This window comes from Paenibacillus sp. FSL H7-0735 (genome assembly GCF_038008505.1).
GTDB classification, from domain to species: Bacteria; Bacillota; Bacilli; order Paenibacillales; family Paenibacillaceae; genus Paenibacillus_AQ; species Paenibacillus_AQ odorifer.
The window spans coordinates 5,651,811-5,709,481 of sequence record NZ_JBBOZH010000001.1; the positions used below are offsets into that span (position 1 = coordinate 5,651,811).

At 45.1% G+C, this 57,671-nt stretch carries 49 protein-coding genes (1 of these 49 only partly in view); 10 read left to right on the plus strand and 39 right to left on the minus strand.

Annotation, left to right across the window (positions count from 1 at the left end):
* Window positions 1-129 precede the first annotated feature (129 nt).
* The gene (locus NSS82_RS25655; protein WP_076272400.1) at window positions 130-1,374 is read left to right on the plus strand and encodes a sialidase family protein; all 1,245 of its coding nucleotides are present in this window, start codon (window positions 130-132) and stop codon (window positions 1,372-1,374) included.
* A 204-nt stretch (window positions 1,375-1,578) separates the two neighbouring features.
* Here NSS82_RS25655 and NSS82_RS25660 read toward each other — a convergent pair whose 3' ends face one another.
* The gene (locus NSS82_RS25660) at window positions 1,579-1,728 is read right to left on the minus strand and encodes a hypothetical protein (protein WP_155288181.1); all 150 of its coding nucleotides are present in this window, start codon (window positions 1,726-1,728) and stop codon (window positions 1,579-1,581) included.
* A gap of 289 nt (window positions 1,729-2,017) precedes the next feature.
* Here NSS82_RS25660 and NSS82_RS25665 point away from each other — a divergent pair, with 289 nt between their 5' ends.
* A complete protein-coding gene (locus NSS82_RS25665) occupies window positions 2,018-2,461 on the plus strand; it encodes a carboxymuconolactone decarboxylase family protein (protein ID WP_036677583.1) in 444 nt (147 codons plus the stop codon).
* Between the two features lie 166 nt (window positions 2,462-2,627).
* On the opposite strand, the gene NSS82_RS25670 is transcribed toward NSS82_RS25665, so the two are convergent.
* A complete protein-coding gene (locus NSS82_RS25670; protein WP_076105880.1) occupies window positions 2,628-3,080 on the minus strand; it encodes a MarR family winged helix-turn-helix transcriptional regulator in 453 nt (150 codons plus the stop codon).
* Window positions 3,081-3,208: 128 nt separating this feature from the next.
* Here NSS82_RS25670 and NSS82_RS25675 point away from each other — a divergent pair, with 128 nt between their 5' ends.
* From NSS82_RS25675 to NSS82_RS25685, 3 genes are read left to right on the plus strand one after another with little or no spacing between them, the layout of a single operon-like run.
* Window positions 3,209-3,655, plus strand: a complete 447-nt coding sequence (locus tag NSS82_RS25675; protein ID WP_076272399.1) for a GNAT family N-acetyltransferase — start codon at window positions 3,209-3,211, stop codon at window positions 3,653-3,655.
* Window positions 3,652-4,296, plus strand: coding sequence for a YczE/YyaS/YitT family protein (locus NSS82_RS25680; RefSeq protein ID WP_036677593.1), 645 nt, complete (start codon window positions 3,652-3,654; stop codon window positions 4,294-4,296). The genes NSS82_RS25675 and NSS82_RS25680 overlap by 4 nt, the downstream gene beginning before the upstream one ends.
* Window positions 4,297-4,338: 42 nt before the next feature.
* The gene (locus NSS82_RS25685) at window positions 4,339-4,794 is read left to right on the plus strand and encodes a GNAT family N-acetyltransferase (protein WP_036677596.1); all 456 of its coding nucleotides are present in this window, start codon (window positions 4,339-4,341) and stop codon (window positions 4,792-4,794) included.
* Between the two features lie 192 nt (window positions 4,795-4,986).
* Here the strand turns inward: NSS82_RS25685 and cymR are convergent, their stop codons facing one another.
* Window positions 4,987-5,406: a cysteine metabolism transcriptional regulator CymR gene (cymR, locus tag NSS82_RS25690; protein WP_036677599.1), complete on the minus strand. Its 420-nt coding sequence runs from the start codon at window positions 5,404-5,406 to the stop codon at window positions 4,987-4,989.
* Window positions 5,407-5,700: 294 nt separating this feature from the next.
* Here cymR and mnmA point away from each other — a divergent pair, with 294 nt between their 5' ends.
* Window positions 5,701-6,822 carry a tRNA 2-thiouridine(34) synthase MnmA gene (gene mnmA / locus NSS82_RS25695; RefSeq protein WP_076105478.1) on the plus strand — a complete coding sequence of 374 codons (1,122 nt, stop codon included), beginning with the start codon at window positions 5,701-5,703 and terminating at the stop codon, window positions 6,820-6,822.
* Window positions 6,823-7,185: 363 nt separating this feature from the next.
* Here the strand turns inward: mnmA and NSS82_RS25700 are convergent, their stop codons facing one another.
* The 20 genes from NSS82_RS25700 to NSS82_RS25795 all read right to left on the minus strand — a co-directional run bounded on the left by NSS82_RS25700 (window position 7,186) and on the right by NSS82_RS25795 (window position 34,918).
* Window positions 7,186-10,170 carry a glycoside hydrolase family 48 protein gene (locus NSS82_RS25700; RefSeq protein ID WP_081384419.1) on the minus strand — a complete coding sequence of 995 codons (2,985 nt, stop codon included), beginning with the start codon at window positions 10,168-10,170 and terminating at the stop codon, window positions 7,186-7,188.
* A 32-nt stretch (window positions 10,171-10,202) separates the two neighbouring features.
* A complete protein-coding gene (locus tag NSS82_RS25705; RefSeq protein WP_076272398.1) occupies window positions 10,203-12,935 on the minus strand; it encodes a glycoside hydrolase family 9 protein in 2,733 nt (910 codons plus the stop codon).
* Window positions 12,936-13,226: 291 nt separating this feature from the next.
* Window positions 13,227-15,077 (minus strand): oligopeptide ABC transporter substrate-binding protein, encoded by a 1,851-nt coding sequence (locus tag NSS82_RS25710; RefSeq protein WP_036677608.1) that lies wholly within the window; start codon window positions 15,075-15,077, stop codon window positions 13,227-13,229.
* 19 nt (window positions 15,078-15,096) lie between these two features.
* A complete protein-coding gene (locus tag NSS82_RS25715; RefSeq protein ID WP_051490985.1) occupies window positions 15,097-16,002 on the minus strand; it encodes an ABC transporter permease in 906 nt (301 codons plus the stop codon).
* Between the two features lie 27 nt (window positions 16,003-16,029).
* A complete protein-coding gene (gene opp4B, locus NSS82_RS25720; RefSeq protein WP_036677612.1) occupies window positions 16,030-16,992 on the minus strand; it encodes an oligopeptide ABC transporter permease in 963 nt (320 codons plus the stop codon).
* A 4-nt stretch (window positions 16,993-16,996) separates the two neighbouring features.
* Window positions 16,997-17,932: an ABC transporter ATP-binding protein gene (locus tag NSS82_RS25725; RefSeq protein ID WP_036677615.1), complete on the minus strand. Its 936-nt coding sequence runs from the start codon at window positions 17,930-17,932 to the stop codon at window positions 16,997-16,999.
* The gene (locus tag NSS82_RS25730) at window positions 17,919-18,935 is read right to left on the minus strand and encodes an ABC transporter ATP-binding protein (RefSeq protein WP_036677618.1); all 1,017 of its coding nucleotides are present in this window, start codon (window positions 18,933-18,935) and stop codon (window positions 17,919-17,921) included. The genes NSS82_RS25725 and NSS82_RS25730 overlap by 14 nt, the downstream gene beginning before the upstream one ends.
* A 380-nt stretch (window positions 18,936-19,315) precedes the next feature.
* On the minus strand, window positions 19,316-20,620 hold the full coding sequence (locus NSS82_RS25735; protein WP_076105451.1) for a replication-associated recombination protein A: 1,305 nt from the start codon (window positions 20,618-20,620) through the stop codon (window positions 19,316-19,318).
* 295 nt (window positions 20,621-20,915) lie between these two features.
* A complete protein-coding gene (locus NSS82_RS25740; protein ID WP_036677625.1) occupies window positions 20,916-21,197 on the minus strand; it encodes a CD3324 family protein in 282 nt (93 codons plus the stop codon).
* Between the two features lie 391 nt (window positions 21,198-21,588).
* Window positions 21,589-23,772 (minus strand): HelD family protein, encoded by a 2,184-nt coding sequence (locus NSS82_RS25745; protein ID WP_076272397.1) that lies wholly within the window; start codon window positions 23,770-23,772, stop codon window positions 21,589-21,591.
* A 906-nt stretch (window positions 23,773-24,678) separates the two neighbouring features.
* Complete coding sequence (locus tag NSS82_RS25750; protein WP_076272396.1) at window positions 24,679-25,977, minus strand: NCS2 family permease; 1,299 nt, start codon at window positions 25,975-25,977, stop codon at window positions 24,679-24,681.
* A 238-nt stretch (window positions 25,978-26,215) separates the two neighbouring features.
* Window positions 26,216-26,971 carry a tRNA threonylcarbamoyladenosine dehydratase gene (locus NSS82_RS25755; RefSeq protein WP_036677632.1) on the minus strand — a complete coding sequence of 252 codons (756 nt, stop codon included), beginning with the start codon at window positions 26,969-26,971 and terminating at the stop codon, window positions 26,216-26,218.
* 61 nt (window positions 26,972-27,032) lie between these two features.
* Window positions 27,033-28,817 carry an aspartate--tRNA ligase gene (gene aspS / locus NSS82_RS25760; protein ID WP_076272395.1) on the minus strand — a complete coding sequence of 595 codons (1,785 nt, stop codon included), beginning with the start codon at window positions 28,815-28,817 and terminating at the stop codon, window positions 27,033-27,035.
* Between the two features lie 55 nt (window positions 28,818-28,872).
* Window positions 28,873-30,126 carry a histidine--tRNA ligase gene (gene hisS / locus NSS82_RS25765; RefSeq protein WP_076098993.1) on the minus strand — a complete coding sequence of 418 codons (1,254 nt, stop codon included), beginning with the start codon at window positions 30,124-30,126 and terminating at the stop codon, window positions 28,873-28,875.
* Between the two features lie 192 nt (window positions 30,127-30,318).
* The gene (locus NSS82_RS25770; RefSeq protein ID WP_155288182.1) at window positions 30,319-30,456 is read right to left on the minus strand and encodes a hypothetical protein; all 138 of its coding nucleotides are present in this window, start codon (window positions 30,454-30,456) and stop codon (window positions 30,319-30,321) included.
* 366 nt (window positions 30,457-30,822) lie between these two features.
* Complete coding sequence (locus NSS82_RS25775) at window positions 30,823-31,272, minus strand: hypothetical protein (protein ID WP_036677637.1); 450 nt, start codon at window positions 31,270-31,272, stop codon at window positions 30,823-30,825.
* A gap of 48 nt (window positions 31,273-31,320) precedes the next feature.
* Window positions 31,321-31,830 (minus strand): type 1 glutamine amidotransferase domain-containing protein, encoded by a 510-nt coding sequence (locus NSS82_RS25780; RefSeq protein WP_076272394.1) that lies wholly within the window; start codon window positions 31,828-31,830, stop codon window positions 31,321-31,323.
* Window positions 31,831-31,983: 153 nt separating this feature from the next.
* Window positions 31,984-32,139, minus strand: coding sequence for a hypothetical protein (locus NSS82_RS25785; RefSeq protein ID WP_162636812.1), 156 nt, complete (start codon window positions 32,137-32,139; stop codon window positions 31,984-31,986).
* A gap of 133 nt (window positions 32,140-32,272) precedes the next feature.
* Window positions 32,273-32,716 carry a D-aminoacyl-tRNA deacylase gene (gene dtd / locus NSS82_RS25790; RefSeq protein ID WP_076272393.1) on the minus strand — a complete coding sequence of 148 codons (444 nt, stop codon included), beginning with the start codon at window positions 32,714-32,716 and terminating at the stop codon, window positions 32,273-32,275.
* Between the two features lie 21 nt (window positions 32,717-32,737).
* Entirely contained in the window at window positions 32,738-34,918 is a 2,181-nt protein-coding gene (locus NSS82_RS25795; RefSeq protein WP_036677643.1) for a RelA/SpoT family protein, read from the minus strand.
* A 313-nt stretch (window positions 34,919-35,231) separates the two neighbouring features.
* Here NSS82_RS25795 and uraA point away from each other — a divergent pair, with 313 nt between their 5' ends.
* On the plus strand, window positions 35,232-36,545 hold the full coding sequence (uraA, locus tag NSS82_RS25800) for a uracil permease (RefSeq protein ID WP_036677645.1): 1,314 nt from the start codon (window positions 35,232-35,234) through the stop codon (window positions 36,543-36,545).
* Window positions 36,546-36,787: 242 nt separating this feature from the next.
* On the opposite strand, the gene NSS82_RS25805 is transcribed toward uraA, so the two are convergent.
* The 6 genes from NSS82_RS25805 to NSS82_RS25830 all read right to left on the minus strand — a co-directional run bounded on the left by NSS82_RS25805 (window position 36,788) and on the right by NSS82_RS25830 (window position 43,592).
* Window positions 36,788-37,306 carry an adenine phosphoribosyltransferase gene (locus NSS82_RS25805; RefSeq protein WP_036677647.1) on the minus strand — a complete coding sequence of 173 codons (519 nt, stop codon included), beginning with the start codon at window positions 37,304-37,306 and terminating at the stop codon, window positions 36,788-36,790.
* A 144-nt stretch (window positions 37,307-37,450) separates the two neighbouring features.
* Complete coding sequence (gene recJ, locus NSS82_RS25810) at window positions 37,451-39,853, minus strand: single-stranded-DNA-specific exonuclease RecJ (protein WP_038572989.1); 2,403 nt, start codon at window positions 39,851-39,853, stop codon at window positions 37,451-37,453.
* A 29-nt stretch (window positions 39,854-39,882) separates the two neighbouring features.
* Complete coding sequence (locus tag NSS82_RS25815) at window positions 39,883-40,833, minus strand: cation diffusion facilitator family transporter (protein ID WP_036677651.1); 951 nt, start codon at window positions 40,831-40,833, stop codon at window positions 39,883-39,885.
* Window positions 40,834-40,976: 143 nt separating this feature from the next.
* Window positions 40,977-41,879 (minus strand): protein translocase subunit SecF, encoded by a 903-nt coding sequence (gene secF / locus NSS82_RS25820; protein WP_052097271.1) that lies wholly within the window; start codon window positions 41,877-41,879, stop codon window positions 40,977-40,979.
* A complete protein-coding gene (secD, locus tag NSS82_RS25825; RefSeq protein ID WP_036677653.1) occupies window positions 41,869-43,119 on the minus strand; it encodes a protein translocase subunit SecD in 1,251 nt (416 codons plus the stop codon). Before secD ends, secF begins: the two co-directional genes overlap by 11 nt.
* 221 nt (window positions 43,120-43,340) lie before the next feature.
* Complete coding sequence (locus tag NSS82_RS25830; protein WP_036677655.1) at window positions 43,341-43,592, minus strand: post-transcriptional regulator; 252 nt, start codon at window positions 43,590-43,592, stop codon at window positions 43,341-43,343.
* A gap of 196 nt (window positions 43,593-43,788) precedes the next feature.
* On the opposite strand from NSS82_RS25830, the gene spoVB reads away from it, so the two are divergent.
* Window positions 43,789-45,387 carry a stage V sporulation protein B gene (gene spoVB, locus NSS82_RS25835; protein ID WP_076272392.1) on the plus strand — a complete coding sequence of 533 codons (1,599 nt, stop codon included), beginning with the start codon at window positions 43,789-43,791 and terminating at the stop codon, window positions 45,385-45,387.
* Window positions 45,388-45,391: 4 nt separating this feature from the next.
* On the opposite strand, the gene NSS82_RS25840 is transcribed toward spoVB, so the two are convergent.
* The gene (locus tag NSS82_RS25840) at window positions 45,392-46,156 is read right to left on the minus strand and encodes a DUF421 domain-containing protein (RefSeq protein WP_036677658.1); all 765 of its coding nucleotides are present in this window, start codon (window positions 46,154-46,156) and stop codon (window positions 45,392-45,394) included.
* A gap of 226 nt (window positions 46,157-46,382) precedes the next feature.
* Between NSS82_RS25840 and NSS82_RS25845 the strand changes: the two genes are divergently transcribed.
* Together NSS82_RS25845 and NSS82_RS25850 are read left to right on the plus strand one after the other, a co-directional pair.
* On the plus strand, window positions 46,383-46,775 hold the full coding sequence (locus tag NSS82_RS25845) for a TIGR04086 family membrane protein (RefSeq protein WP_036677660.1): 393 nt from the start codon (window positions 46,383-46,385) through the stop codon (window positions 46,773-46,775).
* Between the two features lie 94 nt (window positions 46,776-46,869).
* Window positions 46,870-47,709: a phosphatase PAP2 family protein gene (locus NSS82_RS25850; protein WP_254924631.1), complete on the plus strand. Its 840-nt coding sequence runs from the start codon at window positions 46,870-46,872 to the stop codon at window positions 47,707-47,709.
* A gap of 96 nt (window positions 47,710-47,805) precedes the next feature.
* On the opposite strand, the gene yajC is transcribed toward NSS82_RS25850, so the two are convergent.
* From yajC to NSS82_RS25895, 9 genes are all read right to left on the minus strand, one after another.
* Entirely contained in the window at window positions 47,806-48,126 is a 321-nt protein-coding gene (gene yajC, locus NSS82_RS25855) for a preprotein translocase subunit YajC (protein ID WP_038572999.1), read from the minus strand.
* Window positions 48,127-48,189: 63 nt separating this feature from the next.
* Window positions 48,190-49,326 (minus strand): tRNA guanosine(34) transglycosylase Tgt, encoded by a 1,137-nt coding sequence (gene tgt, locus NSS82_RS25860; RefSeq protein ID WP_036677666.1) that lies wholly within the window; start codon window positions 49,324-49,326, stop codon window positions 48,190-48,192.
* A 21-nt stretch (window positions 49,327-49,347) separates the two neighbouring features.
* Window positions 49,348-50,376, minus strand: coding sequence for a tRNA preQ1(34) S-adenosylmethionine ribosyltransferase-isomerase QueA (queA, locus tag NSS82_RS25865; protein ID WP_038573001.1), 1,029 nt, complete (start codon window positions 50,374-50,376; stop codon window positions 49,348-49,350).
* Window positions 50,377-50,385: 9 nt separating this feature from the next.
* The gene (locus NSS82_RS25870) at window positions 50,386-52,485 is read right to left on the minus strand and encodes a SpoIID/LytB domain-containing protein (protein WP_076105442.1); all 2,100 of its coding nucleotides are present in this window, start codon (window positions 52,483-52,485) and stop codon (window positions 50,386-50,388) included.
* 32 nt (window positions 52,486-52,517) lie between these two features.
* The gene (gene ruvB, locus NSS82_RS25875; RefSeq protein ID WP_036677672.1) at window positions 52,518-53,525 is read right to left on the minus strand and encodes a Holliday junction branch migration DNA helicase RuvB; all 1,008 of its coding nucleotides are present in this window, start codon (window positions 53,523-53,525) and stop codon (window positions 52,518-52,520) included.
* Between the two features lie 36 nt (window positions 53,526-53,561).
* Entirely contained in the window at window positions 53,562-54,179 is a 618-nt protein-coding gene (ruvA, locus tag NSS82_RS25880) for a Holliday junction branch migration protein RuvA (RefSeq protein ID WP_036677675.1), read from the minus strand.
* Window positions 54,176-54,679, minus strand: coding sequence for a crossover junction endodeoxyribonuclease RuvC (gene ruvC, locus NSS82_RS25885; RefSeq protein WP_036677679.1), 504 nt, complete (start codon window positions 54,677-54,679; stop codon window positions 54,176-54,178). The genes ruvA and ruvC overlap by 4 nt, the downstream gene beginning before the upstream one ends.
* Window positions 54,680-54,923: 244 nt before the next feature.
* A complete protein-coding gene (locus NSS82_RS25890) occupies window positions 54,924-55,649 on the minus strand; it encodes a BofC C-terminal domain-containing protein (protein ID WP_036677682.1) in 726 nt (241 codons plus the stop codon).
* Between the two features lie 793 nt (window positions 55,650-56,442).
* Window positions 56,443-57,671, minus strand: the 3' portion of a protein-coding gene (locus tag NSS82_RS25895; RefSeq protein ID WP_081386575.1) for a CocE/NonD family hydrolase. It continues 898 nt past the right edge of the window; only the last 1,229 of its 2,127 coding nucleotides appear in the window; its start codon lies beyond the right edge, outside the window — the gene reads right to left on this strand; it ends in the stop codon at window positions 56,443-56,445.

The following is a 57,671-nucleotide window of genomic DNA, read 5'->3' on the forward strand; positions in this document are numbered from 1 at the left end:
ACAGCTAGCTTATAGTTGTGAGGCAAGAGGAGGGGTTAACACGTGGAATAATAGCCAAATAGACAGGTATACAGTTCCTTTCCCGCTTTTTTCATAACATAGATTAAAGATGAAAAAGGAGAGGTGACAATGACCAATTTCAATTTTCAGGTCACTACAGGTTTGCCACCAAAGTTTGAACCCTATGTTGCTGTGAATCTGCTTATTCCCGGGATCATGATTGCTGTAGCTGTAGACACTACAACCGGAGTTCCATTAATAGGGATGTATCGCTCGTTAGATGGCGGTGCCAACTGGTCACAAGCTTTACTGCCTCTGCCTCCAGGATTTACAGGGGCCGAAGCACCTGCTGTTGCGTACTCCTTTCCGAATACATTTGCCATTTCTGCACATGCTTTTCCAGGCGCTTCAGACGGAACAACTATATTCTATATTTCCACCAACAATGGTACTAATTTCAGCAACCCTGTAATTGTAAGTAGCGGGTATGGAACCTACATTAATAATGACGAAACAAATATCACAATCGATGTAGGACAATCTAGCCCATATTTAGGAAATATCTATGTTTCTTACAATCATCAGTTCAATGTAGCTAACGGAGGTAACTCGACAGCTTTTCTTAGTCGATCTCGTGATAATGGAGCCACATGGGACACTCCCATCCTGCTTTCCAGTGAAGCTAATCAGGTAGAACGTCCCGATGTGGCTGTGGATTTGATAGGCAGCGTGTATGGAGCATGGATTACGACAAATCCGGAATTCCGATTTGTGATCAGAACTTCTTTGGATGGTGGAACAACGTTTGGCGCCCCTGTTCTTGTGTCCACGATCGTACCTGTGCCCATAGTCCTGCCCGTTCCCGGCTATGCTTTTCGGGTCTTAACATTTGCGAATATTTCAACCGATCGATCAGTCGGACCCTTTACCAACCGTGTGTATACCATCTGGCAGGATTTCCGCCAAGGGTACTCTGATGTATTCATGTCCATTTCAAACGACAGGGGCATGACTTGGAGCACTCCCGTTAGTATTACCGGTGCACCCGCGGGATCTCAGAACTTTTTTCCTGCGATCGATGTCGACCCTTTGACGGGCGTAGTAAATGTGATCTATTACAGCAATCAGGTTAACGGATTTTTGCTAGATGTATATGTTGCGCGATCCATTAACGGTGGACAGACATTTACCAACACTAGAATAACTAACGTTTCCTTCGATCCGAATGCTGGAGGTACAGGACCTGTAACCTTGATAGGGGATTATATTGATATCACTTCCGTTCCGCCTGGAGGATATATCGGCGTATGGACAGATACTAGTCCGGGAACACAGACTATTTTTGCGGGATATTCCGATGTAGTTATTACTTGATTGGGGCTGGCTGCCAACATCATAAAAAGTCTATTGCCGGGGATTAGGCGATAGGCTTTTTAGTGCAGGTAATGAAAAAGAAAATATTTTCATGAACTTGAACGCTGTTACGCTGAGCTTTCGCATCCGCATCATCGCCGATTCCCACTCTGACAAGATCCATAGCATACTGGGCTTTGATATTACATATGTTCGATTTTTCAGTTAAAAAACCTTCTCTAATAAAGATCCAAAAGCATAGCCAAATTCATATGTATTTCTTACCAGACTCTCCATTCCCTGAACCAATAACGTGACGCCCTTAAGCATTAGAGTAAAAATAAATATCACACCAAACATTCGAAATACTCCCATTCCTTTCTCGTGCCTCCAACGATAATTCTTGCCCATTTTAAAACACCTCATTTTGAGTATTATTATGTTAACTACGTCTCATAACGAGCTCCTATGTATTTTACAACATCCGTATAAAATCTTCTTACTAGAATACCAGATTTGGAACATTATGTATACCAATGCAGAGGTCATCGGGTGATTTCTGCCTTCTCATAAGTAAATAAGCACAAACGTTCGCACATAAAGAATAATAGTGTTAAAATAAAGTTATACTATTCCTAAACTAAAGCCTAAGGAGTCTTGCCAAATGAGTCAAAGAGTTGCCTACAATGAAGTTGCACCTGAGGGTATGAAAATCATGATGGATATGGAGATGTACACCAAAAAATCTACGATTAATCGGACTACAAGAGAACTTATCAAAATCAGAGTTTCTCAAATTAACGGATGTGCTTTCTGCATAGATATGCATACATCCGAAGCTCGTAAAATGGGTGAAACCGAACAACGAATTTATTGTTTAAATGTTTGGGAGGAATGTACTTTTTATACACCTGAAGAGAAGGTTGCTCTCGAACTATCTGAGCATATTACGCTAATCCCTTCCAAAAGAGTTCCTGATGAGCTATATAAACGAGTACGTGAACAATACGATGAGAAGCAATATATTGATCTTGTACTGGTCATTAATCAAATCAACAGTTGGAACAGAATTTCTATTGCAATGGGAAATACACCCGCAGAACAATAATTACCCTCAAAGAACACCTTAGGGTGTTTTTTTATTCTCCGCTCCGTACGTTCCACGGCTCCGTTGATATATAAATTATCTCATTAAAATGCCCTGCCAGTATAATCACTAGCAAGGCATTTTTTCATGCGATCGCGTTGGGTTAGTTCAATAACAATTGCTGATTTTAGTACTCTCTTTTATTGCCCTTCTTTACGTATTCCCACTCAACCTCAACATTTTTCCTAACCCTTTGCAAGAGTTGAAACAATACTTCCGTTTCTTTTTCAGATAATCCTGCTAACGCAACCAAATCGGTATGGTCCCCTTCTCTCTTCAGAAAAGAATAGGCTTGTTTACCTTTTTCAGTTGTGAATAACCTTTTTATTTTTTTGTTCGTTTCATCGTCTTTCTTTTCAATAAAACCTTGGATTTCAAGTTTCTGAATCGCACGCGCTGCTGTTGTTCGGTCCACCTTTATCATTTCCGACAGCTTTTCTTGAATAATACCTGGATTCTCATATATCCGGACCAGATATAAATACTGCCCCTTTGTAAGCTCTAATTCCTTGAACTCTATATTACTTATGGAATCTAATGCCCTCGCTATCATTCCAACTTCACGAAGTATCTCCTTCATTCAATCACCTACCAGTTCCAATATTGTTGTATTTACAACAATATTGATTGTATATATACTTATAATTGTCGTTAATTCATTATGACGTTTTTCCTAAAAAAAACAAATACAGAATGGAGTAAGCAAGAATGAATCTTAAAAGAATTACACTAATCGAGGAACTTGAAGCTGCATTTTCAATAAGAAAAAAAGTATTTGTTGAGGAACAAGGCGTACCCCTTAATGATGAATTTGATGAATTCGATACGCTGAATGGAGAATGTGAGCATGTTCTCGCCTATTATGATGGGCAACCAGTTGCCACAGGAAGGATCCGCTTTCTTGATGGATTAGGTAAGTTAGAGCGTATTTGCATCCTAGAACCTTATCGTAAATTTGGAATTGGGAAAAAAATTATTTCTGCATTAGAAGAGATCGTGGTTGAAAAGGGGCAGCAAAAGGTTAAATTGCACGGGCAAACTCAGGCAGAGGGGTTCTATAAGAAACTTGGTTATCGGGCTTCATCTACTGAATTTATGGAGGATGGCATCCCTCATCTTTTAATGATTAAAGATCTTTCTGCTTCAATAGAATGAAGAAGTTTAGTGTAACTACGTTTTCCATTTTCACTTGCGGAATTTTCATCTTAACCCTAGGCGTTTCACTAACAATAATCTCCGATCTTGGAGCGTCACCTTTTGATGCACTTTTAGTCGGTCTATCCCAAAATGTCGGTCTTACAGTAGGCAGTTGGGAAGTGCTGATCGCATGCCTATTGATTGGATGTAATTCATGTTTATCCAAGCAAAGACCAGAATTATTAGGGTTGGTAACTGCATTTATAGCAGGCATTGGTATCGATATGTGGCTTTTTTTGTTAAACAATCTGATCGAGCCTAATCTGTGGATCAGTAAAATCGCCTTTTATGGTTTAGGCTTAATCGCAATTGGATTAGGTACATCCATTTATTTGTACGCAAATTTCGCACCGATTCCAGTGGACCGACTAACATTAGTACTGCAAACGATAACTAGGCTTAGTATACTATTTACTAGAACAATCATTTATCTGGTTTTCTTATTTGCCGCCATTATTTTCAATGGGCCTATTGGGATTGGCACTCTACTTACCATTTGTTTAGGCGGCTTAATTCTTAATTACTTTATGCCACTTATACAGAAAGCCTTGGACCGATTGCTACAACATACAACAGCGGACTCCGCTAAAGAAATATGATATATACAGCAAACCATAATCTTATCATTGGGAGTGAATAATATGGAGATTAGAATCGATAACTTAACCGGAACCGAAATCATAGCATTGATCAGTGAACATCTGCAGAGCATGTTTGAGCAATCCCCGCCAGAGAGTGTACATGCGTTGAATTTAGATAAATTAAAAACACCTGAAATCACCTTCTGGAGTGCCTGGGAGCAGGGCGAACTCTTAGGTTGCGGTGCTCTTAAAGACCTGGGTAGCCATCATGGTGAAATCAAATCCATGCGTACTTCTACCAAGCATCTTAGGAAGGGCATTGCATCTAAAATGCTTGCCCATATCATTAAGGAAGCTAAGCAACAAGGCTATCGGCGGTTGAGCTTAGAAACCGGATCCACTGAAGGGTTCGAAGCAGCTAGAAAATTATATGAACAATATGGATTTGAATACTGTAGTCCGTTTGCAGATTACATTGAAGACCCCTATAGTGTTTTTATGACGAAAGAATTATAAGCACTATGGAGGTGCTAACTTGACTACTAATCAATGGATACCGATTCTCGCAGCGTTCATCGGAGCCTCTTGCTGCTGGATCGCGCTCTTTAATAAGCGTAAGAACAAATAGAATCGCAGATAAAAAAAGACTCCCAAATGGGAGCCTAAACGTTGACACATTATTTTTTTGGAATATCTTTCATTCGAGGACTAAATATAGAACATGTAATTGTCAGCCAAACTCTCTTCTTTGTAGTTAATCAAATCATAAAGTGTTGTGGAATCCAGCACATCGGCAATGCTGTCACGAATACGCAACCATAAATCCCGTTTCGCTGCATCGTCCTCTTCCGTGAAGTCTACAGGAGAGATAGGGCCCTCCAGCACACGGATGATATCACCGGCAGTGATAGCGTTCGCCTCACGCGACAAAATGTATCCTCCATATGCTCCACGAATACTTTTTACAAGTCCTGCATTGCGCAAAGGAGCAATTAGTTGCTCCAGATAATGCTCGGAAAGACCATTTTTCTCAGCGATACTCTTAAGTGAAGTTGGTCCTTCACCAAATTTCAGTGCAAGCTCCATCATAATTGTTAGTCCGTAACGACCTTTGGTTGATATTTTCAAAGGGGCACCTCTTTCAGTTTAATGTCTGATTATTGTATACTATTGATTCGGCAAGTCATTTTGATTGTCATATCAAGGTATTCCGATAATTACTCTCAGTTTATGTTATCATATCCGAAGTCACAAATGAAATGGTAAACGAAACATTTTACGAGAATGTTCACCCCAGGTGGACATTTTGTTGTTTCCAGTCTCTTATTTCAGAGGTTTAGAGTAGACAGGTATGTTATAATACATTTTGAGCCGGGTGTTCCATGAATGACCGGTATTTTGGGTACAGAAATGGTGATTACGATGACAAAAGCAAAACAAGACACCCGTGTCGTCGTCGGCATGTCCGGAGGGGTCGATTCCTCCGTCACGGCGCTTCTGCTCAAGCAGCAGGGCTATGACGTCATCGGCATCTTCATGAAGAACTGGGACGATACCGACGAATTCGGAGTATGTACGGCCGAAAGCGATGCAGAGGATGTTCGCCGCGTATGCGAGCAGATTGATATTCCTTACTATACCGTTAATTTCGAGAAGGAATACTTTGATAAGGTATTTTCTTATTTTCTCGATGAATATAAGGCCGGCCGGACGCCAAATCCTGACGTCATGTGCAACCGCGAGATTAAGTTTGGAGAATTTTTGAACAAAGCTCTTCAGCTTGGTGCCGATTATGTCGCAACTGGACATTACGCACGTGTTATAGAAGAAGATGGTGTGTACAAGCTGCTCCGCGGCGTAGACAACAATAAGGATCAAACCTATTTCCTGAATGCACTGGGGCAACATCAACTCTCTAAAACAATGTTCCCTATTGGACATCTGCCGAAACCTGAAGTGCGGAGAATTGCTGAAGAAGCAGGACTTTACACTGCCAAGAAAAAAGATAGCACAGGCGTCTGCTTTATCGGCGAGCGCAACTTCCGCGAATTCCTCAGTCAATATCTCCCGGCACAAGCTGGCGATATGGTTGACATAGTAACTGGAGAGATCAAAGGCCGCCACGACGGACTTATGTATTACACGTTAGGCCAACGCCAAGGCCTTGGTATTGGTGGCTCTGGCAACGGCGAACCGTGGTTTGTAGCTGAGAAAGACCTTAGCCGCAACATTCTTTATGTAGTACAAGGAGACAAGCACCATAGCCTGTACTCTACTAGCCTGATTGCTTCCGGTGTTAACTGGATTGACGGTCAAGAGCTTGGGCAAGAGCCGCTGAAATGCACCGCCAAGTTCCGGTATCGCCAGCCAGATCAAGGCGTGACCCTTACAGCGCGTGAAGATGGAACAATAAATGTAGCCTTTGATGTTCCACAAAAAGCTATCACACCTGGTCAAGCCGTTGTCTTCTATCTCGGCGAGCAATGTCTCGGCGGCGGAACGATAGAATACGCGGAGAAGGTTGTTCCTTCAGCACAAGTGTGAATGTAAGCCAAGCTTCTATAAAAGCCTATCTACAAGTAATCGTAGTAACTCACAATATCTAACTAACATACCAAAAGCACGAAATAGTTGTATTTAATACAGCTATTTCGTGCTTTTTTATTTCTTTTTGGGTTTTAGTTGTATATTGTACAGTTAAACTGAGCTTATACCTCAATAAATACCCATATACTGATAAATAGTTGTATGAAGTGCAACTAAATTACGTTGGCGCGGCTAGGGTGTATTTTAGTTGTAAAAAATACAATTAAAATGGATATGAAGCCACATTTAGTCGCAGTCGCTAACTAGCCAATTACTAAAAAAAGCCCCAGCCAAATGGCTAGGGCTTCCCTTATTTAGACTTTAAGGCTCAAGTCCCCATGCTAGATCACCATTCAAATACAACGGCACATGATTCCATTCCGTGTACGATGTTTTGGCAGGATCATAAGAGTAGTCTCCAACCTCGTTGTAATTGCTCCAATCCGTTTTGTTGACCCGGATCTGGATATCACCCGTGTTGGCTCCCGGTGCAAGACTGCCTGCACCTGCGCCGAAGGAGATTTCTAAATAATAATCCGCTCCAGTTTTGGCAGGGTCCACCTTCACGAATGTTCCCTGTATATTACTTCCACCGATGTTAGCATAGTCAACATTAAATTGTTGAGGTTTATCGCCATCAATCGTGTAATAATACCGCAGCTTTACATCGCTAAGCGCTACAGCCGTATCCCCATTGTTAACAATTTGCAGCTGCGGGCGGAACTGATTATCTCCCGGATTGGTATCACTTGTCCGGTATTTCACCAGCAAATCTCCTTGTACCGGAATCGGCACATCAATAGGCTTGGCGTGAACCTCAAGCGAATTTGGGCTCTCTCCAACCACGTTGGAAGCACTAACTACGTAGTAGTAATCCGTACCGTTAACCACTGAAGCGTCATTGTAAGTCGCCTGAGTGACAACAGCCACATCGCTGTAAGGGCCACCAGTTGTCGCAGCTCTTTTCACAGTGTAGCTAGTAGCTCCAGTTACGTTGTTCCAACTAAGATCTACAACTTTGTTACCAGCGACCACACTTGGTTTGGAAGGTGCTTTTGGAGCTACTGGCTCAGTAGGCACACTGCTGTTGATCAGTCGATCGTATTCAGCATAAGCAGTTGCCATATCTACTTGCGACCAGAAGCGATGATAGGTAAATTCAGGGGCTCCATTGTCCCAAGTTTTAGTCACTTTATTAAAAGAAGTATTGTATTTGTCCAGCAAATATTGCCACTTGGAGTCATTCACGATATTTGGACGGATATCGGTATAGCTTGCGTATACCCCGTTTCCGCCTTTAGCTGGATCGGAAGGCACTGTAGATGAACCAGGGATCGTATTTCCTTGGCCGAATGTACCTGTCCAACCGCTTGGGAAATAGACTTCTTTAGTGAAATAGCGAGAATAATCTCCACGGCTTTCGGTAGTTGCAATACCAACTCCATCGTTATAACCCCATGCCGTGTCTAACAAAGATTTAGCCAGTACCTGAGCCTCTCCTCCCAGAGTACTGTAGCTGCCATGTTCAGCTTTGGTGCCAGCCGCATAGAAGGTAAGTGCCTTAATATAGCTGCCCAGTACACCTGTATCTTGGCTTGGACTCTTAGTTACGGCTTTCAGGTTACTGTTTGCTGCAGAACCACTGAAGCCATTCCACGTATTAGGTTGTCCTGTCCATTCCACATTACCTGGAATCCAGAACTCTCCTGGTGCAGAGACTGTTGCCACTTGTGGGTTGTCTCCTCCAAGAATTCGATTACCTTGACTGTTCAGGTAGTAACCTTCAGCATCCGTAACTGGACGTTTGTTGGCAAAGGCATAATCTTTAGACCAATCTACCCAATTTTCTATAACTTGTTTTGCCATTTGAAAGTTTTCAGATGTAGTGTCTCCGTTAGAAGCAAGGATATAGTACAGCTCTGCTACCCGCTCCACACTCCATGCCTGCATCCCGAACCAGTTATTGGATGGAGGATCGTGGTAGACTGGAGCTTCGTCATATGCCATGCCATAAAAAGTACTGGTTCCGGCTGGATAAGCCTTGTAGGCGCCTTGATAACTATTGGTCGCTCCTCCGGCAATTGCCCCTTCAGAGGACTGCAGCCAAGTATAGAATTCCAATTGACGTTTCAGAGAATTTTCCCAATCCTGTCCAGCTGTAGCTGATGACGGGATCAGACCACCATCCGAATCAGAAAGTGCGTAGGCAGCCACGACATTCTGATACCCTTGGTGGGCATGGCTCGCCCCGATTCTCCAAGCCCAGTTTCCTGTAGCTCCAAGTCCACCGCCCCATGCGGTATACCAAGCCAGAAGATATTGATTGGAATCTTTGCCAGTCCCGGCATCAGGTGTGCCGTCAGTAGCTGCACTTCCTACTTTTTGGAAGTATTTATCATACATACCGTACCGCAGGAAATCGCCCATTTTCTTAGCTTTATTCAAATACACTGTATTGTTGTAGCCGAGCTCTTTAGCCCAGTACATTGCTTGTACTGCCCGTGCATCGGCATCTGTAGCATTCGTGTAACGCCATTGAGCGGAAGGCACGTTAGCTTCTTTTGTGAACAGGCTCATGAAGCCTTCGTTTGCTTTTCCGAACGTTTTGTCATCTTGAGACGGGTGAGGGACCGCCTCCCAAACGGACTCTTGTTCACCCCGTTGGAATGTATTCACATAAGCGGCTGTATGCGTAGGATTCAGCAAGTTGCCGAAGCCGTACCAGTTGTCCACGTCTACCAGCCAGTGCATCAAGTAGGTCTGGTTGTTGCCATACGTCGCCTTCAATTCAGCATCTAGCGGATCTTTACCTGCTGCATACTGGCCACCTAGCTGACTTGGATACTGATCCGGCTGAGCATGCTCCGCTGCATACGTAGCCGGGCTGTTCGGATTGTAATAACTCATGGTTGGCTGCTCTTCCTTGCCATCACCTTCGTTAATAGGGATGATATACTTCTCCATGTTGTCCCAAGCTGATTCCAGCTTAGTCCAGTCCCCTGTGTGATAACCATAGAGTACCTCAAGCCACATCCAATAACTGTAAGCTTCTGAGGTCGTCATATGTCCGTAATCAGGGGCTTCACTCATCAAGGTCTCTACCGCATGATAAGGTACTCCTTCAGCAGAGAAATAACCATTTGCGGGGTCTTTTAGCTGCGCATATAATTGCAGAAATCGCGTCTGCTCCGTAGTAGAAGCGTGAGCAGTCTGAGGTCTAAAATTAAATAGACCGGTCATGAGTGAGAGAAACAGGACTGCGGCCATCATTACAGAAACAGGCTTCTTTATTAAGCTCAATTTCATCATCTTAGGCAAGCTCCCTCTCTTGGATATATTTATGGTTCTAAGCCCCATACAAGTGTTTCACCTTCATAAAGTGTAACTTTATTCCAATCGGCAAATGTCTGCTGAACCGCGCTGTAGGAATAATCATCCGTTTCATTGTAAGCCGTCCAGTCCGTCTTATTGGTGCGAGCCTGAATCTCGCCGCTATCTCCACCAGGCGCTACGCTTCCAGCCCCTGCACCAAAAGAAATCTCCAGATAATAATCCGCGCCCGTACTGGCGGGATTCAGCTTAACAAAACTGCCGCTTAAATTACCACTGCCCACTACAGCATAATCACAATGAAACTGTTGTGGTTTATCCCCATCCACAGTGAAATAATAACGCAGCTTCAAGCCGCTAAGTGCCACAGACTCGGTTCCTGTATTCATAATTCGGAACTGAGGGCGCAGCTGTCCATCACTGGCATTCGTATCATTCGTACGATATTGCACCTTCAAATTCCCCGTTGTGGGCTGTGTTGTTTCTTGGGGTTTGGCACTAACCTGTATAGATGGCAAGCTCTCCCCTACACTATTCGTGGCAGTGATCACATAATAATAAGTGGTTCCGTTCACCCGTCCACTATCCATGTAATCCGTTCCCATGACATTCTCAAGCACCGTATACGGGCCTCCACTCACTTCACTGCGTTTAACGGTATATTCACTAACCCCGCTAATGGCATTCCAAGTCAAATGGACAGTCCCATTACCTGCTACTGCCTGAACATTAGTCGGACGTGCAGGGACTTGAGGTTCTCCAGGTTGTCCACCACCCGCTGGAAGTTCTCCATACATGTGCACACCTGCATCAAACACCGGAATGTTCGCTGTTTTAACAGGAGTTGCTCCTTGAGCTGCCACACCTTGGAATGAAAAATCATTAGCATTATTCCAGAAGTTAGTGTTCAGCGGGGCTGCAATTCGGAATTGAATCTCCTTACGATGAGCAGATTGTCCACCCGGATAAATTAAAGTACCTGTAAAATCAACCTTAGTATAGTAGATATGGTTAGCTGCATCGTAAGGCTGAAGTGCAGACACCGTTCCACCCTGATTGTAGCCTCCCGCCGTAACCGTAATATCCTCAGGAGCATAACCAGCCGCTATCGCTTCACTAAGATCCACATAGTAGTTAAAAGACATCTCTTTACTGGCCCGTGCCGGCCAGCCCGTACGGTTATTCAGCAATGCTCGAATCTCTACGAAGTTGCTGCCACTAGCATTCACAGAGGCTTCGACAAACATCTCATCTTCACGTGTCTCTGCAGGTGGAAATTGTGCAAGCGGCTGTTGCCCTTGTCCATGCAGCAGCACCATTTTTGCAATAGCTCCTGTAAAAGCTGCATTGTAATCGGTTGCAACTTCATTCGAGACATAATCGTTAATGGAGTCGGTGTAGCTGTCTGTTTTGGACGGGCCTCCAACTAGCGCTCCGTACAAGACATGGCGATGATTTACCGGAACGGTCTGACTATCATTCCATGATCCATGTGAGGTTCGATGATGGGGATGCTGAGGAGAATTATTACCATAACCGATAACATAACTGCTGTTTCGTGGATTGTCGCCAAGCATATACGTAATTTGTCTCTCCGCGAAAGAACGCGCCGTATCTTTCTTCACCGGATCGCTCACCCAGTCCGAGTAAACGAAGGCCATAAAAGCCTGATTGGCTGCATAACGCAATGCGCCCCATTGATCCAGATGGGCTAGTCCGCCAGGTGTATAGGCAACACGGTCACTTGTTCCACCCACTCCAGTCGTCCAATACTGCATATTCCGTTCAGTGGATTGAATGAACTTGGTCTGCCCGATGATTCGTGCCAACAGTAATTGAGCGCCATAATGCTTGTCGTCCCAAGACTGCGTCCACTGATAACCCCAGTTTCCAGCCTGATTCGTTCCCCATTGATCACTTGCTGCAATAGCCTTATTGAGATACTGCTGATCGTTAGTCGCCAAATACAACCAGACAGCCCCCCAGCTCAATTCATCCGCATAACCGCTCCAAGAATTATAATATTGTTTGGCATCGGTAATGCTGTCGGAATAGGAGCCGCGGTAAGTGTCAGCAAAATTGTAAAGCTGTTTAGCATGCAGCAGCAGCTTGTCCGCATATACGGCATCCGTATCCCTGAAAATAATGGATGCTGAAGCTAACGCTGCAGCTGTTTCTGCGGCAAGATCTGATCCGGGATGAGTGGCATCAATTTTGTAGGAAGGTCTCTGCATCTGCATGACTTCTGCGGGTCCCCACCAATTATGATCGGTTGTTCCGTTACCAACTTGTCCCCACAGCTCGTTAGGAGCGGTATGAGCTTTTACAAAATAATCGGTTGCCCAGCGAATATTGTCTAATATTTCCTCAAGCTGCCCAGACCCCTCATATCCTTGCTTGTACTCATAAACCGACCACGCCAGCATCGTCGTAGAATAAGCCATAGGCAGACCGAATTTAACGTGATCACCGGCATCATACCAACCACCAGTCAGATCATGTCCCACATCCGCCCCGTCCAAAAGACCGGAATCGCCCCGCCATTCCACCCGATTGTTATCTGGCAATTCACCAGACCGCTGGGTTTCGTAGAAATAAATAGATTTTTGAAGAACCTCCGCATAGTTGTAGTCTCCGGCCGCCGCCTCTGCTATCGCCGGTTGAAATGCAGCATTTGAACAAAATGTAAGCGTAAACAACAAACTGAACACCAGTCCTTGTTTCCTATACCTCTTGATCATTTCTACTGCCCCTCTCTTCAGTGAATGCCACAAGAAAGATTACACCTCAGTCCCGTAACACCTCCCTCACTTGAATCAGGTACCCGTCATTGCGATCATCCACTCACCTCTCTCTAAGAGCTATATTTAAGCGAAAGTTTCGCTCTCACCCAAAATATACCATATCTTTCATTAAAACACTATATTTTTACAGTAAATAATGCACAAAATATAGGAATTTTGTTAATTTAATGAAAAATAAAAAACAGCAGCTCAGGATCTCTCCTTGAACTGCTGTTCATTAATACCCTCTTACTGAGCTACCGCAGCTTTATCTGCAGAAACCGCAATGTCGTTATAATAGATTTCAACTCCATCACCAACAGCCCAATAATTCAGGACGCGGTTATTAACCGGCACTATTACAGCACGATAAAGTGTTGGGAATACTGGAATCTCATCAACCATAAATTGTTGCCACTCTTTATAGATTTCTTTACGTTTGTCTACATCAAATGCAGCCTCGGAGATCCCTTCGGCGAGCAAACGATCGTTCTCTGCACTCGAGTAACGCGGGAAGTTATAGATTGCATCTTTGCCATACAGACCTGATGGGTCAACGTCAATCCCTACACCCCAAGCGCCTTGGTACACATCAACAGTAGGATCATCCTCACCATTTTGACCTATGCGATCATAGAAGGTATTAAACTCTACCATTTCCAAAGTTACATTCAGACCAATCGCTTTCCAGGATTGTACATAATATTGAGCCAGCGGCTCAGCAATGTCTCCACCAGTCATCGAAATGAAATTAATCTTCAGCTCGCTGCCATCTGGATTCGTTCTAAATTCACCGTTTAGTTTGTAACCAGCGTCATCCAGGATCTTCTTAGCTGCTTCTGGATCATAAGCTACACCTGGATTGGAAGCATCATGGAATTCAGGATGGGAAGGTGGGATCAACGTAGTCGCATTCCAGCGAAGTCCATTATAAAACTTCTTACCGACAGTATCATTATCTACGGCAGCCCACATGGCTTTACGCAGATTTACATCCGCCATTTTAGCTTTAGGATCTGTTGCAACAACCTTTTTCTCTGCATCCCATTTACCAAGCTTAAAGCCTATATACGTATAAGCACGATCAACCGCACCCAGGAATTCAACGTTTGACATCTTTGCATTATCCGGGAATTGATCAATAGGGAAGGAATCCACCAAGTCAACTCCGCCAGATTTCAGTTCTTGTACAATCGTTGTTGGGTTGATAACCTTCAAAATTACTTTATCCAGTTTTGGGGCTCCGCGCCAGTAATCTTCATTCTTAACAAATACTACAGACTCACCAGGAACGATGCTCTCTACTTTAAAAGCTCCGAAGCCAATTGGCTTTTGGCGGACTTCAGGGGAAGAGGAGATTTTGGCAACATCCATGCCGCCAAAGATATGTTTGGCTAATGGATAAATCCATACGCTACCCGTTAACAAGGAAGGTGTAGATTGCTTATAAGTAATCTGCAGTTTCTTATCACCCAGCACTTTAATCCCGGATATGGTCTTGGCTTTACCGGAATGGTACTCATCCATGCCTTCAATATTAGTGAAGTCAGAACCATAACGAGGACCATCATAAGCAGGATTACCAATAACTTCATGGGCGAACAACCAGTCTTCAGCCGTTACTGGCTTACCATCCTGCCAGTTTACATTGTCGCGAATCGTAAAGGTAAAGGTCCGTCCATCTTCTGCAACTTCATAAGTAGCCGCACCATCATTAGTATATACATAGTCTTTATCCCAAGTTAACAAACCTTCATCAAACCAGTTCAGAACTTGAGCATCTGGATCTCCAGAATAGAAGTTCCAGTTCAAAGTACCTTCAAATGGACTATCGGAAACAAGTCCAAATGTAATTGTCCCTCCGTCAATAGCTTCACCTTGGTTAGTCTTAACGTTACTAAAATCTTTAATGTTATAAAGTCCGTCTTCTGCCTCAGGCGCGGCCGTTGCTTCTGCAGTTGCCGCAGGTGCGCTGGCGCTAGGAGCTGCTGTTGATTCAGCCGCTTCGTTGTTGTTCTTGGAGCCGCAAGCCGCAAGAGCGAACAACATTACAAACATTAATGAAACTAGTAAAGCTTTTGAACGAATGGCTTTTCTCATTTAATCATTTCCTCCCTTATTATCCTTTTCTTTGTCTTGCGTCGGTCGCACGTTTAAGCGCTTGACCCACATTATTTATACTCAACATCAATACCAGGATCAGCAATGATGCGGGTAACCAGATCCACCATCTGAACTCAAGGGTCTGCGGATTTCTCGCATAGCTTACTAGAGTACCCAGACTGGGTGTACTTTCTGGAAAACCAAAACCTAGAAAGGATAGGCCTGATTCCAATCCAATATTAGCTGCCAGATTCAAGGTCATCGTTACGATAATGATAGAGCTTAAGTTCGGCAGAACTTGCGTGAACATAATTTTTAGATTGGAGGAGCCTAGGGTCTTAGATGCCTGAACATAATCCAATTCCTTCTCTTGCAATGTCTTGGAACGAATTAGCCTGGCAATCCCCATCCAAAGAAATGCTGTCATGATAAAGGAGAAGGTCAATGTATTGTACTTAGGAACTGCGCTGACAAAAGCTATAACAATCATTAGAAAAGGTAGAATCATGAAGAAATCCACAATACGCATCGCGACATTATCTACCGTTCCCCCAAAGTAACCTGAGACTAAACCTACCAGAATACCGATAATTCCCGTAAAAAAAGTAACCATAAAGGCAATAGACATGGAATTTCGTGTTCCTATAATTAATTGACCGAATACATCCCGTCCTCCATAATCAGTCCCCAGCCAATGCACAGCCGAAGGCTTCTCATATAGGGCGAACAAGTCAACCGTGACAATTTCTTTCTGATCTAAAAATAAGGAGATCCCATATACAGCAGCAATAATCGTAAATAGGAAAATCAATGAGATCAGTGCCAGCTTATCCCGCACCATCTCCCGCCAAACAATTTTGAAGCCCGATGGACTTTTATCAGTTTCCTGCAGCAGAGCTATCTCTGCGCTCGTCTTTGCCATTTCATTCACCCCAAAGTGTTCATCTTCTTATTTAATCCGGATACGAGGATCTACGATACTTAAAATAATGTCTGATAACAACGCACCGACGATGGAAGCAACCCCATACAGAAGAACAAGAGCTGTTACCACGCTGAAATCCCGAATCGTTATCGAACTTAGAAACAGCAAACCCATTCCTGGATAGCTGAAGATCGTTTCAACGAACACCGTACCACCGATTAGCCCAGTGATCTCATATCCAAAAAATGCAGCGATCGGCAGCAAGGAGTTTCTCAAAATATGACGATTGTATACGCGTGACTCCGAAGCCCCTTTAGCTCTAGCAGTGAGAATGAAATCTTTTTGCTTCGTATCAATGATCTCATTTCTCAGATATTGTACGGTCCCAACCGTTGCAATTAGCGCCATAGATAGCGCAGGCAGAAGCAGATGGTAGAATTTACTCCAGAAGTGACTTAGTGTACCTGGAACTTCCCCGGGACTGACACTGCCGCTGGTAGGAAACCAATGAAAATGAAATCCGAAAACCCATACCATTAAGAGTGCAAAAATAAACAACGGTGCAGCAAATCCAATATAGGTATAGCCAGTTATCAAGCGATCCAGCCACGAATCGTTATAACGTCCGCTGGTAATACCAAGCGGGATAGCAATAAGGTATGTAAGAATCAGCGTAACAATGGCCAGCCAAAGGGTATTCATCAGGCGTTGACCGATTAGCTCTGAGACCGGCATTTTGAAACGGAAGGACTGGCCGAAATCCCCTTGTATCGCTTTAGTGATCCAATCCCAGTACTGGATGTACCATGGATCATTTAAACCGAGCTTTTCTCTCATCGCATCAATGGCCGCCGGGTCAATATTCGGATCAAGCATTCCTGAAAGTGCGTCACCTGGCATCGCCTTCGCCATAAGAAAAACAAGAATACTTAATAGAACTACTTGAGGGATCATTATAAGAATTCTACGAACGATAATCTTCCACATATTCTCAACCTTTCTCAGGCAAGGCTACCAGATGAGTCTCGGAAATTGATTTTAATGGATAAGCCATGCCTTCTTCATCAAAATAATTCCGGTGCGCTTGTTCATATTCCTTGCTTACTGATTTTCTAAACTCCGTCTGCTTTTCTCTCTGTTTCGGATCAATATCAGGAATGGCGGCAATGAGTCGTTTGGTATAAATATGCTGAGGATTGTCAAAAATATCTTTAGCAGTCCCTTGCTCCACATGTCGTCCTTTATACATAATCCCTATGTGATCGCACATATGCCTGATGATCCCGAGATCATGACTGATAAATAGAAAAGTAAGATTCAGCTCTTTTTGAATGTCCTGCATGAAGTTAAGCACTTGTGCCTGTACTGAGACATCTAGCGCAGATACCGGCTCGTCAGCAATAATAAGCTTTGGCTTGAGTGCAATTGCTCTGGCAATTCCGATCCGCTGCCGCTGGCCGCCAGAAAATTCATGCGGATATTTCAGGATGTTCTCAGGACTTAAGCCTACCTGTAAAAGCAATTCCTGCACCCGGCGTTTTTCTTCCCCTGGAGACATTTTTTCGAAATTACGCAACGGTTCTGCAATAATATCGAGTACACGCTTCTTAGGATTTAAGGAAGAGTACGGATCCTGAAAGATCATCTGAATGTCTTTGCGGACATTTCTTTGCTTACGTACACCCCTCAAGGCCAAATCTTGCCCTTCAAAAATCACGCTGCCGCTAGTAATAGAATTAAGACCTATAATCGCGCGACCCGTTGTCGTCTTCCCGGAACCAGATTCACCAACCAGACCATAGGTTTGCCCAGCTTCAATGGTAAAATTAACATTATCGACAGCCTTAACTACGCCAACTTCCCTTCGAAAAACACCGCCGTGGATCGGAAAATGTACTGCTAAATTTTTAACCTCAAGAAGTCCCATTGTGGATTGCCTCCTCGTTAGTATCAGGGAAATGGAAATTGTTATAACAGGTGCAGCGAACGAAATGTCCGGGTGCGACTTCATGCAGCTGTGGGTTCTCCTCATGCTCCGATTCAGGAATCCAAGGCGTCCGTGCCGAGAAACGGCAGCCCTTACGCGGAAGGTTTTGCAGTGGTGGAACAATCCCCTGAATCACATGCAATCTGGATTTCTCTTCTTTTGCTGTTGGAATGGAGTTTAATAAGGATCTCGTATACGGATGTTTCGGATTAGACGTCAACGTAAAAATATCTGCGATTTCGACGATTTGTCCGGCATACATCACCGCAACACGGTCAGCCATTTCGCTTACAACCCCTAAGTCATGAGTGATTAAGATAATGCCTGCTTCCATATCGTTTTTTAATTTTTTAATAAGTTCAAGGATTTGTAATTGGATAGTCACATCTAGTGCTGTAGTAGGTTCGTCGGCGATCAAAAGCTTGGGTCCATTGGCTATCGCAATGGCGATAACCACCCGCTGCCTCATGCCACCGGATAATTCGTGGGGGTACTGCTGATATGTATGCTCGGGACGGGAAATTCCAACCTTGGTCAAAAGATCAATGACCTTCTCTTTTCTCTGTTTCTTAGAAAGCTTGGAATCGTGTAGGATAAGTACTTCTTCAATCTGTGAGCCGATGATCATTAGCGGGTTTAAAGCGGATAAAGGATCTTGAAAAATCATAGACATTTCTTGGCCGCGCAGCTTGTTTAGTGCAGCAGGAGACATGGTAACGATGTCCTGGCCCTTGTATTTGATTTGTCCGTCAATTTTGGCTCTGGTGTGCAGCCCCATAATTGAAAAGGCGAGCGCACTTTTTCCTGAACCAGACTCTCCAACGATAGCCAGAATTTCATTTTTGCGAACAGACAGGGTAACATCATCAACCGCAGCATAATAGTCGTCTGCAATTCTGAACGATGTCGACAAATTTTTGATTTCTAGTAGTTCTTCGCCCATATTCATCACCCTAACGACAAGGATTTCAAAATTAACACAATGAAAATATTATGTAAATTTTGATATAAATAGTGTTGATTTTCATGAAACATTTTGAAATAACCAATGTGATGATAATTAACACCATTAAGAATACTACCAGTAGTTCAATCGGAAATAAAAATGAACATCTCGTAACTTTGTAGTTCATTTTAATTAACTTATGGTAAATTATCAATCTTTTCCTATAAAAAATTTTCAATCGATGTGATTAAAAGTAACGTAGGCAACAAAAAAACGGCTCTAGGCCGCCTTTTTTTGGGAATTATTTAGTTCGTCTGAAAGTTAAAATCTTTTGCTTTCCAGCATGAAATTGGAAGGTATTACAGTCGCTAGCTGGGTTACTGCTCCCGCCGAAGCTTTTGATTATGACGAATCTTAATCTCGTTGCCTTGCTCAGTTGCTTGATAAAAAACACGCTGAGAAATCTCCTTAGGCAAATACTCCTGCTTTACATAATGCCCCGGAAAATTGTGCGGATATTGATATCCTTCATGCCCTAACGCAGTTGCGCCTTTATAGTGCGTATCACGCAGATGCAGCGGTACCTCCGCTGATTTGATCTCATCCATACTTGCCATTGCATTGGAAATAGCCATAACCACAGCATTAGACTTCGGACTCTCCACGGCAAAAAGAATAGCTTGGGCAATGTTCAGCTTCGCCTCTGGCCAACCATTGTTTCGATAAGCATCCAGCGCACTCACCGCTTGAACCATAGCTTGGGGATTAGCCAGGCCGATATCCTCACTGCTGGCTGCAATCAGGCGCCGAATAAAAGTCATAGGGTCCATTCCAAGCTTTTCTACCGCATACAGAAACCAAAACAACGCGGCGTCGCTGGAACCGCGGATACTTTTATGAAAAGCGGATAGCACATCATACTGCGTAGATTCATCAGCCTTCACAATGGGGCGCCGAATGGATTCCTCCGCCACCTCCAGCGTAATATGAACACTTCCATCAACTTGCGGCGCGGTAGTCAGGGCTGCCAGCTCCAGCGCATTTAGTGCCCGGCGAATGTCTCCATTAGCCATAGTTGCAATATGCAACAAAGCCTCTTCATCGACCTGAAGCTCCATAAATCCAAGACCTTTATCTTTGTCCGCCAAGGCTCTGCGCATCGCGATCAGACTGTGTTCACTCGTTAATGCCTCCAGCTGAAATAAGGTGGAGCGGCTCATAAGCGCCCCATTAACATAATGGAACGGGTTCTCTGTAGTCGCTCCAATGAAGGTGATGGTCCCTTTTTCTACCGCTGGCAAAAGCGCATCCTGGCGTGAGCTATTAAATCGATGCACCTCGTCCAGGAACAGGATCGTCTTTGTGCCGTACAATGTTTGATTGTTCTGAGCTCGCTCAATAACCTCCCGTACATCCTTCACGGTAGCTTCCACCGCATTCAGACGTACGAATTCCCCTTGTGTGTGATGAGAAATAATATGCGCGAGTGTCGTCTTACCGCATCCCGGGGGACCATAGAGCAAAATCGAAGAGACTTGATCCGCCCCAATCGCTCTTCGCAGCAGCTTCCCCCGACCTATGATATGCTCTTGACCAATATATTCATCAAGATTCTCCGGTCTCATCCGGTCCGCAAGCAGCCGTCCGCCCCCGGTGTCCTCTCCGAAAGAAAATAAATCCATAACTCCACTTCCTTGCTATATTCTTGTAAAAGCTCAATATAAATCCCTCTCTATCATACCATATCACAGGGAAGGATTAGGATGTCCTGCCGGTTCAAGGTAACAGTATCAGCATAGACTTATTTTACGCCAAAATAAAAAGAGCATGATCTCGTCTTAGAAAGGCGGGAGCCATGCTCTTTTTTCAAAATATAAGAAAGTATAGGTTTCACGCTATACTTTATCCTTATGATTTCTCGCATAACGCTTACCGTCCTTATAGGGACGCCAAAGGCGTTTATGCTTGAATTGCAAGCTAGCAATTTACTGCCAGCCGCATTTTTGATATGATTTTACGAATACTTTCTTCCGATAGATGGTACTTCTTCTGAAGTTCCGCTACGGAATCACCGCTTCGATGACAACTGAAAATTTCCTTGTTCCGGTTCGCTATTTCTTTCCTCGAACCGCTGTTCTCGCCCCATCGAACCCGCTCTTCCGTCCTCTTTGGGATGTAGAGCAGTTCACCTTGGATGTATCCCTGAAGCTCTTCGAGCAAGCCAGGGGGGAGCACATCCTTCCCATTTACATAACTCAACTTGCATTTCCTCCTTCAACAGGTGTGTCCCTATGCGTCGGTCAACTAAGTTTTTAGTTATAATCACGTCACCTGCCTCCTTTCTTCTCCTCATATTTGGAAAAATCCGTAATTTCATTATATAAAAACCTTTTGGTAGCGTCTACATTCGATTTCATAAATTTCGTTCTTATGGATAAGTGTGGTACTTCTTATGTTAGTAATAAGGAGGCCATAAGGCCTCCTCGCTTCAAGCAGGTTTCCGTCTTAAACGGAAACCACCTCGTATACTGAAATCATTTCAATCAGCCTCCTTCCAGAAGTGTTCTTGCCCGGCCGGACACTTATTATTAAGCCATACCTATGGGGGAGTTACAAGACCAAGAACAGTTATAACCATTCTCCACCAGTCTTACTCCCCCTCAGAATCGCTTCCAGCCGCCGTTTGCACATAGGAAGGAACTTCCCCATTATAGAGCAGCCACAGCTCATGGAGAGCACGTGTACAGCCGACATACATCAGCTTCGCGTCCCAAGCCGTCGCCCCGTAATGGTCTTGATCGGCATCTGCTAAGATCACTGCATCGAACTCCAAACCTTTTGATAAATAGACAGGCAGCACCGATAGCCCACCCTGATATTGGGTCATACTGCCATCAATCAGATGAATATCTTCAAAATGCTGTGCCAGCTCCGCATATAGTTCTGCAGCCTCATGAAGATTTCTTGTTAGGACAGCCACCGTACGGTATTCCCTTCCTGACAGAGACTTCAGTGCAGAGGTTATTGTCCGCAAGCGAGCTTGCTCATCAGCCACCAGTTCCCCGTTATCCTCACCGTAGGCGATCATACGCACGGGATCTCCACTACGAAACACAGGAACAGCCAGCAATGAGCTCTCCACACCTGAAGATAGAATTCCATTAGCGAAGTCTATAATTTCCATAGTAGAACGATAGCTGCGTGTCAGCGCGTGATAAGCCGTGTTCTCAGGGGCAAACAACGTCTGCATCTCTTCCCACGCGTGTACGCCTTTATAGGCATGTATACCCTGCGAGAGGTCACCCAGGATCGTAAAGGAATGGCCTCGCACATATAAATCCAGAACGGCAATTTGGAAAGGTGAAAAATCCTGAGCCTCATCGATTACTACATGGTCAAAGCGAGTAACGCCCTCATCACCGTTCAAAAGATAATGGATATACAGCAGCGGAGGTAAATCCTCTTCACGTATGATGCCTTTTTTCAGCTCTTTTGCCGTTTCCTTCAGTACAGCTGCCGGAATTTCCTCAGGCGGTTCAATCGGCCAATCCTCAGGAAGTTTAGCTGCTCGGAAAATTTGCTTATAGATCGTTAATGGATCATATTTAGGCCATTTGGCACTATAAGCCTTCTCTCGCTGCGCGCCTTTTTTCTTGCGATCCTTCATAGCAGCAGCTGAAGGGCTCTTCTTCAGTTCCATCTCAATCCAGCGATGAATCCGCGCCATTACCCGTTCCTTGCGCTTAGCTGGAGGATAGGGAGCATACTCCTCATTATGCCAGCCCAAAATCATAGAACGGCGTAGCACCGCACCCTCCCACGGGCTAAAATCACCCTCAGGTACAGAGCTGCTTTCCAATAGCTTGATGCTGGACTCTATAATTCCCATCAACACCGTAGAACCCTTGAAGCGTCCCGGTGTCTCTTCTGTAATTACCGGCATGCCCCCAGGGGTTTCGAACCAGCGGTTCATCGTCTCCGTCGCATCCTGTTCCGGCAATTCCAGTCCTAGTACATTAGCTGCCCAATCCGGAAATGTACTTTGAGCAATATTACCTACCCCGAGCTCAGGCAATACATCCGAGATGTAATCTAAAAACATCCGGTTTGGTGCAAAAATGATCATTTTTTCCGCAGAAACCTGATCCTTGTATTGATACAGCAGAAAAGCAAGCCTGTGCAGTGCAACGGTTGTTTTACCGCTTCCTGCCACGCCCTGAATGATCAGCGCTGTATTCTTGGCAGCACGGATAATCTTGTCCTGCTCCTCTTGTATGGTCGATACGATATCCCGTAGGCGATTATCCTTATTCTCCCCAAGTCGATAGACGAGAAACTCATCTGATACTATCGGTGCATCGCTTTCCCGATTGTACGTATCCGCGACCCGCTCCAGAATTTGCTTCCGAATCACGACGTTGCGTTTGAGGTATACCAGCCCCTCTATCAATCCCTCAGGAGCTTCATAGGAGGCTGGCTCGGTACCGCCGGTAAACGAATAGAACAGGCTTGCTACCGGTGCGCGCCAGTCGATGACTAGCGGACGGTCGCTTACCTGCTCACGGTCTACGCCGATTTTGCCTATATAGAGTGCCTTCCGTTCATTCTCATCATTGCCTTGAAAATCAAGCCGTCCGAAATAAGGCTCCTGCCTAAGCTTGGCAAGATCTTTGCGCTTCTGATCACGGTTCGCTTCCAGCACCTGTTCCGTATAGTCATGTCCCGTGTACACTGGTGTCTGCTGGAGCTTCTCCAGCAAAGTGTCAATTTCAGTAAGCGCTTGATTCAGCCTGTCTTCTTCCTCTTGATAGGCACTTTGAAAGTTGTCTTCCAATTTCAGTTACCTCCTAAAAGTTTATCGAGCTTAAATTTTCATGCTCCTACGTCCATTTCTCACGCAAAAGGATACCCATTGTAGCACAATCAGCACTTAAATACCAAATCTTTCAAATGATTTGACTAAACTTATAAGTTCTCCAACCTAAAACCCTTTGGTGCCCCTTAGCTCGCACAAGCGTCGAATATTTAGGACACACCAAAGGTGTTTTTGCCTTTGATTTCGGCGCTTACATACATTTAGCACGGATCAAAGGCATTTTTGCCTTTGGTTTCGGCGTACACGCACATTTAGCTCCAATCAACGGTGTTTATACCTTTGATTTCTTCGTCTATGCGCTTTTAGCTCGAATCTACGGTATTTATACCTTTGATCTCGACGTCTACGCGTATTCGGCTCCAATCAACGGTATTTATACCTTTGATTTCGACGTCTACGCGCATTTAGCTCCAATCAACGGTATTTATACCTTTGATCTCGACGTCTACGCGTATTCGGCTCGAATCTACGGTATTTATACCTTTGATTTCGGCGTCTATGCGCTTTTAGCTCCAATCATCGGTATTTATACCTTTGATTTCGACGTCTACGCGTATTCGGCTCGAATCAACGGTATTTATACCTTTAATTTCGGCGTCTTCGCGTATTTAGCTCCAATCAACGGTATTTATACCTTTGATTTCGACGTCTACGCGTATTCGGCTCGAATCAACGGTATTTATACCTTTGATTTCGTCGTCTACGCGCATTTAGCTCCAATCAACGGTATTTATACCTTTGATTTCGGCGTCTACGCGCATTTAGCTCCAATCGACGGTATTTATACCTTTGATTTCAACGCTGGCTAATAGAGCTGATTAGTGAACAACAGTTCCCTCGCAATCAAAGAAACTGGATGCCGCACTATAGCACAGCCTGCAAAATAAAGTTAGCTACAAACAAACCAGCAATCCCATACAGCGCAGGTGGAACTTCCTTCCCTTTGCCCAGCGCCAGCTTCACAATTGGGTAGGTAATAAAACCAAAAGCCATACCATCCACAATGCTATAGGTGAATGGAATCATAACCATGATTAGAAAAGACGGGAACAGCTCGGTCAAATCACTCAAGTCCATCTCACGCACATTCTGTACCATAAGTCCGCCGATCACAATCAGGATCGGTGCGATCGCACTATCGGGAATATAGGATAACAACGGAAGGAATAAGAAGGTCGCCCCGAATAGAAGCCCTGTCACCAGCGAGGTGAGACCCGAACGCCCGCCCGCAGCTATTCCTGCATTGGATTCTGCAGCGGCCACGACTGGACTGCTTCCGAAAAGACCCGCGGCGATATTGGCAAGCGAGAGCGCACGCAGGCTGCTTTTGAAGCGTTCTGGACGGCCTGCCATCATCGTCTGTGAGGCTACAAGACCGATATTTTCAAATACAACGATTAACAATAACAGGAATACAGCAATCCAGAACACAAGGCTCACAATACCGCTCCAGTCCATTCCGAAAAATAGGCCGCCATAACCTGAGAATACATGCCCTGAAGCTTGTTTTTCCGGTGCATGTGCAGCTCCCAGAAGATAGGCTAGTCCTGTACCAACCAGCATACTTATCAGCAGGCCGCCGTTAGTTCCCCGGATAAATAACACTAAAGCCAGCAATAAAGTCACACAGGATGTAATAACTGCAGGATCACTAAAATGTCCTATGGCAACAAAAGTAGTCTGATGGGCAATCACTATCCCGCTCTTTTGCAGCCCTATAAAAGTCAGAAACAGCCCTATACCCACTGTAATGGCATGCTGCAGGTTTTGAGGAATTGCCTCACTAAGAATACGATAAAGTGATGTGAAGGCCACGATAGCGAATAACATGCCTGTTATAACGACTACAGTAAGCGCCTCTCTCCAGTCCAGTTTCATGGAATGAACAAGCGTATAAGTGAAAAATGCGTTAATCCCCATCCCGGGAACCACGATGATAGGCGTCTTCCCGCCGAAAGCCATCAGCAGACAGCCGGTAATTGCGGTCAATAGTGTAGCCACCATTGCCGGTCTAAGCGGCATCCCCGCGTCATGGAGAATCGTCGCATTCACCATAACAATATAAACCGAAGCAAAATAGGAGAGAATCCCTGCAGCCCATTCCCGTTTCCAGTCATTCTCAGGCGCAAGCCCCACACTATTTCGCCAAAAATTCGATTTCATGTACAAAAACCTCCACTGATATTAAGTTCCGCAGGCGGATATTACCCGGATTATAAATCTTATAATCAGCCGTTCATCCCGGTTCAGCTATTATGCCTATTTATGGCCTGCTTATTGCAGAGCCCGCCTGTTAACGACAACAAAAGGGCGTACGCAGCCGGATTCCAGCTACTCGCCCTTTTGTCCATTACTCTAATCCTATATCTATAATTGAAACAGCCTCAGCTCAGCGATTCACTTACAAGCTGACGCCTCCAGCCTCAAGCAAATCACGCACGGCAACGCTGACCATGATTAGGCCGGCTACCGGTGGAACAAATGAATTGCTGGCTGGCGGTTGTTTCGCTTTACGTCGATCCGGCGCATTCTCCGGAACAATCTTGTCCGTAACATCCTGACGTGGCTTCATTGGCGGCTCCGTAGAGAAGACCACCTTCACGCCTTTCTTAATCCCATCCTTACGCAGCTTCTGGCGAATGACACGGGCAATCGGATCATACGTTGTCTTGGAAATGTCCGCTACCTGGAATCTTGTAGGATCCATTTTGTTGGCAGCGCCCATGCTTGAGATCATAGGAATTCCACGTGACAGACATTCTTTAATCAAATGGACCTTGTAGATAATCGTATCCGAGGCATCAATCACATAATCCGGTTTCAGCTTGAACAGTTCCTCATAGGTTTCTTCCGTATAGAACATATTAAGCGCAATCGCTTCACATTCCGGATTAATCAGCTTCACGCGATCCACCATCAGTTCGGCCTTCTTTTGCCCAACCGTAGTAGTAAGTGCGTGAATCTGCCGATTCACATTGGTAATGTCGACAGAATCCTTATCAATCAGAATCAGTCTGCCGATCCCGCTACGAGCCAACGCCTCAACAGCCATACCGCCAACACCGCCGATACCAAGTACCGCTACTGTGCTGTTCTTCATAATCTCCAGACCTTCCGGTCCGATCGCCAGTTCCGTACGTGAGAACTGATGCAGCATGAGGTCAGCCTCCTTCAAAAGCTATGGCGAAGCAGAAATCTGCCTCGCCCGCTTTATTTAATTATTCTTTTTCTTTTTCTTTTTTTGGTTTAAGAGCCAGCTTAATATGCAGTTGCTCCAATTGTGAACCGTCTACTGCCGAAGGTGCATCCATAAGCAGATCCGTTGCACTTGCCGTTTTCGGGAATGCGATGGTTTCGCGCAGATTTGTACGACCCGCCAGCAGCATGATTAGACGATCTAAACCGAAGGCAATACCACCATGTGGAGGTGTACCATATTCGAACGCATCCATCAGGTAACCAAATTTCTCGTAAGCAACCTCATCTGAGAAGCCGAGAGCTTGGAACATTTTTTCCTGTACTTCACGTTTGTAAATCCGCATGGAGCCGCCGCCTACTTCATAACCGTTCAGAACGATATCGTAGGCTTGTGCACGAATTGCACCTGGATCTGTGTCGAACAGATGCAGATCCTCTTCACGTGGACGAGTGAACGGATGGTGTTCTGCTACATAACGTTTCTGATCTTCATCATAACCAAGCAATGGGAAGTCAGTCACCCAAGCGAACTTGAACACGTTATCGTCGATCAGACCCAGCTGACGTCCGATTTTGACACGAAGGGCACCTAGAACGTCCGCTACAACCTTTTTGGTATCAGCGGAGAACAACAGTAGGTCGCCTTCTTCAGCGCCTGTACGCTCCTTCACAGCGGCAATTTCTTCTTCAGTGAAGAATTTGACAATCGGCCCTTTGAACTCGCCGTCTTTCACTTGAATCCAAGCCAAACCTTTCGCTCCATAACGCGCAGCATAAGGTCCGAGATCATCGATTTCTTTACGAGTCCAAGTCCCACAGCCTTTAGCATTTAGACATTTCACTTCTCCGCCTTTTTCGATCACGGAAGCGAATACCTTTACGCCACTTGTGGCAACAATATCGTTCATTTCTACAAGCTCTAATCCAAAACGCAGGTCAGGTTTGTCTGAACCGTATTTGCCCATAGCCTCAGCATAAGTCAAACGTTGGAATGGAAGCTGAATATCCGCTCCTACAGTTTCTTTAAACAGACGTTGCATCAGGTTCTCCATCATGCCAAGCAGCTCATCCTGAGACAGGAATGAAGTCTCAATGTCCACTTGTGTAAATTCCGGCTGGCGGTCAGCACGCAAATCTTCATCACGGAAACAACGAGCAATTTGATAATAGCGTTCAATGCCACCCACCATCAATAGCTGCTTGTAGATTTGTGGAGATTGTGGCAATGCGAAAAATTCGCCTTCATGCACACGGCTTGGCACCAAATAATCACGCGCACCTTCCGGTGAGCTCTTAGTTAGGATTGGTGTTTCTACATCAATAAATCCTTCACTGTCAAGGAAATCGCGGAAAATCTTAGAAGCTTTCGAGCGTAGCAACAATGTTTTTTGCATTTCTGGACGACGCAGATCCAGGTAACGATATTTCAGGCGAAGAGATTCGTCTACTTCCACTCCATCTTCGATAAAGAATGGAGGAGTCTTAGCAGCGTTCAGCACTTCGATATCTGTAATTTGAACTTCAATCTCACCTGTTGGCAGATTGCGGTTAATGGTTTCTTCATCACGTTTAACCACTTTTCCTTTGACAGCCAAAACATACTCACTGCGAACCTTATCTGCAATTTGCAGTGCTTCGCCGGAGTAGTCCGGGTTGAATACAACTTGCACAATACCGCTTCTGTCACGCAGGTCAATAAAAAGTACGCCCCCAAGGTCGCGGCGGGTCTGGACCCATCCGTTTAAGGTTACCGTTTGTCCAATATGTTCTGGTGTTAATTGCCCACAGTTATGACTTCTTTGCATAATTCACCATTCCCCTTTTTATTTAAAAATACATTTCTACTTAAAAAGTCTTCTTCTATACCAACGCCTGAGCCAGCTCTTCGAGCTTCACAGTCTGCTGTTCCCCTGTGCTCATCGACTTCAGCGCAATTACACCATTCTTCAGCTCGTCTTCGCCAAGAATCGCAGTATAACGTGCCGACATACGGTCAGCTGACTTCATCTGCGCCTTCATCTTCCGGCCGAGGTAGTCGCGTTCTGCCGAGAACCCTTGGCTACGCAGAAAGTATAGCTGCTTGGAGATTTCAATGTCAGCCTCTTCGCCAAGAGCTACAAAATACACATCCAGTGGCTTCGCAGTCTCCAGCTCTACCTTCTGATCCTCCAGAATAAGAAGAATACGCTCCAGCCCGATCCCAAAACCAATACCCGGTTGATCCGGTCCACCGATTTCTTCAACCAAACCGTTGTACCGGCCTCCGCCGCCTACGGTATCAATAGAGCCAATGCCAGCTGCTTTATATTCAAACGCAGTATGCGTGTAATAATCCAAACCACGTACAAGACGAGGATTAATCGTGAACTCTACACCCATAATGTCGAGATGCATCTTAACCTTCTCAAAATGAGTTATGCATTCATCATCCAAACTGTCCAAAATAGAAGGGGCATCTGTAAATTTATCCTGATCCACCTTGCAATCCAGCACACGAAGCGGATTACGCTCGATTCGACGCTGACAGTCACTACAGAGGTTATCCTTCATCGGTCTAAGGAATCCCAGCAGCTTCTCCCGGTAAGCCGCACGGCTTGATGCATTACCCACGGAATTAAGCTCCACTCTTACATTTTTAAGACCTAGATCCTTATAGAATTGATAGCCCATAGAGATTACTTCTGCATCAATAGCCGGATCCACGGCCCCAAACGCCTCAATCCCAAACTGATGGAACTGGCGATATCTTCCGGCCTGCGGACGCTCATAACGGAACATAGGTCCGATATAATACAGCTTGCTTACATCAGGTTCACCGTATAGCTTGTTCTGAACGTAAGCTCGCACGACACCAGCCGTTCCTTCTGGACGAAGAGCCAAATCACGGTCGCCTTTGTCCTTGAACGTATACATTTCGCCTTCCACAATATCCGTTGTTTCGCCTACTCCACGTTCGAATAACCCTGTGTGCTCAAACATAGGTGTGCGAATTTCCCGGTAGTTAAAACGGCGGCATAAATCTCTGGCCTTCCCCTCAATATACTGCCATTTCTCCACAGCACCCGGAAGCACGTCCTGCGTTCCTGTTGGTTTCTCGAATCTTTCTTTAGCCACAGTCTATCCCTCCTAAAAAATAACCCCTCTAAAGCTGTTCTCTTCATCTGTTTCTATTGCAGAAAAAGCAAAAAATCCCTCGCCCTGTTTTATAAAAAAACAGGGACGAGGGATTATCATAACCAATAATACACCACGTGGTACCACCCACATTCCGGATCAGTAAAAATATACTGAAGCCGCTCAAAGCGGTTAACGCCCGCCTACGCGTAAACGGCTACTGATCGCGGCAATCAACACTGCCCACTTTCGCCGTACGTTCTCGGGGAGGTCATTCATTCGCTCATCAACAGAATCCTTGCAGCCAAGCGATACCGGTTCATCATCCACTTAAGTAGATGTCATCCGAATCGACAAGGGATTCTTCTCTGGAGTTGTGGGTTCTCGAATTACTTGGTCCCGTCATCAAAACCATATGATAAAATCGTATATTGTTAATATTCTACTGAACTACTGCATTAAAGTCAAGGTAGTAAAAAGGATGCCTAGTATAAATTTTGACAGCTTCCGAGTTTTTTATTCAGCAATTATATTGTAACAAAAAAATGACCTGCAGCCGAATGCTGCAGGTCCATCATCATATATTATTAAAAAGGGGGTCATGCCTTTATTATAAACACGCTATATTAAGGAATCATGTACGTAATATTACGATTATATTACATTCCATGAAAGCGGTTTATTTTTAATAGAATACTATTCGAATTGTTCAACATAAGCCCCTTTGCCCCGGAGGATTTCCACAACTTCATTATAATTCTCTTCTGCTATACTTAGCTCCATCACATAACGAAGTTCACTTAAATCCCCATCTTCGAGATCTCCTTCTGCCACGTTCGCACTAACCTGATCTTCATTCACACTATAATGCGTTTCAGGGTCAGCCCGAGTGTCGGAGGCGGCAATGCCAGGAACCAGCATAGCTCCAGCTGCAGGTGTGCTAGCCGTTCCAAGCGTTCCAGTTGTGCCTGCGACTACAGATGCACTATCCAGTGGAATGATTGGAAACAGAATATTACGATCATTGCCGATAGGGTCCGTGAGTGGCCAAACCTCCAAGCCATCCACCTTATAGCTAATCAATGCTGTTTTTGCGCCTTCTGCTTCATTTTCAGTTCTGAAATACGCTTGGATTTTTCTGCTCATTGCCATTACCTCCTTGGATTATAAGACTCTAATTTAAATATTGCTTATTTATTTCAGGACCTTCAATATTTCACGAACAAATGCAGGCTCATCTTTTGGTGTACGCGAAGTAATGTAATTGCGATCAACCACTACTTCCTCATCCTTAAACTCCGCGCCGGCATTCACAACATCATCCTTCAGCGGAGGATAAGAGGTAATGGTGCGTCCCTTAAGCAAGTCTGCACTGATCAGAATTTGCGGTCCGTGGCAAATAGAGGCGATAGGCTTGCCTGCTTCATTTGCTTCTTTTACAAACTTCAAAATATCGGCATTTTGCCGTAAATTCTCGGGGGAAGAACCACCCGGGATAACAATCGCGTCATAATCACTTTCTCGAACATCGGCGATCGCCTTGTCTGCTGCGTAGGAGACTTCTTTCTTTTTACCTAGCAAGGTCTCCCCTTTTTTCAAACCAATAATGTCAGCTTGATGTCCTGCCTTTATAATTTCATCATAAGGAACCTTCATTTCAGAATCTTCAAAATCATTAGCCAGTAAGAAAGCAACGTTACTCATGTAATAGTTTCTCCTCTCTGTCTTTAGCAATTAATGATGTTCTAATTATTCTTTCTTGTGGTCTATTACCCTTATGAGGATGCTTTCTAACCTTTAATCGGAAAAAAGGCTTCCTTCACAACACCGAAAAAGCCGCATTTTCCACCCGCTGCTTCAGGTACGCGGCAAGAGATTGCGGCTTCTTCCTTTGATCACTAGTGGTTCGGTCTCGCCGTCTAGCTTTTTTGCTAATGCACAGGCTTCCATAGGACTCCCAGTCGGTAGTGCCGGGATACTTCTCCATACCCATGCCTTCTGTGATTGTCTCATTCTTAAACTCCTGCCTTATGCGTGATATCTGCCTGCATTTAGTTTATCCAGCCCGAAGAAGCTCTATCCGCATAAAAAAAAGATGTCGAAAGTTAGCTCCGGTCAGAAGCAATCTTCGACATCCTCTATTTCGTTAGCTGCGGCTATCCAGAATGAGAGTAACTGGGCCCCAATTGGTCAGCGACACATCCATCATCGCTCCAAATATGCCCGTCTCCACCTGAAGACCTCCAGCTCTAAGCTCTTGATTAAAATAATCATAAAGACGCTCGGCCTCCACAGGAGCTGCAGCTCCCATGAAATTCGGCCGTCTTCCCTTACGGCAATCTCCGTATAAAGTAAACTGGGACACTGAAAGAATAGCTCCGTTAGTATCCGTGACACTATAGTTCATTTTGCCAGCATCATCTTCAAAAATACGCAGTCCAGCTATTTTATCCGCCAAATATTTGGCATCCTTCTCCGTATCTTCATGGGTAACGCCGACAAGCAGCATCAGACCATTGCCAATCGCTCCGGTCACTGTCTCATCCACGGTTACTTTGGCGTCCTTGCAACGCTGTACTACAACTCTCATCGCACTACTTCGCTCCTTGCCTTATTGCATGATCCGATTCACTGTATATACATCTTTGACTCGTTTCACTTTATCTACAACGGATTGCAGATGCTCCGTATTACGAATAAGGATGGTCATATGAATCATTGCCATCTTATTCTTGTCAGAGCGCCCAGTGACCGCTGAAATGTTCGTTTTGCTCTCGGACACTGCCTGCAGTACTTCATTGAGCAGTCCATTGCGATCATGGCCTGTAATCTCAATATCCACACTGTAGTTTGCTTCCATCGTGCCTTCCCATTCCACTTCAATCACTCTAGCTGCTTCTTCTCCGTCACCTTCACCCGGAATGTTAGGACAATCCTGGCGGTGTACAGATACGCCCCGGCCCCGTGTAACATAACCTACAATGTCGTCACCCGGAACCGGGTTGCAACATCGTGCAAAACGAACAAGTAAGTTTTCAATTCCTTTTACACTAACACCATTGGTAGGTTGATTACGTCTCTCGCCGGAAGACTTGATCTCCTTCATCTCTGAAGTAAGCTCCAAGTGATTAGCAGCTTCTTCCTGCTCCTTGCGCAGCTTCTCCGTCAAGCGGGAGGCAATTTGCGAAGCGGTAATCCCACCAAAACCAACGGCAGACAACATATCCTCTACATCATTAAAGGCAAATTTTTTCGCAGCTTCCAATAGTTTTTCATCAGAAATCCACTCGGAAACTTCGACATTCAGGCGCTTCAGCTCACGTTCAATCGCTTCGCGACCTTTTTCGACATTTTCCTCACGTTTTTCTTTTTTGAACCATTGCTTAATTTTGCTTCTTGCGTGAGAGGATTGTGCAATTTTGAGCCAGTCACGGCTAGGTCCGTAAGAATGCTTAGACGTCAAAATCTCAACAATATCGCCCGTCTTCAGCTTGTGATCAAGCGGCACGATCCGCCCGTTCACCTTGGAACCAATTGTACGATTGCCCACTTCTGTATGAATACGGAACGCGAAGTCAAGAGGCACAGAACCGGCAGGAAGCTCGATAACCTCACCTTTAGGAGTAAATACAAACACGAGGTCTGAGAAAAAATCCATTTTCAGTGATTTTACGAACTCTTCGGCATCCTTAGCTTCATGCTGCAGCTCCAATATTTCGCGAAAGAAAGGCATCCGATTCTCCGGATTAGCATTATTACTGCTGCCTTCTTTGTATGCCCAGTGTGCGGCTATCCCGTATTCTGCCGTGCGGTGCATTTCCCAGGTGCGAATTTGCACCTCAGTAGGCTCTCCGCCTGGTCCTACCACAGTAGTATGCAGAGATTGATACATATTGGCTTTTGGCATAGCTATATAATCTTTAAAACGCCCCGGCATTGGCTTCCATAAGGTATGAATAATTCCAAGGGTTGCATAACAGTCCTTGATATTATCCACAATGATACGAATGGCCAGCAGGTCATAAATTTCATTAAACTGCTTGTTTTTTGTGCTCATTTTGTTATAAACACTGTAAATATGCTTCGGGCGGCCGGAAAGATCACCTTCAATGCCCATTTCATCCAGCTTGGCACGAATACGGCCAATTACGCTGTCGATAAATTGCTCACGTTCAGCCCGCTTCTTATGCACCAGATTAGCAATCCGGTAATACTGCTGCGGGTTCAAGTAACGAAGCGCAATATCCTCCATCTCCCACTTAATCGCGGAAATCCCCAGCCGGTCAGCTACAGGACAGAAAATCTCCAACGTCTCATAAGAAATACGGCGCTGGCTCTCTTCAGATTGGTATTTTAACGTTCGCATATTATGCAGACGGTCCGCCAGTTTAATGACAATGACCCGGATATCCTGAGCCATAGCAATAAACATTTTGCGGTAATTCTCGTTCTGCTGCTCTTCCTTTGAGCGAAAGCGAATGCGTTCCAGCTTCGTTAAGCCGTCAACAAGCATTGCGCAGGTATCGCCAAATTTAGCGCGGATTTGTTCCAGTGAGACCGTCGTATCTTCCACCACATCATGCAAAAGCGCTGCAACAATAGATATAACATCCATTTGCATATTGACGACAATATCTGCCACCGCCAGCGGATGCAGAATGTATGGCTCCCCCGACTTGCGGATCTGCCCGTGATGAGCCTGATCGGCAAATTCATAAGCTTCCCGGATGCGGAGAAGATCTTTATCTTTTATATAGGCGCCAGCCTTATCAATTAATCGCTCAATGCCCATTCTCGTCGTATCCGATTCCTTTCTATAATAAAATGAACCCGCAACTGTTCAAAAATCTGCAGGTTCCAATCATTTCATTTGTCCAAGCTTACTTACGCCCTTATTCAAAGTTGTCTATAATTATGAGGCTTAAGGAGGATTACGTCAACACTTGCCATCTCATGGGATTCCAGAAGTAAAAGTAATTAAATTCGGACAAATTAATAACACTTGTGAAAATGTTGTTGTAAAAAAGCCAAGTTCTATTTAATCTAGTAAAGGCGGATTTTCGCCGGACAACATAATATCAGATAAGAAAGAGGAGTGAACTCCATTGCAACGCGAAATTCAAGTTAACGAAAAACTTCCATGGGGCCCAGGCTTTCTATTAAGTCTCCAGCATTTGTTTGCCATGTTTGGCAGTACAGTGCTAGTGCCTAACTTGTTCGGGGTCGACCCTGGAATGATTTTGCTTATGAATGGTATCGGTACATTGCTGTACATTTGGATCTGTCGCGGTAAAATCCCTGCGTACCTTGGTTCCAGCTTTGCCTTTATTGCACCGGTATTATCAGTACTCAGTCGTTACCCAAATGATCACATGAAAGGATACTCGCTTGCTTTGGGTGCTTTTATCGTCACTGGTATTATATTCGTGCTCGTGGCATTGATCATTCGTTATGCAGGAACCAAATGGATTGATGTTGTTTTCCCTCCAGCAGTAATGGGAGCTATCGTAGCTACGATCGGACTTGAACTTGTACCTGTTGCCGCACGAATGGCAGGACTTATTGCTCCTGAAGGCGTTGCAGTTGCAGACTGGACGCCAGATGGCAAAACAATCGCACTTTCTATGGTGACGCTTGGTGTAACTGTAATTGGAGCTGTACTCTTCCGCGGTTTTCCAAAAATCATTCACATCCTTATTGGTATCGTCACTGGTTATGGTTTAGCATATATTTTGAAAATGGTGGATACCGCTGCTATCTCTAATGCAAAATTTTTAGCGCATCCTTCCATTGTTACTCCTTCATTTGATTGGAATGTAATATTCACTATTATCCCGGTATCATTAGTTGTTATCGTTGAGCATATTGGACATTTACTTGTAACAAGCAATATTGTTGGCAGAGACTTGGCTAAAGATCCTGGACTTGACCGCTCCCTGATGGGGAACGGGATATCTACAATTATCTCCGGTTTTATCGGTTCTACTCCAAATACAACCTACGGTGAAAATATCGGGGTTATGGCGTTGACTAAAGTATATTCGGTATATGTAATCGGCGGCGCAGCGGTGATCGCTATTCTGCTTTCATTCTCTGGTACTTTCTCCTCTGTTATCGCTAATATTCCAACCCCTGTAATGGGCGGTGTATCCCTGCTGCTGTTCGGTGTAATTGCGGCTTCCGGATTACGTATTTTCGTTGAGCAAAAAGTTGATTTTTCCAAAGCTACTAACATGATCATGGCTACGTTGGTACTCGTTGTCGGAATCAGTGGTACAACCCTTACCATGGGCAACGTTAAACTAAGTGGTATGGCGCTGGCTACAATTGTTGGTATCGTTCTGGCTCTGTTCTTCAAACTCATTGAAGTGCTCGGATTGTCTAATGAAGGCGGAGAAAGTGATAAAACTGCCCATTAATCGGTTATAAAAAATAGAATTTTAAAAAAGCTGCTCCAACGTCCATTTATGGACTTGGGCAGCTTTTTTTATTGACTCAGATACAAAACAGCAACTCTCCGCCAAAAGGCAGACAGCTGCTGTTATTATCTTACATTTTCCAATTAATGTTTAACTTCCACACTTTGCGTCTTTGCACTTTTCAGCATAATTCGAGAGCCGAATCCCCGTTTATTTCCCGGGAAAAGACAAACTTTACAAGATTAATCCTCGTAATTCACCAAGGAAAGAACTTCAACTCCAGAAAGCTTATTACGTCCAGCAAGCTCAACCAGCTCAATCAGAAAAGCAGCGCCTACCACTTTACCGCCAAGCTGTTCTACAAGGTTAACCGAAGTAGCAATGGTTCCACCAGTAGCCAATAAATCATCAGCGATCAATACTTTTTGACCAGGCTTGATAGCATCCGTGTGAACAGCAAGTGTGTCCTTGCCATACTCAAGATCATAACCTACCTCTATAGTCTCATATGGAAGCTTGCCGCTTTTACGAATCGGCACAAAACCTACTCCCATCGCATAAGCAAGAGGTGCTCCAACTACGAAGCCACGTGCTTCTGGTCCAGCGATAACGTCGATTTCCAAGTGCGCTACGAGAGCTTTCAACGCGTCAATCGCTTGGCGGTAAGCCTCCCCGTCTTTAAGCAATGTGGTGATATCTTTAAAACTAATACCTTCTTTAGGGAAATCAGGAATCACACGAATACTATCTTTAAAATCCAAATTTATCATCTCCTATAAGTTTTGTTAGCATAGCTGCTTTGATTCAGATCGGCAAAACTTGCTTCGTAAGCATACGTTTTGTTATATTGAGCGTTGCATTTTTATACACCGTTGGGTACGCTCAGCAGCTCATATTTGCATGGATTATGATACGCCTAAACGACGCGATAACATCCAGTCCTGTAACTCTGACAGGCTGCCCTCCATGAAGTATTGCTCCATTTCCGCCATCTGTCCCAGTCGGACAAAATGACTCGATGCTGTCAGACTTTTAGCTACTGGCTGAGTAATAAACGCTACACTTCCCTGACTTCTTTTAATAAAATCAAGCTCCTCAAACACATCAAGCATGTTGTTAAGCATGCGGATACTTAACGAGGACTGGCGGCTTAACCGCAGCAAAACTTCGTTCTCAGGTGTTGCAACTGAGGTGATCGAAGCCAACAGTTTATATAGTATTTTGAAATGATCCCGTGTCGGAGTAATAAGTCGTTCTCGGCCATCCTTGATAGAATGCAATAACGCAATATTATCAGCATTAGGGAAGGTTTCGAGCAGCGCATCCAGTTGTTCAGGAGTCTCCGGCATATCCAGTAAGCATAACAGGGAGACATGCCCTGATTCCTGAAGGGGCTCATCCTTAACAGCAGCGCTAATGCCAGCTTCTTTATCATATACCCATAAAGACATTCCTATCAATTCACTTGCAGGCGTACTACGTCCGTTCTGAAACACTGCAGCAGCTCGATACGGACCCGCACCACTATAAGGAAGAAGTAGTTCTCTAATATGTGCGGCTTGCCGTACGGCGTCAGCAGCACCACGAAGATCGAATAACTGAGCATCCTGCACAGATAAATCCTGCAGCATCAGCTGTGATTTGCGTGAGCCATTCCATTCATTGATCGACAGCTCAGCTAACACGTTGATCGTAGTACCCGCCGGTAGCAGCCTGGATAAAGCGCCTTTACCAAACGCCAAGGCTTCAATGCTGTTTTTCCCCTGCTGCAAAACAATCTTCAGGTGTTTTCCATCTTGGCCCATTGTACGTGTCTCTTTCACGGTAGCCCCACGAATAATAAACTTCGGCAACGGATTAGACATTCCGAATGGTGCAAGCCTTTCCAATTCTAACGCGGTCTGCAGTGATAAATCTGAGATTGACACCTCTGCATCAGCGGAAGCAACAGGAACGAAATGCTCTGGCGTTAACACCCCGGACGCATATTCGTTTAATGCTGCAGCAAAGGCTTCTAATCCATCCCGATGCAGGCTCATTCCCGCAGCGGCTGGATGACCTCCAAAATGATCCATTAAATCAGAACAAGAAGAAAGTGCAGCGTAGATGTCAAGTCCAGGAATGGAGCGAGCAGAACCTTTGCACATTCCGGTCTCTGGATGTATATCCAGAATGATCACAGGCCGATAATAACGCTCCAGCAGTTTGGAAGCCACTATACCTACCACACCTACATTCCAGCCATGATCAGCAAGAACAATGATGTCTGGGATTTCGCCACCCTGTGTCATCTGCTCCAGCTTGGCAGTAGCCTCAACAACAATTCTTTCTACCACCAATTGGCGTTCTTTGTTAAGCAGGTCCAGCTCTCCAGCTAGCTGCTCTGCCTCAGCCGCATGCTCGGTAGTGAGGAGGGACACAGCCCGTCCAGCATGGTCCAGGCGACCACTGGCATTGATGCGCGGCGCCATGCCAAAAGCGATATTGACCGCACTCACAGTGCTCATGTTCACACCGCTGACAGCGAGTAAGGCACGAATCCCCGGGAAACTTGAATGCCGCATACTTTCCAAGCCATTTCTAACAATCTCACGGTTTTCGCCAAGCAGCGGCATTAAATCCGCAACCGTTCCTATCGCTGCAATCTCTGCCCATTCTGTGGGAGTTTCTTCCCCTAGAATAGCCTGAGCAAGCTTATAAGCCACACCTACACCCGCTAATCCTTTGAACGGATAAGGGCAGTCTGGCAGCTTGGGATTAATAAGCGTATAGGCCTCTGGCAAAAGCTCAGGGGGTTCATGGTGATCCGTAACGATCACATCGATCCCCAGTTCATTAGCGTAAGCAACCTGATGATAAGCGCTAATGCCAGTATCTACTGTAATGATTAAGGAGACACCTTGCTGTAAAGCCCAATCCAGGGCATGATTATGCAGCCCATAACCCTCATTAGAGCGGTGTGGGATATAAATATCAAAGGAAGCGCCTAAATAGCGCAGCAGATGAATCATAAGTGCTGTGCTGGACACCCCGTCGGCATCATAATCGCCATAAATAAGAATATGTTCTTCATCTTTTAAAGCCTTTCTAATTCTAGGAACCGCTTCAGCCATTCCTTTGAGTAGGAACGGATCATGCTGTTCTTCCTCACTGCCATCCATGAAGCTTAGAGCTTCATGAGGCGTGTTCATTCCTCTATTTACTAATAGTGAGGATAAGAGTGGAGAAATAGAAAGGCTCCGGGCCATATCCCTAACTGTGTCGGGATTGGCTGCCGGAGATTGCCATCTTGTTTTTGAATAAAGCAATAGAACTCACCTTTCTCTCACCTTGCAAACTACTGAAGCAACGTAGGAATATCATTATCCGGCAATTCATAATTGCTTTTGTACGGATAGCCGGGATCATAAGGAACAACGTCCATATGCACCTCACCGACATGAACAAACCGGTGCTGCAGCAGCTTCCTAGCGCATTCCGAAATATCCTGTGCTTCCATCACCGTAATCCGCGGATTCACACTGATCTTCACTTGAAGATTCACATAATTCCCTTGCTCAAGTGCCTTCAGATGTTCTACGCGAATGACGCCATGAACACGTTGCACCGTTTCAATAAAATTAGCGGCTTCCTCCGAAGGAAGCTCCTGCGCATTTTTAGTGTTAATAGAGCTAGCAATGAGTGAATAACCTTTACGAAGAATTAAAACTCCGGTTAAGAGTGCGGCAATAGGATCCATATAAGATAGAGGATGCCAATAGGTGCCACCCATGGATAACGAAATTCCGACTAATACTGTGATAGATGTATATAAGCTGAAACGATGACTATTAACATATGCAGCGTGACTGCCATCACCTATTTTTTTAAAGTAGCGATATTGATATTGAAATACAGCTTCTTTAAAAACAATAGATACTAAGACGGTTACAAACGCCAGCTGTCCGTGTGTAGATGATTTTCCATCCGTTAAGTCGCGGATTGCAGAGAATGCGATCTGCAGTCCCCCCATAAGAATAAATACCGAAAAAAGTATAGCCAACAGCGGCTCCTTAGTGCCCCGCCGTTCTTCGATCCGTTGCTTACTCTTTCTCCCTTGCTCAGAGCGCCACGGAAGAATATCCGCCAGTTTGGCTGCTGCGTCTGCTCCGGAATACAAAGCATCCCCCATTAATGCCTTGCTCCCTGAAATATAGCCAAAACTCCCCTTAGCTACTGCCAAAGTAACATCGCTAATGATCCCTGTCCAAGCAACCGTCTCGCTTTGCGGTGATCGTTCTTTATTCATACGAGGCCCTCCTTACCAATAGCAAGTAATCTCATGATGATTCAATACACATGACATGACCCTAAAGATTTCGAAAGCCGCGTCGCATTTGACGCGGCTTTCTTAAACGTATAAGAAAAGTAGAACTTCGATGCTAATTTCTTCTAACCTTTATTCGGGCTGCTCTTCACTTTAACCTTCTCACGCTTTTTAAGCACTAACCAGAGTGGACTGGCAATAAAGATGGAAGAGTAAGCTCCGAAGAGCAAGCCGATTACCATCGCAAGCGAGAACATCTTAATCGACTCGCCTCCGAATAATAACAGGAAGAACGCCGCAATAAATACGGTAAATGCGGTATAGAGAGAACGCATAAGCGTTTGAGCCACACTTTTATTCACAAGGTGTTTCAAGTCTTCATAAGTTTTCTGTTTACCAAAACGTAAATTCTCACGGATACGGTCAAAAATAACGATCGTATCATTAATGGAATAACCGATAATCGTAAGCACCGCTACAATGAAAGTCAAATCCACTTCCAAACGGAAGATAGAGAAGAGCGCGACTACGATAAAGGCATCATGGAGCAAGGCCACAATCGATGCCACGGCGAAACGCCATTCAAAACGAATACTTACATAAATAATAATCCCCAGACAAGAAATCAGAACTGCATAAATAGCATTACGTGCCAATTCTTTAGCCATTTCAGTGTCCACGGTGTTAATCTCAAACGATGCTTTGTCATCCAGCTTAAGGATTTCAGCTTTTAGAGCCTCATCTTGAGCCTCATCAAGAACTTCGTCATAGCGAATATTCACACGCTGATCACCAAACGAAATCGTTGGTTCATGATCGACATCGATTGCACTAGTTGCAGTCTTAACCTGATCCAAGTTCAAATTCTTGGATAGGGAGATGTCCACATTAGATCCAGCTTTGAAGTCAACGCTGTAATTCAGGCCAAATGTCGCCAGGAATATCAATCCTGCTACTGTCAATGCGATAGAGAAAATATAGAAATATTTACTCAAATGTACGAAATCAAGCTCTTTCTTAAAGCGCACGGATTTCACTCTCCTTAACACCGAAGCTCTTCGGTTTGTTCAGCTTACCCGCTTTGACAAGCTGGCTAAGCAACCAGTGGGAGAAATAAAGATTCGTGGCGATACTCAGCACGATTTCTACAATCAGCACCAATGCAAAGCCTTTGACCGCACCTGTACCGAAGGCAAACATAACTGCTGCCACAATAATAGTAGTCACATTGGAGTCCATTACTGTCCGGAAAGAGGATTTATTCCCTGCTTTAACGGAGGACAGTATACTTTTTCCACTGCGCATTTCTTCCCGTATCCGTTCGTTGGTAATGATATTGGCATCGACCGCCATACCTATACCCAGAATAAATGCGGCTATACCAGGCAGTGTCAAGGTAAAGTCTGCGAAGACGAAGACCGCAATTAGCGCCCATGTATGCAAGAGCAATGCAAAACTAGCCAAAAGACCTGGCAAACGATACATTCCGATCATAAAAATAAGGATAATCACAGAAGCCAGCAGACCTGCTCGAATCGTTTGATCAAGCGATTGCTTACCCAGGGTAGCACCCACACTTTGGGAATATTTCTCCGTCAGCTTCAGTGGCAATGCACCTAGGTTAATAGTGTCTGCAAGTTCACGTGCTTCCTTAATTGTATAGTTACCCGAAATAGAAGCACTGCCATCGGTAAGTACTGCTTGTACCGTAGGGTCAGATAGTTTGTTCTCATCCAAGTAAATCGCGAGATTCTTTCCTAAGAGACGTTTAGTAATCTCTGCAAATTTGTCCTTGTCCTTAATCTTGATGCTGATGATTGGCTGATTCAGGTTATCCCGTCCAACTTCTGCAGCACCTTCAACAAAATCACTACCTACCAGTTCGATTTTGCTGTAAGTTCCCTCAGCGTCACCTTCAGCAGCACTACGGAAAGTCAGAACTGCAGGTTCCTTCATTTTTTTACGAACCTCGGCTTCATCCGTTACGCCCGCAATTTTCAAACGGATACGGTCCGTACCTTCAGTAGTTACCTCTGGTTCACTTGTTCCGAGCGCATTCGCCCGTTTTTCTAAGCTTTCCGCTGTCTTCAGCAGAGAAGCTCGGGACAATGCTGCTCCCGCTTCCATAGGCTCAGCATGATACAAAATCTCAAATCCGCCTTTCAGGTCAAGACCAAGTCTAACCTTGTCCAGCAGTCCAGGAGTAGTAAATGCCATTACGCCTGTCAAAACGAGCACGGTAATAAAAAAGCCCATTAGTCTCTTCATGCTCTAGCTAGTTCCCCTTTCATTAACTCAATATTCCTATTATAGCTACACGCGAAATGACCGTCAATTCACAGCATTGATAGAGCTATACTCACACAAAGAAACGGCCGCCCCTGCATAAATCAGCAAGACATCCGTTTTAATAGGAGATGTGGAGTTATTATTCTCTTACTTTACTGCTTTATCAGGCAGTTCGCAAAAAGAAATATGTGGTTTATTGTTCAGTTCAACCCCCGATAGGCCGCAATAGTCAAATAATTCATGTAACTATTGGCTTTCAAGGAATAAATGTCGTTTACCAGCTTATGTAGGGGAGGCAAGCCTTCCTTATCATAATTACGGCTGATGCAATCCCAGATATCCTTGCTGGTTACATACTCATAGCCGAGGAGCCGGAATTCTTCAGCTTTGCTGCGGCACATGGCTTCGATTTCTTCACTATGTTGATCATGATTCCACTGTTCCGATTCCACGTGTTGACACCTCCAAAGATCGCTCATGTTCGTATGCTCACCATAGATATTCGACTCTTGTTCTTCGCTTTCCTTCTTCCGTCACAAAAAGTTAAAGCTACTAAAACAAGGCATGCCGAGATAGGGGTATAGCATATCCATAAGAATAGACAAGTTCGCCAGCGTTTTATTTCATTTTGGGAAGAAGGCGTGACCTTTGAAGAAACAGAGCTTTATACAAGGAACTTTAATCTTGCTAGCCGCCGGCATCATTAATCGGATGCTTGGATTTATTCCCCGGATTGCTTTACCACGTATTATCGGAGCAGAAGGTGTGGGACTGTATCAGCTCGCATATCCTTTTTTTCTCGTGCTGGTTACTGTGATAACAGGCGGGATTCCACTGGCGATAGCCAAGATGGTAGCGGAAGCAGAAGGAGAGAATCGGCCAGAAAAATCACGGCTGATTTTACGTACTGGACTTGCCCTTAGTGTTGGACTTGCAATCTTCTTTACATTGGTTGCTATGATAAGCGCCTCATGGGTCTCTAATGTTATCTTAACAGACCATAGAGTTTATTATACGTTTATTGCCATGATCCCAATGATTGGGATCGTCGCCGTATCTGCAATCTACCGTGGTTATTTCCAAGGAAAGCAAAACATGATTCCATCGGCGCTCTCCTCCATCTTCGAATCTTTAGTTCGAATATTCTTTATGCTCTGGTTCTCCTGGTTGTTGCTTCCCAAGGGTATTGCTATGGCGGCGGCTGGAGCGATGTTAGGTGTGACGGTAGGAGAAATTGGCGGAATGTTAGCGATTCTGTGGCAATATTATGTCATTACTAAAAAAGATAAAAAGCAGACAAATCCGACTCCAGAGCAACCCGTTCTTGAGTCAGAGGTTATCCCTTCTGATCCAGATGGTGTGAAAGCCAACATCCCCATATTACGGCGCTTATTAGGCATATCCATTCCCGTTACAGCAAGTCGGCTTGTGGGCTCTTTTTCATATCTGCTGGAATCTATTATTACAGTGCGCAGTCTCGCCTTGGCAGGTATAGCCACTGCTGCCGCTACAGCCCAGTACGGGTCTTTACAAGGGATGGTTATTCCCTTATTGCTGCTGCCCGGGGCACTGACCTCGTCACTTGCTGTATCTCTGGTTCCTTCCATATCAGAAGCTGCCGCAAGAAAGGACTTGCCTACCATTCACAAGCGTATGCATCAAGCGTTGCGGCTTGCGCTGGTAACAGGTGCCCCATTTGCTGTTCTTATGTATATCCTGGCGGTCCCGCTTTGCAATTTGTTATATGGCAACGCGGATACAGCCCCTATGCTGAAGCTTATGGCTCCGTTCGCCTTGTTCATCTATGTTCAAGCTCCCTTACAAGCTGCGCTGCAAGCTATGGATCGACCGGGCAGGGCCCTCATCAACACCTTGATTGGAGCAGTAGTCAAAATCATTCTGATTGTAATACTGGCATCCCAACCTGAATATGGAATTTACGGCGCTATCATAGCCATTATTGTGAACAGCATTTTGGTTACGTTACTACACGGATACAGTGTAGTCAGTCTCATATCATTATCTTTAAGAGTAACCGAAACCATAAAAACCTTATGTGCAATGCTCATTATGGGAGCGGGCGTGCATTATATATACACTTCCATTCCCATTGCAGATGTACAATGGATTCAATTTTTATTTGCCTCTGCGATAGGAATGGTCCTGTATTTTGGAATCAGTCTGTTAGCTGGCCTTATCTCACTGCGTGATTTGGACCGTCTGCCGTTTATCAAACGCAGGCTCTAAAAGGTTATCTGTTGTCCAAACGGTCGACATAAATTCTGCCCTTATGATCTATGGAGCATAGAAATACATCTTTGAAATCAGATACTCCCTTTTGGCGAATTTGAGTTCTTAGCCAAAATCTGGTTTTTCCAATCATCTCTAAATTCTGATCCTGCACCTTTCCATCCATAATCAGAGGGATTGGAAGTCCTTCATACCTGATCTTATTCTTCGGCAGTTCTATCTTACGGTTCTTGTTCCCTTTATTATCGTCACTCTTTTTATGCTCAGCAGCTGCACTGCTATTGCCTGATTGGTTAGAGGATGAACTCCCCTTCTCTTTCTCGAATACGGTTAGCTGTCCACTAGGCTCCAGGATCGCAAATTCCACGTCAGCAGGACTGGCGATGTTCTGTCCACGCAATTGCTGCAGCAGATCATCAATATTATATCTCTGCCTACGCATTTCGCCCCGGTGCAGCTTGCCTCCAGAAATGAGTATGCTCGGTTTGCCGTCCATTAAAAGTCTGAGCTTTCTGCTCTTAAGACTGAGTTGAGCCACAATTACCTGTATCAACACTAATGTTGCCATCGGAACGACTCCTTCATAGATCGGCCGATTGATATCCTCAAGCACAAAAACAGCAATCTCGGCAATCATGATGGAGATCGTTAAATCAAATACAGACAGCTTACCTATTTCCCTCTTCCCCATGATGCGCATACACAGGAATATGAAGAAATACATCAGCACGGTCAAGAAAATATGGGTAGAGATATGCTGGAACATATAGCTTCGCTCCCCTCCATTCTCACCCGCAGACTTGTTTCCTCGGGTGGATTAATGTAACCCTATTCTGACCGCTCTGTGCAGGGAACATTCGGAAGCCGGCATATTAATTAATGGTAAAAAGGCTGCAATGCCCTTTCTTGTACTATTGGGGCAAGCCATCCCATACAATGAATAATAACTATGTTGATTCTTTTTTCTCAAAAAAACTTTAGGAGGTTGTACCATGTATTTAATCCGGCGCATGTTCTCGTGGAGAATAGCCAATCCTGTGTTATCTGGCCTATGTCGATCATTCCTTTGGATGCTGATGGGTGCGTTTGTCCTCTCTCTTTTGTTATGGGGCAGCAGTCTGAAGGAGCAGGATCTCTCAATGTACACATACATTGTACACGGCATAGCTGCAGCATTCGGAGGACTAACCGCCGGTCGCAGAGCCACGAGCAAAGGCTGGTATCAAGGAAGTCTTACAGGAGCATTTTATGGGATTATCGTTCTGTTAATCGGTTTTTTGGCACTGGATAGCGCACCATCTGGCGTAGATCTGCTATGGGTTCTCGCAGCTGCAGCAATTGGCGCTCTCGGCGGAATGTTTGGCGTTAATTTACAAAAAAGCTAAAATTATAATTCCATTAAATTCGAAACATTCCTTGAAAATATGTTAAACTGTGATCATCTGACTTCATTAAGAGATCAAGGAGGCTTCGATTGCTTTGTTTTACCAATCAATGAACCATATTGTTTTGTACACAGTTGCATTAGTAGTGATATTAGTATGGATTGGCTCTAAACGTAATCCAATCATGGCATTGGTTGAAATTGGGAAAGAGATGCTGCGATCTTATAAGTTTTTGTTGCTGATTGCAGGAATGTTTGGCGTATTAGCCATAAATAAATATGAACTGCAAATTGAACAAAAAATGCATCTTACCTCTGATTATACGCCGTTTATATTTGGCCTAGAGGGTCATTTTGTCCAAGCCGTTCAGGATATATTCTACAGTCCATGGTTAACACCGATCATCGTCTTTTTCTACATTTTCATGCTTCAATCCGTTCTAGCAGCTTCATTAGGGGTATATCTGTTAGATAAAAACCGGGTGATGTTATACGCAACCTGTTATGCTATTATTATCAACTATGCCTTGGCGATTCCATTCTATCTTTACTTCCCGGTAAACGAGGTTTGGTCCTATCTGCCGGCAGGCGTCAAATTTACTATGCTGGATGTATTTCCGAAATTTGAACAGGAATATAGACCACTATCCGGTCTAAATAACTGCTTCCCGAGTCTACATACGTCCATATCTGTTACAATGGCACTTCTGGCCTTCCGTTCAGGGAACCGGCGCTGGATGGTCATCACTAGTATTTCCGCAGTTGTAATCGTCTTTGGAATCTTCTATCTGGGCATTCATTGGCTTACAGATATGATTGGTGGAACCTTGCTAGCTGTACTAGCCTCTACAGTTGGCGTTCAACTCGCCAAATTAACTTTGCGGGGACGTGAAGAATCGCTTACCGTTCCGAGCCGCGTAACAAATGTACGTTAAAGTTAAAGCTGCTAAATCTCAATAACCTTGAAGATCAAAAAAGCGGTGTCCTCTCCAATGAGAAGACACCGCTTTTTATGTACTTAAATAACAAGTCTATACTTTCTCTTCGACATCCGTAGCCACAGCGTGGCTGATGGAACCGCGATCAAAAGTCAGCTTAGTTACATCGTTGACCCGCAGAACCACGATATCATCGGAAATCTCCATGATCGTACCGTGAAGTCCTCCAATAGTAACGATTTTATCGCCCTTTTTCAGAGCTTTCAACATTGCGTTACGAGTTTTGGTCTTCTTTTGTTGCGGACGAATCAGCAAGAAGTAGAATACTACAAACATAAGGACAAAGGGACCTACCAGACCTAGTATGCTACCTCCACCACCTGCGCCAGCTGCATATTGAAACGATTGAATCATATTTCTCCCCCCTTTCAAAGTACATTAAAGCATGACTCAAAAGCATGACTCATAAATCAAACCCTAAAAGCCTTTAAGATTATCATATAATCCGTATTTGGCAAAAAACTCATCGCGAAAATCAAGCAGCCGATCTTCCTTGATGGCTTCACGCACTTTACGCATTAAATCCAACAAGAAGTGCAAATTGTGGTATGTCGTCAATCTAAGTCCGAAGGTTTCATCGGCTTTGATTAGATGGCGCAAATAAGCGCGGGAATAATTCCGGCATGTATAGCAATTGCACTCCGGATCAAGCGGCCCAAAATCACGGGCATACTTAGCGTTGCGTACAACGAGTCTTCCCTGACTGGTCATCGTTGTTCCATTACGGGCAATACGAGTAGGCAAGACACAGTCGAACATGTCCACTCCTCGGATTGATCCTTCCAGCAGCGCATCCGGTGAACCCACGCCCATCAAATAGCGAGGTTTGCCTTGTGGCAGCAGGGGAACTGTATAATCCAGCACTTCATACATTAGCTGCTTGGACTCTCCGACGCTGAGCCCCCCAATAGCATACCCCGGGAAATCCATGGAAGTCAAATCAGCCGCGCTCTGACGGCGCAGATCTTCATACATGCCCCCTTGCACGATAGCAAAAAGACCCTGATCGTTAGGACGAGCATGACTTTTCAGGCAACGTTCTGCCCAGCGCGTGGTGCGCTCCAGTGATTTTTTCACATAATCATACTCAGCCGGGAATGGAGGACATTCATCAAATGCCATCATTATATCTGAACCCAGGGAGTTCTGAACCTCCATCGCTACTTCCGGAGACAGGAATTTCTTATCCCCATTTAGATGGGAACGGAAATGAACTCCTTCTTCCGTAATCTTGCGCATGTCGCTTAACGAGAATACTTGAAACCCGCCGCTGTCTGTCAGAATCGGACGATCCCAGTTCATGAACTTGTGCAGTCCACCAGCTTCACGAACAATATCATGGCCTGGTCTTAGAAACAGATGGTAAGTATTGCTCAAAATAATATGGGCATCCATCTCTTTCAGCTCTTCAGGACTCATAGTCTTGACTGTAGCTTGTGTGCCGACTGGCATAAATGCTGGTGTCTCAATCACACCATGTGGAGTGTGGACTCTTCCAAGTCTGGCTCCGGATTGTTTGCACGTTTTGATGTGCTCATAAGTAATTGCTGCCATAAGTTAACCCATCCTCTTACCTTAATAAATAAACATTGCATCTCCAAAGCTAAAGAATCGGTACTTCTGCTCTATCGCTTCTTCATAAGCAGCTAGAATATGTTCCCGACCTGCCAAAGCGCTAACCAACATAACCAAAGTAGACTTTGGCAGGTGGAAATTGGTAATTAGCGCATTTACTACACTGAACTTATACCCTGGATAGATAAAAATATCCGTCCAGCCACTGCATTCCACAAGCGGACCACCTTCACATTGTCTTCCGACCGTTTCAAGTGTCCGACAAGACGTTGTGCCAACTGCAATAATACGGCCGCCTCGTGCCTTAGTAGCATTTATGGTATCTGCCGTCTCTTGAGACATTACGAAGTACTCAGAATGCATAACATGCTCTTCAACCTTCTCTACAGACATCGGACGAAAAGTACCGAGACCTACATGAAGGGTGATATAAGCGATATTTACACCCTTAGCCTCAATCTGTTCCAGCAATTCTTGGGTAAAATGAAGCCCTGCGGTAGGCGCAGCGGCCGATCCCTCATGCCGAGCATACACAGTCTGATATCGTTCACGATCATCCAGTGTTTCCTTAATATAAGGTGGCAGCGGCATCGTTCCCAGCCTGTCCAGAATCTCCTGAAAAATACCCTGATATATGAAACGAAGCGTACGGCCGCCCATATCAGCTTCGTCCTCGATAACGGCACGAAGCTCATCGCTAAAGATGATCACTGCGCCTGTCTTGAGCTTTTTCCCTGGCTTTACAAGTGCTTCCCAGCGATCATCCCCAAGATTCTTCAGGAGGAGCACTTCCGCCTTAGCACCAGTATCTTCTTTCACTCCAAACAATCTAGCTGGAATGACTCTCGTATCATTTAGAACAAGCGTGTCTCCGGGATTAAAATAATCAATAATATCGGTAAAATGCCGGTGAGCCAGCTCTCCATCCTCCTTATTCACTAGAAGCAGTCTAGAAGCACTGCGATCAGCGAGAGGTGTCTGGGCAATCAATTCTTCCGGCAAATGAAAATCATAAGCATCTACATTCATGGTCTGTCTTCATTCCTTAACTATAGTAACGTTCTTATAATAGTGTTGCAATATTTGCTTGTAATCATACCCGCTGTCTGCCATGCCTTTCACGCCCCACTGCGACATGCCTAGACCATGGCCGTTGCCTTGTCCAATGAACAGAAAGCCCGAGCTGTTAGTGATCACTCTGGCTGCAGAATCTCCACCCATCACTACAGTTCCACTGCCATTTACATTAACCTTCCCCGATGCGGAAAGCACACCAGCACTCTGCGAGCTGCTAATTGTGGCGGTAGCGCCGTCAGCGCCTAATACAGTATAACTTCCGGGTGCCACAATATCAAACAAAGTACTAGGTAATCCATTAAACGCGGAGCGGAACATATCAGGATATTTCACATTCAGAGCCTGACCATTAGCTTTCACCTGAATCGCTCTTCCAGAAGGACCGCGCTGAGTAACTTGCAGGTTAGAGATGCTGGAAGGGAGCGTGCTTGTTGTTTTGCCCTGCAAGCTTTTTAGAAGTTCAGCAGAGGTATACGGCCCTTTGATCCAGCTATAGCTGCCGGACTCATATACTTTATCCAGAGCCACAGCGTTCTCACCCGGATTCAGCTTTCCGACCGCACTAACACTGCTCTCAATAACTGGCAGAGGACGTATATTCACATCTTTGGTTGTAGCCGTAACTATATCGAGTCCGGCAGCAGTTTTGCTGCCGGTTAATTTAATATTATCTTCACGTGCATAACCAGAGGTACCATTCGCAAGCAGAACATAATACCACTTCTTAGCAGCAGCCGCCGAAACATCTTCAACGCTTGGAACACTAGCAAATACATCGCCACCATTCGCCCAAACCTCTGAAGGGTCAGCTGTCACACCACCACTATTGGAAGAAAATACAGCCTCAACAACTTTACCACCGCTCATCAGCACTTCACCAGCAGTAGTATCTACAGCTTTGATAATGGAGGGAGCTTCAGACCCGATTCCGTTATATACCTGACTAAGAGTAGTATCTACTACATTCGCTACATCAAAACGGTTGCCTTGCGACAGCGCATAGCTGCGGGCGGCGACAGCCTGAGCTTTTAGCGCTTCTTCCGGCCAGCTGGAGGAAACCTCTCCTCCCACTACGGCATACAAGTATTGCTCCAGCGGCACTACATTAATTACAGCCAGCGATCCGCTCAAATTGCTCAGTTCCAAATTTCCGCGATATGTACGCTTGGATCTTTCCACTAACTGAATCCCAGCCTCGCTGCCTGCCGCAAGAAATTTAGCATTGCTTCCAGAAACCAGATAATGATCGGCTTGAGTTTCACTGCTAAAATCCAGCCCGGCATCCTTACGCAGTATTAATCCGGGCGAGGTGGCCACAGAAACCGTAAATTGTGGTGCCGCCGTAGACACAGCGGCCTGAACAGCTGTTAAATCACTATCGTTGGCAGCTTCGCCTACCCATACCTCTACTTGTGCACTGCCGTCGTTTCCTGCCAGAAACACCTTCCAAGCATCTAAACCAGCTGCAGTGAGGCTATTAAGCGCCACATCTGCTTCCTGCTCCGAAGAATAGCGGCCAGCTGATAAATGTTTATTGCCTTTCACCGCTGGGGTTTGGTCAGCAGGAATGCTCAGCCCTGCTTTGACTACACGGGTAAGCCCATCCTTGGCAGCTGCTTCACTAGCATAGACGCCCGTGTACAACTGATACACAGTCGCTCCATTTCTGGAGATTGCAAAAATCTGCGGTTTATCGGAGGTGGATTGGAGCTTTTTAGCTGCATCCGCTGCTGTCTGCCAGCTTGAAGCCTCCATCACCTTAACTCTATATCCGTCCAGACTTATACGAATTTGCTTCTGTCCTGGGACAGATACCAAAGGAGCACTTCCTGCTTGATCCGACAGCAAAGTAAAGCTTTGCGTTGATTGCAGTGTTACTGCTGGCACAGTGGATTTATATTTACTTCCAATATCAGCATAAAGAGCAACTCGTATCGTGCTATTAGAATCGGCATGACTGGCACCCGCAGGGATCAGGAAACTTCCTACAGCAAGCGCAGCCGCAAGCAATCCTTTGCTTAGCGGGGCGACCCCTCTCCATTTCCTCTTCGTATGCTTCATCCAGCATCCTCCTTTATAATTGTAGTGACGAACTAGTGCTGCTCCGGAGGGAGCGGAAGCCCTAAATGATGATAAGCGGCCGGGGTTACAATTCTTCCACGCGGACTCCGCTGCAAGAAACCTATCTGCAGCAGGTACGGCTCATATACGTCCTCAATCGTCTGACTTTCCTCACCAATCGTAGCTGCAATCGTATCCAGTCCTACAGGACCGCCGCGAAAGCTTGAAATCATAGCACTTAACATCTTGTGGTCAATACTGTCCAGCCCACGCGGGTCCACCTGAAGCATCTTCAATGCTTCCCCAGAAATTTCAGGAGTTATAATTCCATCTCCGCGCACTTGAGCAAAATCACGGACCCGCTTCAATAAGCGGTTGGCAATCCGCGGCGTTCCCCGCGAACGAAGTGCAATCTCTTCTGCTGCATCGCCAACAATCTCAATGCCTAGAAGATCCGCATTTCGAGATACAATGTAACTCAGCTCATCTATGTTATAGAATTCCAGGCGACTGACCACTCCGAAACGATCACGCAGTGGCGCAGACAATAGTCCTGCCCGGGTTGTGGCACCTATCAGTGTGAACGGCGGCAAATCCAATCGTACCGAACGGGCACTTGGTCCTTTGCCGATCATGATATCCAGCGCGAAATCCTCCATCGCAGGATACATAACCTCCTCGACCGTGCGGTGCAAACGGTGAATCTCATCGATGAAAAGCACGTCTCCTTCCTGCAGATTCGTCAGCAGAGCGGCAAGGTCGCCTGGACGCTCTATCGCAGGGCCGGAAGTTGTTCGCAGGTTCACACCCAGCTCATTGGCGATAATATTAGCGAGCGTTGTTTTGCCGAGACCCGGAGGTCCGTACAGCAGCACATGATCCAGCGCTTCGCTTCTCATTTTGGCCGCTTCTATATATACTTTCAGGTTTTCTTTCACCTGAGTCTGGCCGATATATTCTCCCAGATAACGAGGGCGCAAGCTTAGTTCTACCGCCTGCTCGTCCATCATCAAATTCGCGGATATAATCCGGTCATCCATTTCCTATCGCTCCCTTTCTTTAGGATGTGTACGGCTTTACTTAGCTATATATAGCAGCCCTAGTGCTTTCTTCATCAGCACATCTACAGTTCCTGTCTCTGCTCCCTCTTTCTTCAAAGCGAGCCACACGCGGTCCAATTCGCTTTCGGTATAACCCAGCCCCTTAAGCGCATCCCGCGCCTCTTGCCAGGCCAATCCGTCCGTTGCCTCTTCCGTTGGCACTGCAAACAATCCCGTTTGCATTGAAGCCATACTGAGTCCGTCCAGCTTGTCCTTCAGATCAAGGATCATGCGCTGTGCTGTCTTTTTGCCAATGCCCGGCAGTTTCGTTAAGAACGTTATGTTCTCTTGATAAATCGCTGAAATCAACTGATCCGGTGTTCCACCTGTCAGGATTCCAAGCGCAACCCTAGGACCGATGCCAGATACCTCTATCAGCTTGCGGAACAATTTTTGTTCCTCACGAGTCGGGAACCCAAATAATAGCGTAGCGTCCTCACGTGTTTGGTAATGAATATAGATCGTTACAGGTCCTTCTACTTTGGCAAAAGCATAAGGATTCGGGCAGAATACCCGGTATCCTACTCCCTGCACATCCAGCACCACATATTCCGACTCCAAATGAACAACGGGTCCTCTTAAGAAATCTATCATTTTCGCAATACCTCATTTAATTTAGAATTAAGACTGCTCGAATGGGCATGACATACCGCTACCGCCAGCGCATCCGCCACATCATCGGGTTTCGGAATCGCCGATAGCTTCAGCAGCAGCTTCACCATTTCCTGGACCTGCCGTTTCTCAGCCTTACCATAACCCACAACAGCCTGCTTTACCATCATAGGTGTATATTCCGAGACGGGGAGACCCCGCTGTACTGCAGCTAATATAGTCACACCGCGGGCCTGCGCCACTGGCAATGCTGTAGTAACGTTGCGAGCGAAAAACAGCTTTTCTATCGCCACAGCATCGGGTTTATATTTATCAATGAGCTGACCCATGCCTTCATAGACATGCAGCAGTCGTTCTTCCTCAGGCGTATGAGCCTCAGTCTGAATACAACCATATTGGACGGGGGTCAGTTTATGTCCTTCCTTATCCACAAAACCAAAGCCGACGATCGCCAGCCCCGGATCAATTCCCAAAATACGCAAACATGATCTCTCCTCTATAACAGGCAGATTATTCCACCGTTTTCATCCATTCCTCCGCCATGAAGCGAACATATGTATTCCTTCTAACCATTATAGCAAAAATCCCCCTTGCGGGAGAAAAAAAGTTTACCGTTTGCAGCGAAATGGCAACTTTAGGCCTACAGCTTAGACTCTTCCCCGTTTCATTTCACACAAAAAAGCTGCCCTCAGCCATTAATAATGACTTTTGGACAGCTTATCAAATCTATTGCTTGTTCTGCATGACATGCTCAGCAGCTTCGCGGGCATAATCACTGAAGGTAGACAGCACACTGTTGTACTCTTCAATATCCTGAACACGAATCCCCTCGTGAAGCTCTTTCCAAATATTTTCCGGCAATGAGGATTTCAGGGAACCCATATCCATTTGAAAAAAAGTCTTCAGTACCTTTTCCTGAACTGGCGGACCTTTAAACAAGGTCAAATTCCCAAACGCATCTACACCAATATAGGCTTCTTTTTTTATCATTGTCGATAAATCATTCACTTTTTGTTCCAGCCACAAATCCCCTTCTGAACTAATCCAACCGCTCCATTCAGGGTGTTCATTGATTATAGTCTTCAGCTGAAGCGGGTTCTTTACGCCTGGCAACGTCTGAATCTCTTCTCCGGACACATAGGTTGTTTTTAAATGAACGGTTCTGCTGAGCCCACTTTGGGAGATGGTTTGCAGCAGTTGTTCGTTATTTAAAGTGCCCTTCTCTTTTGCCTCATCACTGTCCTCGCCTACTTTAAAGACAGCTGCGGCCAGCTCACTATCGGCACTATCCGCCCAGCTAGAATTCGTCAGCAGTCCACTGATTTCCTCAGGTACCTGCATACTGCGCCAAGCCAGTACAGTAAAAGCTATACAAGCAGCTCCTACCCAAAGCGCCTTTTTCCAACGTCTCCATCGCCGCCAAAGTTGTTTTTTTAAGCGAAACGCGTTCACGTTAATCCCTTCATTCTGGTTTTTCCCTATTGTGACCTAAGAAGGGAGCATTTATGCGCTTTTCTGTGAATAATCGACATTTCTCCAAAAATACAAGGTTGACCTTGCAGTATGGTTCAAGGTTTATGGTGTAAGTTTGGAAGGGCGATTCTGGGGAGAGGTTTCACATACCGGCCTTAGGTGATACCTATTTCATTACGATCGACCATTTTTTCCACCAAAACTTTTGCTTTGCCAATAGACTATTTAGTTCTTAGTGTGCTATGCCATTGAATTGGGCGTTTGGGATGGTAGCGATGTAGGCGTTCTGCGTTTGCGTGATGGGGAGTAGGCGTTCTGCGTTTGCGTGATGGGGGGATGCGTTCTGCATTTGTGCGTTCTACGTTTGCGCGTTGTGCGGAGTGGATCTAAAACTAATTAGGGAAAAACTCCCTGAAAATAGCATATATTCGCTCTAAATGAACGAAATCAGGGAATTACTCCCTAATAAATAAGCTGTTTTCCTTAATTCCCGGGAATCAAACATATATTAGGGAGTTTTTCCCCAATTATATGTCTGACGACCAGAATCCAAAGAATTTCAGGGAGAAATTCCCTAATCGTTCTATAAGTGTTTTACCTTTTGCTTCATTTAAAGCTTAAGTTCGTTCTTCACTTATTATTTTACCTAGGCCTCACTCGGTGCTCACTCGGTAAGCCACTTGAAGCATCATTGGTCATCAAATGCTGCCTCAGCTTCAAGTGGTAATTTCTTTTACCTTTGTTCAGCATCTTCTTCGTATTAAAGTCATATTTAAGCGTTAGGAACCACCGGCAGCTTCACATGGCTCGGATACTCACGATTATGGTAAACGGTCTGCAGCACAGTAATCGCTTCTGAATCTTCATATGGATTATTACCTGTATTTGTATTAGGGAAAGCAACGAATTTGCTGGACGAAGTAACCGAGAACCGAATTCGGTGTCCAACAGCAAATCTATGGGCTATATTCGGCATGAAAATATCATATTTCTCCACCTGCCCAGGAATCAGCAGCTCAGGTGCTTCCAATCCATGACGGTATTTAGCTCTGACAATATAATTCGATAACCGGATGGAGTCCCCTTGTCCATTCACATCACTAAGCGTAACTACCCAATCCGTATCCTTGCCAGTACTGGTAGCATAGATAACCGCAGACAATTCTCCGGCCACAGTCAGCTCTTCCGTCAGAATATCACTAGTGTAGACAAGGATATCATTGCGCAGCTCGTATTTCCGCAAATTTTCAGGCTCTCGTTCACCGCTATCATTCATAGGATCATGAGGATTATAGACATAAGTATCTTCAGGAGAATGTTCCTCAGGCGCTGCGAGCAGTTGCCCATCCCCATGTCCTGAATTCGCTCGCCCACCGCTGGAAAGGTAGAAGGAAGAAACTGTGGCTTCGGCAGGTGTCCAATCCGCGGACGTTCTCCACTGATTTTCACCAACAACATAATAAGAGGCTCTAGGCTCCTGATCTATTCCATTTGGAATGCCTTTGAGGAAGCGGTCGAACCAGCGCAGCACAGAAACATCGTAATCATAGACTACGGCATCATTGCCGAAGCTCACACCTTCATAGTCTCTGGCTCTGTTCGGCCCGTGCTCCCAAGCGCCCAGACGGATTTTGCGATTAGGCACATCATGTTCTGTCAGCATTCTCCAAGTCTCCGATACGCCGGCGCTGTCGCCGTCATACCAGCCTGAGATGACATACATAGGCACCTGCACCTGATCTCCGCGCTCGGTAAAAGTACAGTTTTTCCAGAAATCATCATACTCGGGATGCTGGCTCCACAGATCCCATGGACCTGATGTTTTGCCAATCATTTGCTGAGGGATCTCTTTAATCGGTCTTGCATCAACGGCTGCTTCCGGATTCACCGTAATGCCTCCAAAGATATCAAAATCCGTCCGAGTACCCACAGATTGAGCAAGAGTCCAAGAGAGCAACGGCCAAGAACAAAGAGTTCCCCCTTTGCGAACGGTATCAACAA

What these genes read in the sequence shown, in the direction of transcription:
- NSS82_RS25795 (WP_036677643.1), bottom strand. Translation starts at nt 34,918, where the DNA reads ATGGGCATTGAGCGATTAATTGATAAGGCTGGCGCCTATATAAAAGAT.
- opp4B (WP_036677612.1), bottom strand. Translation starts at nt 16,992, where the DNA reads ATGTGGAAGATTATCGTTCGTAGAATTCTTATAATGATCCCTCAAGTA.
- NSS82_RS25700 (WP_081384419.1), bottom strand. Translation starts at nt 10,170, where the DNA reads ATGAAATTGAGCTTAATAAAGAAGCCTGTTTCTGTAATGATGGCCGCA.
- NSS82_RS25680 (WP_036677593.1), top strand. Translation starts at nt 3,652, where the DNA reads ATGAAGAAGTTTAGTGTAACTACGTTTTCCATTTTCACTTGCGGAATT.
- NSS82_RS25715 (WP_051490985.1), bottom strand. Translation starts at nt 16,002, where the DNA reads ATGGCAAAGACGAGCGCAGAGATAGCTCTGCTGCAGGAAACTGATAAA.
- NSS82_RS25730 (WP_036677618.1), bottom strand. Translation starts at nt 18,935, where the DNA reads ATGGGCGAAGAACTACTAGAAATCAAAAATTTGTCGACATCGTTCAGA.
- NSS82_RS25710 (WP_036677608.1), bottom strand. Translation starts at nt 15,077, where the DNA reads ATGAGAAAAGCCATTCGTTCAAAAGCTTTACTAGTTTCATTAATGTTT.
- tgt (WP_036677666.1), bottom strand. Translation starts at nt 49,326, where the DNA reads ATGGCAGCAATTACTTATGAGCACATCAAAACGTGCAAACAATCCGGA.
- ruvA (WP_036677675.1), bottom strand. Translation starts at nt 54,179, where the DNA reads ATGATAGATTTCTTAAGAGGACCCGTTGTTCATTTGGAGTCGGAATAT.
- NSS82_RS25735 (WP_076105451.1), bottom strand. Translation starts at nt 20,620, where the DNA reads ATGGATTTATTTTCTTTCGGAGAGGACACCGGGGGCGGACGGCTGCTT.
- NSS82_RS25685 (WP_036677596.1), top strand. Translation starts at nt 4,339, where the DNA reads ATGGAGATTAGAATCGATAACTTAACCGGAACCGAAATCATAGCATTG.
- NSS82_RS25775 (WP_036677637.1), bottom strand. Translation starts at nt 31,272, where the DNA reads ATGAGCAGAAAAATCCAAGCGTATTTCAGAACTGAAAATGAAGCAGAA.
- queA (WP_038573001.1), bottom strand. Translation starts at nt 50,376, where the DNA reads ATGAATGTAGATGCTTATGATTTTCATTTGCCGGAAGAATTGATTGCC.
- NSS82_RS25870 (WP_076105442.1), bottom strand. Translation starts at nt 52,485, where the DNA reads ATGAAGCATACGAAGAGGAAATGGAGAGGGGTCGCCCCGCTAAGCAAA.
- NSS82_RS25755 (WP_036677632.1), bottom strand. Translation starts at nt 26,971, where the DNA reads ATGCTGCATCAGTTCTCACGTACGGAACTGGCGATCGGACCGGAAGGT.
- NSS82_RS25705 (WP_076272398.1), bottom strand. Translation starts at nt 12,935, where the DNA reads ATGATCAAGAGGTATAGGAAACAAGGACTGGTGTTCAGTTTGTTGTTT.
- aspS (WP_076272395.1), bottom strand. Translation starts at nt 28,817, where the DNA reads ATGCAAAGAAGTCATAACTGTGGGCAATTAACACCAGAACATATTGGA.
- NSS82_RS25675 (WP_076272399.1), top strand. Translation starts at nt 3,209, where the DNA reads ATGAATCTTAAAAGAATTACACTAATCGAGGAACTTGAAGCTGCATTT.
- NSS82_RS25750 (WP_076272396.1), bottom strand. Translation starts at nt 25,977, where the DNA reads ATGAAATCGAATTTTTGGCGAAATAGTGTGGGGCTTGCGCCTGAGAAT.
- NSS82_RS25845 (WP_036677660.1), top strand. Translation starts at nt 46,383, where the DNA reads ATGTATTTAATCCGGCGCATGTTCTCGTGGAGAATAGCCAATCCTGTG.
- NSS82_RS25725 (WP_036677615.1), bottom strand. Translation starts at nt 17,932, where the DNA reads ATGGGACTTCTTGAGGTTAAAAATTTAGCAGTACATTTTCCGATCCAC.
- NSS82_RS25840 (WP_036677658.1), bottom strand. Translation starts at nt 46,156, where the DNA reads ATGTTCCAGCATATCTCTACCCATATTTTCTTGACCGTGCTGATGTAT.
- NSS82_RS25655 (WP_076272400.1), top strand. Translation starts at nt 130, where the DNA reads ATGACCAATTTCAATTTTCAGGTCACTACAGGTTTGCCACCAAAGTTT.
- NSS82_RS25780 (WP_076272394.1), bottom strand. Translation starts at nt 31,830, where the DNA reads ATGAGTAACGTTGCTTTCTTACTGGCTAATGATTTTGAAGATTCTGAA.
- yajC (WP_038572999.1), bottom strand. Translation starts at nt 48,126, where the DNA reads ATGATTCAATCGTTTCAATATGCAGCTGGCGCAGGTGGTGGAGGTAGC.
- ruvB (WP_036677672.1), bottom strand. Translation starts at nt 53,525, where the DNA reads ATGGATGACCGGATTATATCCGCGAATTTGATGATGGACGAGCAGGCG.
- mnmA (WP_076105478.1), top strand. Translation starts at nt 5,701, where the DNA reads ATGACAAAAGCAAAACAAGACACCCGTGTCGTCGTCGGCATGTCCGGA.
- NSS82_RS25785 (WP_162636812.1), bottom strand. Translation starts at nt 32,139, where the DNA reads ATGAGACAATCACAGAAGGCATGGGTATGGAGAAGTATCCCGGCACTA.
- NSS82_RS25815 (WP_036677651.1), bottom strand. Translation starts at nt 40,833, where the DNA reads ATGAATAAAGAACGATCACCGCAAAGCGAGACGGTTGCTTGGACAGGG.
- NSS82_RS25670 (WP_076105880.1), bottom strand. Translation starts at nt 3,080, where the DNA reads ATGAAGGAGATACTTCGTGAAGTTGGAATGATAGCGAGGGCATTAGAT.
- NSS82_RS25665 (WP_036677583.1), top strand. Translation starts at nt 2,018, where the DNA reads ATGAGTCAAAGAGTTGCCTACAATGAAGTTGCACCTGAGGGTATGAAA.
- NSS82_RS25660 (WP_155288181.1), bottom strand. Translation starts at nt 1,728, where the DNA reads ATGGGAGTATTTCGAATGTTTGGTGTGATATTTATTTTTACTCTAATG.
- secD (WP_036677653.1), bottom strand. Translation starts at nt 43,119, where the DNA reads ATGAAGAGACTAATGGGCTTTTTTATTACCGTGCTCGTTTTGACAGGC.
- dtd (WP_076272393.1), bottom strand. Translation starts at nt 32,716, where the DNA reads ATGAGAGTTGTAGTACAGCGTTGCAAGGACGCCAAAGTAACCGTGGAT.